The 41,738-nt window shown below is 46.0% G+C and carries 37 protein-coding genes and 4 pseudogenes; 32 read left to right on the top strand and 9 right to left on the bottom strand.

Annotated elements, in window-relative coordinates; genetic code table 11:
- Nucleotides 1–310: hypothetical protein (locus AC5590_RS23770; RefSeq protein WP_211178500.1), on the bottom strand; the 310-nt coding region annotated here is incomplete at its 3' end.
- A gap of 296 nt (nt 311–606) precedes the next feature.
- On the opposite strand from AC5590_RS23770, the gene AC5590_RS23775 reads away from it, so the two are divergent.
- From AC5590_RS23775 to AC5590_RS23785, 3 genes are all read left to right on the top strand, one after another.
- The gene (locus tag AC5590_RS23775) at nt 607–768 is read left to right on the top strand and encodes a DUF1634 domain-containing protein (protein WP_305764691.1); all 162 of its coding nucleotides are present in this window, start codon (nt 607–609) and stop codon (nt 766–768) included.
- A gap of 24 nt (nt 769–792) precedes the next feature.
- Nucleotides 793–1,173: a hypothetical protein gene (locus AC5590_RS23780; protein ID WP_169265857.1), complete on the top strand. Its 381-nt coding sequence runs from the start codon at nt 793–795 to the stop codon at nt 1,171–1,173.
- A gap of 146 nt (nt 1,174–1,319) precedes the next feature.
- A complete protein-coding gene (locus tag AC5590_RS23785) occupies nt 1,320–1,886 on the top strand; it encodes a cupin domain-containing protein (protein WP_169265858.1) in 567 nt (188 codons plus the stop codon).
- A 256-nt stretch (nt 1,887–2,142) separates the two neighbouring features.
- Here AC5590_RS23785 and AC5590_RS23790 read toward each other — a convergent pair whose 3' ends face one another.
- Nucleotides 2,143–2,289 carry a hypothetical protein gene (locus tag AC5590_RS23790; protein WP_211178501.1) on the bottom strand — a complete coding sequence of 49 codons (147 nt, stop codon included), beginning with the start codon at nt 2,287–2,289 and terminating at the stop codon, nt 2,143–2,145.
- 467 nt (nt 2,290–2,756) lie between these two features.
- On the opposite strand from AC5590_RS23790, the gene AC5590_RS23795 reads away from it, so the two are divergent.
- From AC5590_RS23795 to AC5590_RS23805, 3 genes are all read left to right on the top strand, one after another.
- Complete coding sequence (locus AC5590_RS23795; RefSeq protein WP_169265860.1) at nt 2,757–3,443, top strand: YoaK family protein; 687 nt, start codon at nt 2,757–2,759, stop codon at nt 3,441–3,443.
- Nucleotides 3,444–3,597: 154 nt separating this feature from the next.
- Nucleotides 3,598–4,938, top strand: a complete 1,341-nt coding sequence (locus AC5590_RS23800) for an Nramp family divalent metal transporter (protein WP_248277258.1) — start codon at nt 3,598–3,600, stop codon at nt 4,936–4,938.
- A 316-nt stretch (nt 4,939–5,254) separates the two neighbouring features.
- Nucleotides 5,255–6,886, top strand: a complete 1,632-nt coding sequence (locus AC5590_RS23805; protein ID WP_498823981.1) for an alpha-keto acid decarboxylase family protein — start codon at nt 5,255–5,257, stop codon at nt 6,884–6,886.
- A gap of 166 nt (nt 6,887–7,052) precedes the next feature.
- On the opposite strand, the pseudogene AC5590_RS23810 reads toward AC5590_RS23805, so the two are convergent.
- Nucleotides 7,053–7,214: pseudogene (locus AC5590_RS23810) on the bottom strand (IS4 family transposase); the annotation flags it as partial.
- A 156-nt stretch (nt 7,215–7,370) separates the two neighbouring features.
- Here AC5590_RS23810 and AC5590_RS23815 point away from each other — a divergent pair.
- On the top strand, nt 7,371–9,200 hold the full coding sequence (locus AC5590_RS23815) for a mechanosensitive ion channel family protein (RefSeq protein WP_169265862.1): 1,830 nt from the start codon (nt 7,371–7,373) through the stop codon (nt 9,198–9,200).
- 106 nt (nt 9,201–9,306) lie between these two features.
- On the opposite strand, the gene AC5590_RS23820 is transcribed toward AC5590_RS23815, so the two are convergent.
- A complete protein-coding gene (locus AC5590_RS23820; protein ID WP_498823984.1) occupies nt 9,307–9,702 on the bottom strand; it encodes an RNA-guided endonuclease InsQ/TnpB family protein in 396 nt (131 codons plus the stop codon).
- A gap of 403 nt (nt 9,703–10,105) precedes the next feature.
- Here AC5590_RS23820 and AC5590_RS23825 point away from each other — a divergent pair.
- From AC5590_RS23825 to AC5590_RS23945, 25 genes and pseudogenes are all read left to right on the top strand, one after another.
- Nucleotides 10,106–10,180 (top strand): annotated as a pseudogene (locus AC5590_RS23825) (DNA-binding response regulator); the annotation flags it as partial.
- A gap of 358 nt (nt 10,181–10,538) precedes the next feature.
- Entirely contained in the window at nt 10,539–10,907 is a 369-nt protein-coding gene (locus AC5590_RS23830) for a LuxR C-terminal-related transcriptional regulator (protein ID WP_248277260.1), read from the top strand.
- 110 nt (nt 10,908–11,017) lie between these two features.
- Nucleotides 11,018–11,557 carry a general stress protein gene (locus AC5590_RS23835; RefSeq protein ID WP_169265863.1) on the top strand — a complete coding sequence of 180 codons (540 nt, stop codon included), beginning with the start codon at nt 11,018–11,020 and terminating at the stop codon, nt 11,555–11,557.
- A 93-nt stretch (nt 11,558–11,650) separates the two neighbouring features.
- Entirely contained in the window at nt 11,651–12,634 is a 984-nt protein-coding gene (locus tag AC5590_RS23840) for a heme o synthase (RefSeq protein WP_169265864.1), read from the top strand.
- Nucleotides 12,635–12,954: 320 nt separating this feature from the next.
- The gene (locus tag AC5590_RS23845; RefSeq protein WP_169265865.1) at nt 12,955–14,412 is read left to right on the top strand and encodes an NAD(P)/FAD-dependent oxidoreductase; all 1,458 of its coding nucleotides are present in this window, start codon (nt 12,955–12,957) and stop codon (nt 14,410–14,412) included.
- A 123-nt stretch (nt 14,413–14,535) separates the two neighbouring features.
- Nucleotides 14,536–15,393, top strand: a complete 858-nt coding sequence (locus AC5590_RS23850) for a PrsW family intramembrane metalloprotease (RefSeq protein ID WP_169265866.1) — start codon at nt 14,536–14,538, stop codon at nt 15,391–15,393.
- Nucleotides 15,394–15,433: 40 nt separating this feature from the next.
- Nucleotides 15,434–15,970: an HdeD family acid-resistance protein gene (locus tag AC5590_RS23855; protein ID WP_169265867.1), complete on the top strand. Its 537-nt coding sequence runs from the start codon at nt 15,434–15,436 to the stop codon at nt 15,968–15,970.
- Nucleotides 15,971–16,350: 380 nt separating this feature from the next.
- Complete coding sequence (locus tag AC5590_RS23860) at nt 16,351–16,845, top strand: DUF2231 domain-containing protein (protein ID WP_169265868.1); 495 nt, start codon at nt 16,351–16,353, stop codon at nt 16,843–16,845.
- The gene (locus tag AC5590_RS23865; RefSeq protein ID WP_169265869.1) at nt 16,842–17,462 is read left to right on the top strand and encodes a DUF2231 domain-containing protein; all 621 of its coding nucleotides are present in this window, start codon (nt 16,842–16,844) and stop codon (nt 17,460–17,462) included. Before AC5590_RS23860 ends, AC5590_RS23865 begins: the two co-directional genes overlap by 4 nt.
- Before the next feature lie 7 nt (nt 17,463–17,469).
- The gene (locus AC5590_RS23870) at nt 17,470–18,357 is read left to right on the top strand and encodes a cytochrome c oxidase subunit II (RefSeq protein WP_169265870.1); all 888 of its coding nucleotides are present in this window, start codon (nt 17,470–17,472) and stop codon (nt 18,355–18,357) included.
- Nucleotides 18,358–18,446: 89 nt separating this feature from the next.
- Complete coding sequence (locus tag AC5590_RS23875) at nt 18,447–20,090, top strand: cytochrome c oxidase subunit I (protein ID WP_169265871.1); 1,644 nt, start codon at nt 18,447–18,449, stop codon at nt 20,088–20,090.
- Between the two features lie 32 nt (nt 20,091–20,122).
- Nucleotides 20,123–20,719, top strand: a complete 597-nt coding sequence (locus AC5590_RS23880; protein WP_169265872.1) for a cytochrome c oxidase subunit 3 — start codon at nt 20,123–20,125, stop codon at nt 20,717–20,719.
- Between the two features lie 187 nt (nt 20,720–20,906).
- Nucleotides 20,907–21,542 carry a MarC family protein gene (locus AC5590_RS23885; protein ID WP_211178502.1) on the top strand — a complete coding sequence of 212 codons (636 nt, stop codon included), beginning with the start codon at nt 20,907–20,909 and terminating at the stop codon, nt 21,540–21,542.
- Nucleotides 21,543–21,658: 116 nt separating this feature from the next.
- Complete coding sequence (gene tkt, locus AC5590_RS23890) at nt 21,659–23,734, top strand: transketolase (RefSeq protein WP_169265873.1); 2,076 nt, start codon at nt 21,659–21,661, stop codon at nt 23,732–23,734.
- Between the two features lie 49 nt (nt 23,735–23,783).
- Nucleotides 23,784–26,663: a bifunctional transaldolase/phosoglucose isomerase gene (locus AC5590_RS23895; protein ID WP_169265874.1), complete on the top strand. Its 2,880-nt coding sequence runs from the start codon at nt 23,784–23,786 to the stop codon at nt 26,661–26,663.
- A 235-nt stretch (nt 26,664–26,898) separates the two neighbouring features.
- Entirely contained in the window at nt 26,899–27,921 is a 1,023-nt protein-coding gene (gene gnd / locus AC5590_RS23900; protein WP_282453065.1) for a phosphogluconate dehydrogenase (NAD(+)-dependent, decarboxylating), read from the top strand.
- On the top strand, nt 27,918–29,453 hold the full coding sequence (zwf, locus tag AC5590_RS23905) for a glucose-6-phosphate dehydrogenase (RefSeq protein WP_169265876.1): 1,536 nt from the start codon (nt 27,918–27,920) through the stop codon (nt 29,451–29,453). The genes gnd and zwf overlap by 4 nt, the downstream gene beginning before the upstream one ends.
- A gap of 41 nt (nt 29,454–29,494) precedes the next feature.
- Nucleotides 29,495–30,226, top strand: a complete 732-nt coding sequence (locus tag AC5590_RS23910; RefSeq protein ID WP_169265877.1) for a hypothetical protein — start codon at nt 29,495–29,497, stop codon at nt 30,224–30,226.
- A 74-nt stretch (nt 30,227–30,300) separates the two neighbouring features.
- Nucleotides 30,301–31,215: a Cof-type HAD-IIB family hydrolase gene (locus AC5590_RS23915; RefSeq protein WP_169265878.1), complete on the top strand. Its 915-nt coding sequence runs from the start codon at nt 30,301–30,303 to the stop codon at nt 31,213–31,215.
- Between the two features lie 171 nt (nt 31,216–31,386).
- A complete protein-coding gene (locus AC5590_RS23920; RefSeq protein ID WP_169265879.1) occupies nt 31,387–32,334 on the top strand; it encodes a class I fructose-bisphosphate aldolase in 948 nt (315 codons plus the stop codon).
- A gap of 226 nt (nt 32,335–32,560) precedes the next feature.
- Nucleotides 32,561–33,328: a 6-phosphogluconolactonase gene (gene pgl / locus AC5590_RS23925; RefSeq protein WP_169265880.1), complete on the top strand. Its 768-nt coding sequence runs from the start codon at nt 32,561–32,563 to the stop codon at nt 33,326–33,328.
- A 3-nt stretch (nt 33,329–33,331) separates the two neighbouring features.
- Entirely contained in the window at nt 33,332–34,498 is a 1,167-nt protein-coding gene (locus AC5590_RS23930; RefSeq protein WP_169265881.1) for a glycogen debranching N-terminal domain-containing protein, read from the top strand.
- Nucleotides 34,477–35,172, top strand: a complete 696-nt coding sequence (rpe, locus tag AC5590_RS23935) for a ribulose-phosphate 3-epimerase (RefSeq protein ID WP_169265882.1) — start codon at nt 34,477–34,479, stop codon at nt 35,170–35,172. Before AC5590_RS23930 ends, rpe begins: the two co-directional genes overlap by 22 nt.
- 7 nt (nt 35,173–35,179) lie before the next feature.
- Nucleotides 35,180–35,950 (top strand): glucose 1-dehydrogenase, encoded by a 771-nt coding sequence (locus AC5590_RS23940; RefSeq protein ID WP_169265890.1) that lies wholly within the window; start codon nt 35,180–35,182, stop codon nt 35,948–35,950.
- An 8-nt stretch (nt 35,951–35,958) separates the two neighbouring features.
- A complete protein-coding gene (locus AC5590_RS23945; protein WP_169265883.1) occupies nt 35,959–38,643 on the top strand; it encodes an MGH1-like glycoside hydrolase domain-containing protein in 2,685 nt (894 codons plus the stop codon).
- Between the two features lie 96 nt (nt 38,644–38,739).
- Here AC5590_RS23945 and AC5590_RS23950 read toward each other — a convergent pair.
- The 5 genes and pseudogenes from AC5590_RS23950 to AC5590_RS23970 form a co-directional block, all read right to left on the bottom strand.
- Nucleotides 38,740–39,096 (bottom strand): annotated as a pseudogene (locus AC5590_RS23950) (MGH1-like glycoside hydrolase domain-containing protein); the annotation flags it as partial.
- A gap of 711 nt (nt 39,097–39,807) precedes the next feature.
- A pseudogene (locus AC5590_RS23955) lies at nt 39,808–40,083 on the bottom strand (glycoside hydrolase 100 family protein); the annotation flags it as partial.
- A 109-nt stretch (nt 40,084–40,192) separates the two neighbouring features.
- Nucleotides 40,193–40,963 (bottom strand): SDR family NAD(P)-dependent oxidoreductase, encoded by a 771-nt coding sequence (locus tag AC5590_RS23960; RefSeq protein ID WP_169265885.1) that lies wholly within the window; start codon nt 40,961–40,963, stop codon nt 40,193–40,195.
- 141 nt (nt 40,964–41,104) lie between these two features.
- The gene (locus AC5590_RS23965) at nt 41,105–41,485 is read right to left on the bottom strand and encodes a hypothetical protein (RefSeq protein ID WP_169265886.1); all 381 of its coding nucleotides are present in this window, start codon (nt 41,483–41,485) and stop codon (nt 41,105–41,107) included.
- A gap of 122 nt (nt 41,486–41,607) precedes the next feature.
- Complete coding sequence (locus AC5590_RS23970) at nt 41,608–41,736, bottom strand: DUF1634 domain-containing protein (protein ID WP_348982719.1); 129 nt, start codon at nt 41,734–41,736, stop codon at nt 41,608–41,610.
- Between the last annotated feature and the right edge of the window lie 2 nt (nt 41,737–41,738).

The raw sequence follows: 41,738 nt of genomic DNA on the forward strand, positions 1-41,738 counted from the left end.
CTACCAAGGCTTTCCGACAACGCAGAATTAATTTCTGGAGATGTCTATTAGGGAGCAGGTTACCGATTTCAAAGCCTTGTCCATCGTCCTTAACACGCAAGATGCACTGTCCATTTTCATACACCAACTCAAGTCGCATCAAAAAAAAGAAATCTATTAGTTTCAGAACAATGTCTGAAACGAGTTTGGGAATCGTTGCATTCGCCTCATGCGGACGAATAGGTGATTTGGCAATATGACAATGGACGAACTCTAGGATGTCGGTTGTGGGAAACGGCAACTGTCCAGTGAGCAGTTCGTAGAACGTCACCGGTGCGGTAATCGAGCAAACGGTTCATTGCTTTAGTTTGAGTCTGAATTCCAACTTAAGTTCGAGTCAATCTCCTATTTTAGGTGGGCTGGTTAATCAATCTTTCTATCATATAAAAGTTTCAACTCTCAGTGGACGACAAGTCAAAGCTAATTGCATATATTGAAGCTATGCAATACCGCTATTGCAACGAACGAAGCGAACATTTGATGACAAAGCTCTGGCATGAATTACGTAAGCTATTGCAAACTGATTAAACCACAAGTGTTTCGGCTTTTCTTAGTGCCATTGGCACTGTGGGGCGAGGTATCATCCAACTCGGCATTTTGCTATTGATTCTGACTCCAGTTGCACGAGTTGCGTTTTCAGTGTTTGCATTTTGGCAACAACGCGATCAACGTTACGTTGATTGTGCTGTTGATTCTTGTTCACGGTCTTCTGACGACAAGGTAATTTGAGAAGTTTCAAAACGGGAGGAGGCAATGAAACTACTATCGAAACAATCTACAGTACTGTTGGGTTTGACAACTTGTGTTTTAGCTCATCTCCCTTTACCTGCCTCGGCTGACTCGACTGCGAGCTTATTACTCAGTCTGAAGTGCCAAAGTGATTACACTGTAAATGTTTGGAGACGATATGCTTCGGGTGAGCTGCTTTACCGCGCTACAGGGCCTCTAGGAAATTTAAGGTTGGGCAATGGAACCAGGGAGAATACAGGAGCCGCTGAGGTGTATAAGTTTAAAAATGACAACTATGTGTACCAAGTTCTTGGCGGGCGGGGAGATCACCGACAGCAGGGAACCTTAGAGGTGTTCAAGAACGGGCGGTCGCTCCTAAGCCAAGCTTGTGCGCAAGAGGGATGAAACCTATTGATTTGTTAGTTTCCGTTTAGGTTGCAATTTAATACTCTGTTTTGGTCTTTTGTGACAGACAGAATGCCGATAGCTGGTAAATCTGAAAGCGGTCGTGCTTTTTTCAATAACGTTATACCTATTAAGGAGATGTAGACATGACAATTGCAAATACAAATTCCAAAGTTGTGAATGGTGTTGATCCCTCTTGCCCTTACCTCTTTCACCTTGCAGCTTTAACGCCAACCACATTTGACGGAGGAAACTTACGGGGTGGAAACGAAGACAACTGGCCGGCTCTGGCGGGTCAAAAAGGTGCTACCTATTTCTTCCACCTTGAGCCTGGTGGCGTTCGAGAGCCCCATTGGCATCCGAGCGCGTGGGAGTTTAACTACGTCGTATCTGGGAAGGCTAAGTGGGCGATGCAAGGTCTTCAACAGGAACATTACACCTTCGAAGCCGGTCAGGGTGATGTCGTGTTCGCTCCTCAAGGCTTTTTTCACTACTTTGAAAATGCCAGCGATGACGAAGAACTCATTGTCATGATTGTGTTTAACAGTAGTGTGCCAGAGCCACGCAACGACCTTGGTATTGTCAATTCACTAAGCGTGATACCAAACGATGTCATGGCTGCGGTATTTGGTGTTTCTGCTGATGTCTTCAGCAACCTACCCAAGATTGAGAAGCCTGTGACGATTGTCAAGAAGCGGTCATCCCCTGCTTAATGCGATTGGTAGGGCGCACAGGTATGATAACCTCCACGCGCTCTGGAGCCACTCGAATCACCACTGATAAGCTAATAACCCGAAATCTACCAGGATGATGAGTGGCAATACTATCTTAAAAGTGAGGCACGAATGACCATATTCGCTTTTGAAAGTACCTCACGGACGTTCGACTTCCAAGCGGGTGATGTTGGCTATGTGCCGATGTCAATGGCGCATTATGTTGAACACACCGGAACAACAACCATGCTGGTTTCTAGATATTTTCCCGAGCGATCGCTTCAACGATGTTTCGCTGACGCAATGGCTGGCACTCACGCCACACGAACTTGTTACCGCGCATCTCATGATCGTGCTTTGGTCGATGCCATCTGTGCTCAAAAGCGCGCGGTCGTGCCGTCATTAGAGCAGGTCGCATCATAAGCAGCCGACGATCAGTACTGGGTAAGGTCGCGATTGTTACGGGTGCCGCTCGCGGAATCGGACGAGCAATAGCGATACGCGTAGCGTCAAGCCTCCGGCTTATCGCACTAACTTGTGAAGGTGTGGATATGAACGGGGTGTGGGGTGTGGAGAAGAACGATTGGACGGGGTTTGGGATCTCGCCCAATCAAAAGCGTCCTAAAACGGTAGGGCTTTAAACCCTAATGCTCTTAAGGCTATGGGGCAATACGGTTCAGTTAGAGCCAAAAACCTTAAAATTAGTAGGTTGGGTTTCGCTCCGCTTTACCCAACCTACTATTATCCTTAACTGAACTGTATTGGGCTATGGGGTAGGAATACAAGATTCATCTTTCCCTACACCCTACCCCCTCCGAGCTTTGCTCGGTAATCGGCATTTGATGATGTCCGAAAATAGTCACTGTTGTTATGATCAATCACTCCAGTTCAGTTCTACTCTTATCACAGCGTCGTCTGGCAATGGCTTTGATCTTTATCGCGGGTTATGTTGATGTCGTGGGATACATCACCCTGTCAGGCGTTTTTGTCTCCTTCATGAGTGGGAATTCCACAACGGCTGGTCTGCATTTAGGTCGGGGTCAAAGCGAGGTATTCGCTAAGGCGGTGTTGCCCGTCATTGTGTTTGTTTTGGGCGTGGGCGTTGGTTCCCGGATAATGCATCGTCGTCATGGTTTACGACTTGTGTTACTGCTTCAGGTGGCGTTACTAACGACATTTGCGGTGATCAGCAACAGTGTCATGCCGATCTCTCACCCACGCGGAGACTCATGGCTAATCCTCACGTTAACTAGCGTCTTTGCGATGGGTCTCCAAAATGCAATTGTTCGTCACATTGGTCAAGATAGCGTCGGTTTGACCTATATCACTGGGATGCTTGCTGCTTTAGGTTCTCACTTAGCAGCTTGGCTAGACCGTTCAGAACCCCAAGCAAGGAAGCATATCAGCTTATTCATCAGCCTATGGCTCAGCTTTATAGCTGGAGCGACCGTTAGCAGTTGGATCGCGCTCAAAATTGGAGTCACCTTACTTCCACCGCTCATCATGCTGCTAGTCCTACTGATTCTGGATTTTCGCCGCTCGACGACTTTAGCGTAGTAAAAGCGATACGAGGTTTCTAATTTTCTACTTTGTTGCTTGTGATGGACAAAAATCTGGTCGTGGCTCTGAATTTAAGTTGATTGCGGCAATCAAATGAGAGGCTCACAAACCTCATATCCATGATGGAAAGAAATAAAAAGGTCGTTAGCTTATGTTACTTCAACGTAAAGCCGAATCTATGCCCCATTCTGTACCGAGTTTGTCTGAAGTTCATCGTAGTATCTCGATTCCGAATGTTCAAAGCTTTTGGCGCAAAATGTTTGCCTTTGCGGGACCGGGCTACCTAGTTTCGGTCGGATATATGGACCCTGGCAATTGGGCAACTGACATTGCAGGCGGCTCGAAATTTGGCTATACCTTGTTAAGCGTAATCTTGCTCTCGAACTTGATGGCAATTCTGCTGCAATCGCTCTGTGTACGACTGGGAGTCGCAACGGGAAAAGATCTCGCGCAAGCGTGTCGAGATTACTTTTCTCCAAGCGTGAGTTTTATCTTGTGGATTCTGTGCGAAATAGCGATCGCAGCCTGTGATCTGGCAGAACTACTCGGCAGTGCGATCGCCCTCCAACTCTTATTTGGCTTGCCGCTCATGGCAGGAGTTTGCATCACCACTTTGGATGTGCTGGGGTTAATCTTTTTGCAAAGTAAGGGCTTTCGCTATACTGAGGCACTCGTCATCGTACTTGTGGCAACCATTGGAGTTTGTTTCGCTACAGAACTTTTATTTTCTCGCCCAGCAATTGGCAGCGTTTTGCAGGGCTATCTCCCTAACTCGGAAATTGTGCACAATCCTGAGATGCTTTACCTGGCGATCGGGATTCTAGGGGCAACGGTCATGCCGCATAACTTATATTTGCACTCCTCGATCGTGCAAACTCGAAACTGGCAACCGACCACTAACAAACGACGCGAAGCAATCAAGTTCGGTACAATTGATTCTACAGTTGCATTATCGTTTGCACTGTTGATTAATTCAGCGATTCTCATTGTCGCTGCTGCAACCTTTCATTTTTCTGGAAATCAAGGCGTTGCAGAAATTCAAGATGCTTATCAGTTGCTCTCTCCATTGCTGGGTGTGAGCGGTGCAAGTGCAATTTTTGGAATTGCGCTCCTAGCTTCTGGGCAAAGTTCGACGCTGACTGCAACCTTGGCAGGGCAGATTGTGATGGAAGGTTTTTTGCGGATAAAGTTACCCGCGTGGTTGCGTCGCTTAGCCACTCGACTGATTGCAGTTATTCCTGCCTTGATTGCGGTCGCGATGTTCGGAGAGCACAGCACAAGTAACTTATTAGTATTCAGCCAAGTCATCTTGAGTTTACAGCTTCCATTTGCCGTGATTCCGTTAGTGATATTTACGAGCGATCGCCGCTTGATGGGTGAGTTTGTCAATCCTCGATGGCTCAAAATCATGGCGTGGGCAGTTGCCGTCTTACTGGTTGGACTTAATAGTTGGTTACTGATTCAAGTTGGGATGGACTGGATCAGGCTCTAATTGCAGTTTATAAGGAGTGGTGACTACAGCAGAACCAGAGATGGCGGGGAGCCAAGTCGCGGCAGCGCTGTTATTGCTGGGATTCAATCAATTAATTAGTGCAATGAACAAATTTAAACCCTGTTATGCTTCTGGATGATTTAACTTATTTACTAGTAGCTCACTCATGTAAGTGACAGAAGAGGGGTAAGGTAGGACTTACGCAAAAATCGCTCTTAAGCTTAATTTATCGAAATAGAAGCGATCGCTTTAACGCCAAACTACAGGGAGAGCAATATTCTAACACTCACAAATCAAGAGGAATAGCAATATGCTAATGGCAGATTCCATTGGAACTTATTTAATCAAAAGGCTTTACGAACACGGCGTTCACCATATCTTTGGTGTACCCGGTGATTATGTTCTAGGCTTTGACAAGTTGTTAGAAAATAGTCCCATTCAATTCATCAATACCTGCGATGAACAAGGTGCGGGGTTTGCAGCAGATGCTTATGCCCGTCTACGCGGATTAGGTGCAGTGTGTATTACCTATTGTGTTGGTGGTTTTAAGGTAATAAATACCACCGCTCAAGCCTATGCTGAAAAGTCTCCCGTGGTCATAATTAGCGGCGCACCAGGGATAAATGAACGTATTCAACATCCATTGCTACATCATAAAGTGAAAGATTTTAATACTCAGTACAAAATCTTTCAAGAACTTACCATTGCATCTACGGTACTCGATGATCCCAACAAGGCATTTGAGGAAATTGATCGCGTGCTTGCTACTGCATTACGTTACAAGCGCCCAGTTTACATCGAAATTCCTCGCGATATGCTCAATCAACCTGGTAATCGTGATTATCAGTGGATTCCTCAAACAGATGTCAGCGATCCAACTTCCTTAGCAGCAGCTCTTGAGGAAACTGTCAAGCTAATTAATGCAGCCCATCAACCTGTGATTCTAGCCGATGTGGAAATTCATCGATTTGGATTGCAGCAAGCACTGTTACAGTTGACTGAAACAACGAATATCCCAGTAGCAGATACCATTTTAGGCAAATCGGTGATTAATGAACTACACACCAACTACCTTGGACTCTACGCTGGTGCTTTGGGAAGTGAGTTTGCTCGTCAGTATGTCGAGTCTAGCGATTGCGTGATTATGCTGGGTGTTTTTCTCATGGATTTGAATCTTGGGATGTTTACGGCTCACTTAGATCCAAACTGTGCCATCTATGTCATGAGTGAAAAAACGTCTATTCAATGCCACGAATATCAAGGGATTCGTTTACAAGATTTTGTTCAAGGATTACTTCAAACTGACATTCGCTTCCGAGAACTCAGTTTCTCCAATAGTTCTAAACCGGCGACTTCTTTTTCTCCCATTCCCGATCAGCTAATCACGATCAAACGGTTGTTTGAGCAATTGAATATCTTTATTAACAAGGATATGATAGTCATCGCAGACATCGGAGATTCGCTGTTTGGAGGATTAGATTTATTTGTTCATGGTAAAACTCGATTTCTATCCCCTGCCTACTATGCCTCTTTAGGTTTTGCTGTTCCCGGAGCTATAGGTGTTCAATTTGCCAATCCTCACATCCGCCCACTCGTGTTAGTAGGTGATGGTGCATTCCAAATGACTGGGGTGGAGTTATCTACAATCGCTCGATATGGGCTTAATGCAATTGTGATTGTTCTCAACAACGGTGGATACGCAACAGAGCGTCCGTTGCTCGATGGCAAATTCAATAATATTCGGCTGTGGCAATATAGTCGAATTTCAGAGGTAGTAGGTGCAGGTCGTAGATTTGACGTTCACACAGAAGGTGAGTTAGAAGCTGCACTCTTAGAAAGCCGATCCCACCCTGAAAGCTTTTGTATCTTGGATGTGCATATTGGTTCAGATGATATGTCACCAGCATTGCAGCGAATGACTAACGAACTTGCTAAAAAGATTCATTAGGGGTGTGGTCGAAAGTAGTTGGTAAGTGAGCGCTCGCTTACAGCGCTTTTCAAGGAAATAAACCACGGGTAGAGGCACAGCATGCCGTACTTCTACAAAAATCTGTGGTTCAAATAGCTGAAAATAGCTGTAATATAAAAATCACAATGACAATACCTTTGCCAATTTACGAGGGTTCAAAACCTGTAGAACCGGGATGAATAGGTCCTGAATAACTAAGCTTGGCAAAAATTTGGGCTAATAAAATAGGCTCAGGCTTTTCTGTAAGCATTTTTAATATTTCACGGACATATCGAAAGCCACGATAATAGGTTTTAAGGTCAATAAGGAAAAAAGGGGCAGGACAAAAATGTTTACTTTTACACTTCTGCGATCGACGATGCCACTTTTAGCGATTCTCATTCACGTTTTTTAACAACAGGATAATTTGCGCTCGCTCAACCGCGAACAAACTATCTGGTTGTGTTGTCAAGAGCGGTCACTTATGATGTTCTCTGGCTGGCGGCATTTTGATCGCCCAAGTGTGAGGTTGGCGATCGCCTTTCTATTCAGCTTGACTCTGGCGCTGGGCTGGACATCCCAAGTTTGGGCGCAGGTTTCTCCGGCAAATCCTGTAGTGCAAAGTGCTAACCAACCGCCTTTAGGAGTCCAACGGCTAGGCGCAATTGAAATAGCGACAGTGAAGTTAGATGGGGAAAATTTATTTCAAGTCGTTGCCCCGACTGTCTGGAACCGAAGCAATCCTGGCAAGCAGATTCCGGTTGAAGCCAGAGTCGAAGAGATTGAGGCTAACCTCAACCGCGTTATTGCCTTCGCTCCAATTCAGAATTTTGCAATCCCGATTGGTTCAACACTGCAAGGCGATCGCCAAAAAGGTTTCTACACGAACTTCGATCCCAAAACATTGCAAGTGTTTGTATCTCAGCTTGATGGCGATACTATCCTTCTAGCTAAAGATGCTTATCATTCTGTACCCCTGCAACTATTAACTGTCACCCAGTTAGATGCCGATTACTATGGGCTGAGTGTAGAGCAACTAGCGCAACAGTTGCAGTCGGGAATTTACCAACAGTTATTAGAGCAACTGAACGAGCGTTTACCTAGAGCGATAAAGCAACAAGTTCAGAATGCATTTATCAGAGCTACAGCCACGATTGGAGCTAGTTTGCTACTTTGGATGTTGTATAAACTGCTGATGGTGCGCGAGCGCGTTCTGGCAACAAGACAAGCTGCGGTCGTGGCCCAGTCAAAAGCCGCAGCAGATACGGCTACAGGCAATGTCCCTCATGCTCCATATTTGTTGGAGTTCCGCCACTTGCTGCAAAGACAATTTACTTTGGAGCGACAGCGCAATTTGGTTGCTTTCTTGAGATGGCTGCTGATCTGGGGTCAATTTATCGTGTGGAGCGGTGGAATTACCGCAATTTTAAGTTTATTTCCCCTGACAAAACAGCTAGCCTTGCAACTATTATCTGCACCCTTGCAGTTATTGTTGCTCTGGTTGCTTGTAGGATTGGCAAATCGGATGAGTAATGAATTACTCGATCGCTTTGCCAAAAATTGGCAAGACTATCATTTGTTCAATTTTCAATTTTTTACGATTGCCGACGCGCAGCGCAAATCTTTACGCATCTCCACAACTATTAGCGCGATCAAAGGACTGAAAACTTTTGTTGTTTGGGCGATCGCCATTGGTTGGGTGTTGCAAAGTCTGGGAGTCTCAATTGGTTCGGTACTAGCTGGCGGTGCGATTGTCGCTTTTGCACTTTCTTTGGGCTTCCAGAACTTAGTCAAGGATTTGGTCAATGGCTGTCTGATTTTATGGGAAGACCAATATGGGATTGGGGATGTGGTGGCAATTGTCAATACATCTGGTGGCAAAACAGGGGGTTTTGTCGAAAATATGAATTTGCGGGTAACTCAACTGCGAAATGATGAAGGGCGTTTGATTACTATTCCCAATAGCGCGATCGCTCAGGTAGAAAATTTGACCCGAATTTGGTCGCGGGTAGATTTTACGATTGAGGTGGCTTACGAAACAGACATCAAGATGGCATTGGCACTACTTCAAGAGATTGCCCAACAGATGTACGGCGAACCCCAGTGGCGCGATCGCCTAGTGGGACTGCCAGAGGTTTTAGGAGTCGATAACCTCGCTCACACTGGGATGATGATTCGAGTGTGGATTAAAACCCAACCACTGCAACAGTGGGTTGTTGGTCGCGAATTTCGCCTGCGCGTCCGCGTTGCTTTTGAAGAGCATGGCATTCAGATTGGCACACCCCAACAAGCCGTATGGTACGAATGGCACTAGGAAAAACTCTAAGCTTTACAGAATAGTGGTTATAGCGTTTATATTGATTGACACTCCCCACGCCTAGAAGGCAGGGGATTCTTGCTTCACGGAGATTCCAATGAATTTACCCGAAGCCGCGCATCTTGACCGTGTGCCCCACGGCTGCAAGTCCACGTATCGCGACGACTTGAGCGGCTGCGACATCTCTATCAGTCGTATAGCCGCAATTCGAGCAAACATGAGTACGTTCTGACAGTTCTTTTTTTCCTGTCTCGGTTCCACAATTAGGGCAAACCTGACTTGTCTTACGGCTATCTACTTTTTGAAAATAGACATCACGCTTAAAACAAATCTGTTCGAGAATGTTGAAGAATTGACCAAACCCGGCATCCAGGCAATGTTTTCCCAGCATTCCTCTAGATAACCCGACTAGATTCAAATCCTCGACAAACACCATTCCTGCGCCATCACAGATTTGGTGAGACAACTTTGTGTGGACGGGTTCCCCGGGATAAAGCACCTGGCGTTCCCCGGCGCACTACACCCCCATAGCTAGAAGCTAGGGGCACTGTGCGCGTTTTTGGTAGAGCGAAAACTTTGGCAAGCGTCAATAAATAGTAACCTGTGATACAGTTTTCCGTTGAATTCACATGCGCCACCTAGTTGTAGAATAGCTCACCAGCGCGAGCATTTTTCTCGCGCTGGTGAGCGTTGTTTCAGTCCGCGAATTGGGTTAGATTTTATATACCCTTGTTCAACAGTAAAATTTAATAAGCTTTGCAGTATTGCTTGATGCTTATGATGCGTTGTGTATTTTAAATGGCTTAGAGAAGAAAGATACTCAATAGCAATCAGCTTTTGCACTTTTCTCCAAAAACGGTATAACAGGCTACTATTTTTTTGTGCTGGTAAAACTTTTCGGTCTACTGAAATTAGAAGTCAACGACCGCACTCAAGCGGTGATTGTTGCAGTGAAACGAGAAATTGTCAGTTTGTAAGCAATTGTACCAGGACTTACGCAAAATTATGAAAAAATAAACCGCAAAGGACGCAAAGATCACGTATGCCTGCGGCACGGCTTTGCCGAACGCGTAGCGTGCGCCTTAGCGCATAGTTAAGAGGGTTTAAAAGAGTTTTTGCATAAGTCCTATGTACTAAAGTTTGAATTTGGATTCCAACTTTAGTTGGAGCCAAACTTCGATTTTGAGATGGACTGATTGATCAATCACTTTATTGAACAAAAGTTTCAACTCAAAGTGGACGACAAATTAAAAACAATTGCATATATTGAGTTTATACAAACAGTGATAGCAATTGAGTTGCAAAATTTAAGTTTGCCTTACTGAGGATAGTTTTATGACATCCATTTCATTACTGGTCAAAGATGATTTTGAGTACCTAAGGGTTCCAACTCAAACTGATTTTTTTGACAATTCCTCTATTAATTATGCACTCACTGCTGTTGCACAAGAGGTTGCTGAGTTGCTTCAACAAGCTTATCTTTTTCAAGCTGACGGTGTCAATCATGCTAAGACGATCGCGATTCGGACAGTCAAAGGAAAATATATACAAATCATTATAATTGAGCCTTTGACTGATCGAGAGTTAGAGATATTGCAATTGATTGTTGATGGACATAATAATAGTGCGATCGCCCAGAAGCTCAAAATCGCTAAGGGTACGGTGAGAACTCATGTTCGTAATATTTTAAAGAAACTCATGTGAGCGATGCCTTCGGCAAGGCTTCGCCAACAAACTCAAGCAGCGATTTAGGCGCTTCGATCTAGTCTTGTCTGCTAAACAGGACGATTTGTAATTTTTAAGGAGATAGAGCCATGTCAGTCAAGCATGAAGCTGTGAATATTTTTCCATCCCACGTTGAGGCAGAAGCTGCCGTGTTAGAACTGCAAAGAGCAGGCTTCGACATGCAAAAGATTTCGATTATTGGTAAAGACTATCAAACCACTGAGCATATCCGTGGATTTTTGACCTGGAAAGATACGGCTAAAGCTGGAGCTGGAGAAGCAGGCTACTGGGGCACCTTTTTTGGTGGACTCTTCGGCATTCTCACAGGTGTCGGCTTGCTCTTTATTCCGGGAGTGGGTCCTGTGATTGTTGCTGGGCATGTTGCTGGAGTGTTGGCAGGTTGGCTCGAAGGTATGGTTTTGGGTGGTGTGGGAGCTGCCGTTGCAGGAGGACTGGTGGGTGCTCTTGTAGGATTGGGAATTCCAAAGGAGAAAGCCCTAAAGTACGAGACACAAATCAAAGCAGGCAAGTTTATGGTCATTGTGTCAGGTACAGATGAGGAAATTAATCAAGCGCAACAGATTCTGCAAAATGCAGGTCATGAAGTCAATCAAACAGTTGTTGTTTAGCCAGGGCAGCAGCCACACAATCATGTCTTGCACCAAGTAGTTGTTGCTGGAAACAAAGGAATCGACTGCAAACGTCTCTTTAGAGGAACTTTCATGAAGCTCGACAGGTTATTTACTTCAACCCTTACTTTTAATTCCACGACTCCTTACCATCAAACTACTTGGCAAGTTATTCAAAGTTATATTCAGCTCACAAAGCCTCGCATCATCTTACTGTTACTGATCACGATGGCTGCCAGTATGGAAATGGCAGCAAAAGGGCACGTTGATCCCTGGTTTCTGTTGATCGCGTTAGTGAGCGGTACTTGTGCCGCAGGAGCAGCAAATACAATAAACTGTCTTTATGATCGCGATATTGATTTTGCGATGGAACGAACCCGTCATCGTCCGCTTCCGTCGGGTCGGATACAACCTCATGATGCATTACTGTTTGCAATCGCGCTCACACTGATTTCGTTTACGCTGCTGGCTGTTTTTGCTAACTTGTTGAGTGCTAGTTTAGCAATGGTAGGGATTCTCGTTTATGTACTGGTCTACACCCATTGGTTGAAACGGCATCACTCCCAAAACATCGTCATTGGAGGAGTCGCAGGGGCAATTCCGCCTCTAGTCGGGTGGGCAGCAGTAACAGGCGATTTGAGTTGGGCAGCATGGTGCTTGTTTGTGATCGTGTTTCTATGGACACCTCCTCATTTCTGGGCATTAGCAATGATGATTCAAGATGACTATGCCAAAGTTAATGTTCCTATGTTGCCTGTGGTTGCCGGGAATGAGACCACGGCTCGACAAATTTTTGCCTACACTTTAATCCTCATTCCAGTAACCTTACTGCTTGGTTATCCGCTTGATGTAATGAATTTGCTGTATCCACTTATTGCGCTCGTTCTTGGTGGCATTTTTGTTCATAAAGCCTGGTTGTTAATGCAGTCTCCCTCAAATTTGGAGTTGGCGCGGTCGCTGTTTAAATACTCCATTGTTTATATGATGCTGCTATCTATTGGAATCGTAATTGATTGTCTTCCCATCACTTACAGCGCACTCAACAGGATTTCTGGAATCATTAATCTGTTGAATTAAGCTACGGATAGCCAACTGCCCCATTTACAAGGGGATGAGGTTTTGCCCGCGATCAATAAAAATCTGAATTTGGATTTGATCAGGTTTTTTCAACATCATCAAAACAGCATAAATTTCTGTTTAACTATACAAACTTACATGGTCAGAAATATGCCGTTGTTGTATGGTAAAGGAAGTTCTTATTAAAAGCCTGTTTTTATCTACACTCCGCGAAATTCGTCAGAACCAGAAATACACACATTTTTTGATTGAACGAAAACGGCTACATTGCTAACTCATTCGTTAGATTGCCCACTATTGTTTACTTTCCCTTTTCTAAAATGAATTCTTCGACTCGCCATACAATTATTGTTGGAGCTGGTTTTACGGGTCTTTTCACGGCTTTACATCTGCGTCATCAGCATGATCTTCGTTCAATCACCCTGATCGATCCGCAGGAACGGTTTGTCTTCAAGCCCATGTTGTATGAGCTACTGACGGGTGAATTGCCAGAAGACACAGTTTGTCCGACTTATGAAGAATTGCTGCAAGGTAGTGATATCACCTTTGTGCAGGACAAAGTAGCAGCGATCAACCTGCAAGAAAAACGCGTCCATTTAGCTTCTGGTCCAGACCACACCTACAGCTACCTTGTATTAACAGTCGGCAGTATTCAGGGTTATCTGGGAACGGAAGGAGCGCAAGAGAACGCATTCGCATTCCGGACGCGAGAGAATGCGATCGCTCTGGAACATCAATTACGGGATTGTTTGCAGCGCGCCAGTCAGACGAATGATGAAGCGCAACGACGAGCGCTCCTGACATTTGTTGTAGTTGGGGCAGGTCCAACCGGGGTAGAAATGGCAGCAACGTTAGCAGATTTGCTGCCCTACTGGTATGCCCAACTGGGCGGCAATATTCATGAGATTCGCATTATTTTGATCAATCACGGCAAAACGATTCTCGCAGGAGATGTCAATGTGGGTTTGAAGGAGAATGCTCTCCACGCTTTCAGAACTCGAACCGTACCGGTTGAATTGATATTAGGTGTAGGTGTGAAGTCCGTTGATGCAAACTACTTGGAGTATCAACCTGTTGACAGCGCAGAGAGAAAAAAACTGCTGACGCAAACCACGATTTGGACAGCAGGTACTGCTGTGAACCCACTCATCCAAAGTCTCAAGTCCCAGATTCGTGCCGACCATTTAGATAAGCATGGTCTACCGCTCGTCAGCCCCACTCTACAACTGCTGGATTTTCCAGAGGTGTTTGCAGCCGGCGATTGTGCAGATGTGCAGTCGCAGCCACTACCGGCTCTCGCCCAGGTGGCTTATCAACAAGGTGCAAACATTGCTCATAATTTGATTGCACTTGTTAGAGGGGCATCCCCTAGCCCAGCTCATGTGAATCTTCGCGGCACCCTGATGAAGTTGGGCTTGAACAATGGAGTAGCGAATTTATTCGACAAAGTGCAGGTGACTGGCAAACCCGGCGACCTGATTCGCAATGCAACCTATTTGGAAATGCTGCCCACGCCACTACATGATTTTAAGGTAACAACCGAATGGCTTAAGGAAGAAATCTTCCATCGTTACCACCGACCCAAGCTGGTTTCTGAAGCCGTCGCCAAACAGCCTCCTCTGTCTCCTGCTGAGCAACGAGAGCGATCGCTGGTCAAAGCCTTAGCCATCCTTGCGCCGATCGCTTTTCTGATTGTTGCTTACTTCGGCTTACGAACGCCACCTTCGGAACGACTCAGACAACCACAACCGAATTTACCTAGACAATCGACCCCATAGTTCTATATTCTATAGTCAGGAGACCGTGATACTACTACCGCCACTGAATAACCCAATCTCCCCTAGATATTATTTTCTGATGGTCTGCGGCAAACTTAATTCTCATCAATAGAATGTCAAACCATGCGACAAGAGACTTCTGTACCCGCACGTCCAAAGCGCATCTGGTTGCGTGTATTTTTGGGTGGTTTCTTACTTTACCTCATTAGTTTTATTCTCGTTGTTCTGACAGCCAACCCCAACCTGTTTCCAACCCTGATTCTGTTAGGCAATTTTTTGGTGCCTGTCACTTTTGTCACCTTCCTGTACGAGCGTCAGCAACTCAGCAACATCACCTTACCAAGTTTAGGCTTGAGCTTCTTTCTCGGTGGTGTCATCGCTGTCTTTGAAGCTGGATTTCTGGAGAAATTGTTGATCAGCGGTCCCAAGTTCGACTTTTTTACCGCACTTCAAGTCGGGCTGATTGAAGAACTGGTCAAGCTAATAGCAGTCATGTTTGTGGCGCGCCGAATGCGACACAATTCGGAACTCGACGGATTACTTCTGGGAGCAGCAGTTGGAATGGGATTTGCTGCTCTAGAGAGCACTGGATATGCATTTACTGTATTTCTAATGGCATTTGCGCAAGGGTTAAGACCCAATGCACCAGAAACGTTTCCACTATTAGTAACGGTTGGAGTCACAGGACTGCGTAGCTTGCTGTCTCCATTTGGACATGGGGTCTGGACAGCAACCCTCTCAGCAGTGCTATTTCGTGAAAGCAGACCGGAACGATTCAGAATTACCTTTCCAGTGTTCTTAACTTATCTCATAGTCTCTCTTTTACATGGGCTATGGGATGGAATGCCAATAGGGCTTGTGTTAGACATTCCAATTATCAATTTATTACCGATCGGCTACTGGATTGTCATATTAGTAGGGGTATTGATGCTGATGCGTTTATGGAAAGAAGCTATCCGTGCAGCAAGACCTGCACTTTGATCATATATTTTATTACATTAATTCAATCAGGGAGATCAACATGAGAGCTACTGAATCTGAGACGAGAGAACAAACGATTAATTCTAGATGGTTAACGACGATTGCAATCTTCATGATTATTTTGGGGATAATTGCGATCATATTTCCCTTTTTTGCCACGATTACTTCGACCTTAGTGTTTGGCTGGGTTTTTATTTTTGCTGGAATTGCTCAAATCGTTTATGCCTTTCAATCTAAAGGGGCAGGTCAAGTTGCATGGAAGCTCATTTTAGGACTTTTGTATCTTCTAGCCGGGATTTTTGTCTTAACCGATCCGCTCCAGGGGGCGCTTGCCTTCACGTTAGTCTTGGGTGTTACAATTTTTGTGCAAGGCATCATTCAAGTCTCACTTGCGTTTCAACTGCGCCGGATTTCACCAAATTGGGGATGGATGCTCGTCAGCGGCATCGCAGGAATTATTTTAGGGATTTTCATCTGGTCTAGCTTTCCGTTTAGTGCATTCTGGCTGATTGGGACTTGGGTGGGAATCAATCTGTTTTTCGATGGCGTTTGGATGCTAACGCTGCATTCTGAATAGCCCCGTACTCTGCCTTAGCAATCACCTTGGGCATGAAGTCTCGTTTGCGGTAACCAGTGAGTTTCATATCTGGCATCTTTGAAAGTAGATTTAACGGTTTCGATTAGTATCATTCTTGAGATTCCAATTATAGAGATTAGCTCCTAGTTTGAGTTTTTTCGTCTCCTAAGTACCTACGCATAAATATTTATAAATTTCTCAAAACTGCTGAAACTTTTGAATTGCATTGCTGTTAAGAGTTCCCCCTCCTAGGTAAATAATTTATTTTCCATAATTACTTATCCTCTAGAATGACTGGTACTTTATTTTCCGGCAAGTCCCTAAGGTATAACCCTACTTTGACTCAATTGCTCTCATAGTTCTATAGATAGGAGAACGTAATGCCTCTGCCACCGTTGAATGATCAAAATCTCCCCTACCCAGACACCATGCATCCGGTCGTCGTCCACTTTGTGATTGCGATGGTATTTTTTGCCTATTTTTGTGACATCGTCGGATATCTTAGCCGCAACCACCGGATGTTTGAAGTGAGCTGGTGGAACCTGGTTCTTGCATCGGTTGCCATCTTTGTTGCCGTGATTTTTGGTCAAATTGAAGCTGCATTGGCACAACCTTATCCGGCTGCCCAGCCCGCATTAAATTGGCACACCATAAACGGTTGGTCAATTTCAGGCATTTTGGTTGCTATCACGGCCTGGCGCGGCATTATCCGGGTTCGTAATCCGCTAAAAGTGCCTGTCACGTACCTGGGTGCAGCTACAGTTTTGATGTGTCTCGTCTGTTTGCAAATTTATTTGGGTAATTTAGTGGATTGGGTGTACGGACTCCATACGGTGCCTGTGGTGGAAGCAATGAAACAAGGACTCGTAAAATGAACCCACAATTAATTGATCAATTAAAGCAATTGGGAATTGAATTGGGGGCAAATGGATTACCCTATCGATTTCCGCTGCATCCGAATTTTGTACATCTGACTTTAGGTTTGTTCATTATCGCGATCGCGTTTGATATCGCAGGCACGTTATTTCCGCTAGAACGATCAATTCTGAAGTTCTTCTCAATGCCTGTCAGTCGGTCTAACTTTTTTGACGTGGCATGGTACAATGCTGTAGCGGCATCCGTTATCACCTTTTTCACCGTGACAGCAGGCTTTTTCGAGATCCTGCTAGCCGATCCTCCCGCAGAGATGAAAAGTGCCTGGGGATTGGGTGCGGGTACAACCATGCTGTTGCATGGCGTAGGCGGAGTGTTATTGCTAACCATGATTGTGGCAATGACCATTTGGCGAGGATATCAGCGCTTTCGCTGGCGCAAAAACAATGTTCAGCAGGTTCAGTGGAGCTATCTGTTAGCAGGCGTTTTGATGTTGGGATATATGTTCGTTCATGGCACATTGGGAGCGCAATTGGGAGCCGAGTTTGGCGTGCATAATACGGCTGCTTATCTGATTCGGCAAGGCGAAAACCCTAATCAAGTCCTCCAGCAACCCTAGTTTTATTATGCGAACCTTTAACATTACGCTATTAGCTATTTTTGTTGGCGTGATCATTCTTACCAGTCATGCAATGGGACAGCAAGCGTATCATTGGCTCCCGATCGCGGCAGCAGCAGAGGCTGAACCCGTAGGTCACTTGTTTAGCTTCTTAGTGACACTCGGAACGATCGTCTTTCTAAGTGTGATGGGAGTGCTAGTTTATTCAATTCTATTTTATCGAGCCAGCGACACGAGCGATGCACCTGCCATTCGCGGCAATTTGAAGCTAGAGATTACCTGGACGGTGATTCCAATTCTGTTGGTGATCTGGATTGCGGGCTATAGCTATAACATTTACCAGCGCATGAATATTCTCGGTTCCTTGCCACTGGTTCATCTACATCTCTTGGAATCCCCCGCCTATGCTGAAACAGGTAGTAGCAATATGCAGCCTACTGAACAAATTGAGGTGATCGCCAAACAGTGGTCCTGGTCATTCCACTATCCTAGCCAAAATGTCACCAGCACAGAATTACATATTCCTGTCAACCGCCCCGTTCACCTAATGTTGAAGTCTGAAGATGTGGTGCATGGCTTCTATGTGCCCAACTTTCGCATTAAGCAGGACATTGTACCGAATCAGACGATCGCGTTCAAATTTACTCCGAATCGAATTGGTCAATATCAACTGCACGACTCTCAGTTTAGCGGTACTTATTTCGCGCTGATGGAAGCCAATGTGTTTGTCGATTCTCCTGAACGTTACAACCAGTGGTTAGCTCAAGCCGCTACCCGTCCCTCTGTTCCAGCCATCAATCCCGCAAAATCTGAGCATAGTCAACCTCCCAAAACACCGTTAAGAAGCAATTGGCACACCGTTCCACCTGCTCAACCTCCCGTTGTGAATAAATAAGTACCATTACAAAATTAATTACACATCTTGTTTCTCTGTTAAGAGTTCCCTCTCTCCACCAATAAATTTAATTTTGCACGACTACTTAAATGACAAATATCTCCATTAAAAGTGCTAGTGAGCCTGAACAAACTGATTGGAAGCGCTACTTCAGCTTCAGCACCGACCATAAGGTAATTGGTGTTCAGTATTTAGTTACAGCATTTATCTTCTTCCTGTTTGGCGGCTTATTCGCCATGATTATTCGTGCCGAACTGCTCACCCCACAATTAGATGTCGTTAATCGCTCCCTTTACAATGGTCTGTTCACAATGCACGGCACGATCATGATCTTTCTGTGGATCTTTCCAGCAAATGTGGGATTAGCGAACTATCTGGTGCCACTGATGATTGGGGCGCGAGAGACGGCGTTTCCGGTGCTGAATGCGATCGCCTTTTGGCTGATTCCAGTTGTGGGGATCTTGCTGTTGTTCAGCTTTTTCTTACCCAGTGGCACGGCTCAGGCAGGCTGGTGGTCTTATCCTCCGGTGAGCATTCAGAACCCGTCAGGACACTTGATCAACGGAGAATTTATCTGGTTACTGGCAGTGACAATCTCTGGAGTCTCATCCATTATGGGCGGTGTGAACTTAGTCACGACCATTGTGCGAATGCGGGCACCAGGAATGACCTTTTTTCGGATGCCAGTTTATGCCTGGACGACTCTCAGTGCTCAACTGCTGCAATTGTTTTGCCTACCTGCCCTCACGGGTGCAGCTATTCTGTTGCTGTTCGATCTTTCCTTGGGTACTGACTTTTTCAGTCCCTTTAAGCAGGGTGATCCGATGATCTACCAGCACTTGTTCTGGTTTTACTCTCATCCGGCTGTGTATGTCATGGCGTTACCTGCCTTTGGAGTATTCTCAGAAGTTATTCCTGCCTTTGCTCGCAAACCCTTGTTTGGCTATAAAACCGTTGCCCTTTCCTCCCTGCTCATTGCTGTGATCAGCACCTTTGTTTGGGCGCATCACATGTTTGCTAGCGCCACCCCCAACTGGATGCGAATGTTGTTCATGGCAACATCAATGTTGGTGGCAGTGCCGACAGGAATCAAAGTGTTTGCCTGGACTGCGACCGTTTGGCGGGGCAAACTGCATTTCAAAACCCCGATGCTGTTTGCTTTGGGCGGTGTCGCCATGTTTCTGTTTGCGGGCATTACCGGAGTGATGCTGGCTGCTGTACCCTTTGATATTCATGTTAACAATACTCATTTTGTCGTTGGGCACTTTCATTATGTAGTATTTAATACCGTTAGTATGGCAATATATGCGGGAATCTACTACTGGTTTCCCAAAATAACTGGACGTATGTACTCCGAGGGGTGGGGCAAACTGCACTTCTGGCTCACTTTTATCGGCGCGAACCTCAACTTCTTTCCGATGCACCCGCTCGGCTTACAGGGAATGGTGCGCCGCATCGCCTCCTACGACCCGCAGTACACCGGATGGAATATAGTTGCTAGTTTAGGAGCCTTTCTATTGGGCATGTCCACCTTACCTTTTATTGCCAATATGGTGAGCTCCTGGTTACGGGGACGCAAAGCACCTAATAATCCTTGGAATGCCACTGGACTAGAGTGGACAACCTCCTCACCGCCGCCACTCGAAAACTTTGAAGAAATTCCAACCGTGACTTTAGAACCTTATAGTTACGGAGAATCTCACCGATTAACTACCGATCCGTCGTCTATCTAAGTGTCGTTATCGTTTCCTTTCAGGAGGCAGTGATGGAAAGCCCGCTCGATTCAGGAAATTCGCTTTCAAAAAACCTTAATTCAACGCCTAAGCGGGATAATCTTGCCTTTGGGTTTCCCATATTCCTCCTATCGGAGAGCATCATATTTGTCAGCTTTTTTGTCACCTATGCGCTGCTTCGTTGGAAAAATTCAACTTGGTTTCCACCTGGAGTTTCTGGGTTAGATATTCCCAGAGCGGCAATTAACACCGTTATTTTGGTGTCCAGTAGTATCGTGCTCTATTTTGCAGAGCGAGCGATCGCTCGCCACAAGCTGGTTAAATTTCGTCGTCTGTGGTTACTGACTGCTGCATTGGGTGTGATTTTTCTGATTGGGCAGGTGATTGAATGGCGTGATATGCCCTTTGGACTGGATGCAGGGCTGGCAGGTGCAACCTTCTATCTGCTGACTGGCTTTCATGGAATGCACGTTTTTACTGGCGTGGTGTTGCTGCTGTATATGTATGGACGCTCCCTGGTTCCCGGTAATTACAATGCGGGTCATCAGGGCGTGAGTGCAGTCTCCCTATTCTGGCACTTCGTTGATGTTATTTGGATTATTTTGTTTATGTTGCTTTACATCTGGTAGCTATCTTCAGCAGTGTCTTATATCACTCTAATTCTGGTTCCGTGCCCACCACCGATATTCGTACAACCTTCTAGCAACACATTGCGATCTGCTGAAACCAGCAGCGCTGAGTCCCAAGGGGACACGCTTACGCGAACGCTATCGCACAGACAATCACACAGAAGGCATGATGCAAAGAAAATACCTTATGGTTAATTTAATCACAGAACACACACTTCTAATGTTTACCGTAAAGGCTTTCGGGGCACTTTTTCCTATCGCGAATCCTATCGGTGCTGTAGCTTTTTTCTACAGCTTAACAGCAGAAGACTCTCCCAAGTTTCGACTCATCCAAGCTCGTAAAACAGCTTTGAATGTCACAGCAGTGCTAATTATATCGTTACTGGTAGGTAAATTCATTCTCAGCTTTTTGGGCATTTCATTGGGAGTTTTGCGAATTGCAGGTGGTCTGATTGTTGCTCATACCGCATGGGAAATGGTAACTGCTCACCCACGATTAACCAAGCAAGAACATCAAGAAGCCATAGACAAGGAAGACGTTTCCTTTACACCGATGGCAATTCCGATGATTAGCGGTCCGGGTGCTATTGGAGTTGTGATCGGACTCTCAACTCAAACGCATCACTGGATTGAACAACTGGGCTGCATTACAGGAATTTTACTATTAGGACTGTTAGTTTATTTGTTTCTGGTTTTAGGAGAGCCACTAATTGAGAAGTTTGGAGCAACAGGTATGGGCGCATTCAATCGCATTCTGGGATTTTTGATTTTAGCAATCGCGGTGCAGTTAATTTCAGAAGGTGTTCTGGAATTACTTAAGTAGATTTTTTCAGCTTCAAAAAACTCAATATGATTTATAAATCTACATTTACGAAGTAAATAGTTTACATCGGTAATCCTTTCTATGAATTTAGCTTACTACCCTAAGGAGAAAAAGCAGTGATTGCTCAAACTCAAATTGCGAACCAAACACAACTTGATCAGCTATGCATTAACACGATTCGTACCCTATCAATGGATGCGGTGCAGCAGGCAAACTCTGGGCATCCAGGTACACCAATGGCAATGGCTCCTGTCGCCTACTGTTTATGGCAGCGATTTTTACGGTTCGACCCCGAAGATCCCATTTGGGCAAATCGCGATCGCTTCGTGCTCTCGAACGGTCATGCCTCCATGCTGCTGTATTCTTTGTTACATTTAACTGGTGTCAAAGCAGTTAATGCTAAGTATGAGCAGTTAGGTGAGCCATCCGTTACACTGGATGATATTAAGCGCTTCCGTCAACTTGATAGTAAATGTCCTGGTCATCCTGAATATCGCTGGACTTCTGGAGTTGAAACCACGACAGGGCCATTGGGGCAAGGAGTAGCAACGAGTGTGGGGATGGCGATCGCCGGACAGTGGATGGCGCAATATTTTAATCGACCTGACTTCGAGCTATTCAACTACAACGTTTATGCTCTATGTGGAGACGGCTGCATGATGGAGGGCATCTCCAACGAAGCAGCTTCCTTAGCAGGACATCTCCGGCTAAGGAACCTGTGCTGGATTTACGACAACAATCACATCACTATTGAAGGACACACCAATTTAACCTTTAATGATGATGTGGGCACTCGGTTTCTAGCCTATGGCTGGAACATCCTTCGTGTCAGTGATGCCAATGATCTCAATGCACTGGAACAAGCATTCAACACCTTTGAGCAAACTCACGACCGCCCTACCTTGATCATTATCGATAGCCATATTGGATATGGAGCACCGCACAAACAAGATACCAGTGCAGCTCACGGAGAACCGTTGGGAGAAGACGAAATCCGGTTAACAAAACGCAGTTACGGCTGGCCAGAAGATGCGAAGTTTTTCGTTCCTGATGGCGTGCGCGAACACTTCCAGACGCAACTGGGACAGCGAGGACACAAACTGCGCGAGCAATGGATACACACCTTCAATGAATATGCTGCTGTGTATCCAGAAATGGCAAACCAACTTCACAAAATGCAACATCGCCAACTTCGTGATAGTTGGGAAGCCGCATTGCCAACGTTTCCAACTGATGCAAAAGGAGTTTCTGGACGGGATGCTTCTGCAAAGGTGCTGAATGCGATCGCCCAACAGATCCCTTGGCTGATTGGCGGCTCTGCTGACTTGGCTCCCTCCACCAAAACACGGCTCACCTTTGATGGAGCAGGAGATTTTAGCGCTAGCGATCGCTGTGGGCGTAACTTTCACTTTGGCATCCGCGAACACGCAATGGCGGCGATTCTCAACGGACTCTCGCTCAGCAAAGTGCGTCCCTATGGTTCCGGGTTCTTTATTTTCAGCGACTACTGCCGTCCATCCATTCGCCTCAGCGCGTTAATGGAGATTCCAGTCATTTACATCTTCACACATGACTCGATTGGGGTAGGTGAAGATGGCCCGACTCATCAACCCGTTGAGCAGTTGGCTTCGTTGCGAGCGATTCCGGGACTGATTACCCTACGACCTGCTGATGCTAACGAAGTTGTGGAAGCATGGCGAGTGATTATGCAGTTGCAGCATCAACCAGTCGTGCTGGTGCTGACTCGACAGGCATTACCCACGTTTGATCGCACTCAGTATGCGGCGGCATCCGGTTTGGCTAAAGGAGCTTATATTTTGGCAGATGCAGAAGATGGTCAACCCAATGTGCTGCTGCTAGCAACTGGAAGCGAAGTTTCGCTTTGCATTGAAGCGTATGAACAACTTAAGACCGAAGGGATAAAAGCGCGGGTTGTGAGTATGCCATCGTGGGAGCTGTTTGAGCAGCAAAGTCAGGACTACCGCGATAGTGTGATTCCACCTGCGGTGACTGCTCGTGTCTGTGTGGAACAAGCATCGACGTTTGGCTGGGGCGAGTATGTCGGTTCGAGAGGGGGACGGATAGTCATGCATACGTTTGGTGCTTCAGCACCGTTGAAAGAATTGCAGCGCAAGTTTGGCTTCACTCCAAATCAGGTTGTTGCAGCTGCAAAAGCCCAGTTAGCAAGCTGACGTTTTGTGTTCTTGCAAATTCGTGTTAATTCAATAAGGATGTGAACTGATGATTAATGTACAAGCATCAAAAATAAAGAACCCTTTGCAGTCGTTACAATCCTACGGACAATCTGTCTGGTTAGACTATATTCGTCGCAGTTTAATTACTAGCGGAGAACTGCAAAAGTTGATTGATGAGGATGGTTTGCGGGGTGTCACCTCGAATCCTTCTATCTTTGAAAAAGCGATCGCAGGTAGTACCGATTACGATTCGGCTTTAACCACAAGCGAGCAAAGTCAAGATAAGAATGTCATGTCGCTATATGAGTCCTTTGCAATCGCGGATATTCAAGCAACCGCAGATATTTTGAGACCTATATACGAACAAACCAATCGGCGTGATGGCTATGTCAGTCTGGAGGTTTCACCTTATCTAGCAAACGATACTCAACAAACTATTTCAGAAGCTCGCAGACTATGGCAGGAGGTTGATCGTCCGAATTTGATGATTAAAGTGCCTGCAACACCTGCTGGAATTCCTGCAATTGAACAGCTCATCAGTGAAGGCATTAATGTAAACGTCACGTTGTTGTTTGCTGAAAATGTTTATGAGCAGGTTGCCAATGCCTACATGACTGGTTTAGAGTTGCTGACGGCCAAAGGTGGAGATATCAGCCGCACTGCTAGCGTCGCTAGTTTCTTTGTCAGTCGGATTGATACCGCAGTTGATAACCAGATTACGGCTCAACTTAAAACTACAACCGATGCAGTTCAACGTGATTTGCTCAAAAGCTTACTGGGCAAAGTGGCGATCGCCAATGCCAAACTTGCATATAAGCACTATCAGAACACATACAGCTCTAGTCGATGGCAAAAATTAGCCAGCCAAGGCGCACAAACCCAACGGCTATTGTGGGCAAGCACAGGTACAAAGAACCCCCATTATAGTGATGTGTTGTATGTTGAAGAACTGATTGGTTCCGACACTGTAAATACAATTCCACCAGCCACCCTATCTGCCTTCCGCGATCATGGACATCCGAAGTCTAGTTTGACTGAAAGTGTTGATGATGCTCAATCGACGTTATCAAAGCTAGAGAAAGCAGGAATTTCTTTACAGCAGATTACAGACAAATTATTGGCAGAAGGGGTGCAACTTTTCATGGATGCCTTTGACCAATTGTTAGGTACAGTCGAGAAAAAGCGGACAGCAATTCTTGGTGGAAAGCTTGATCGCCTAACCTACAAATTGCCTGATGCGCTGAATACTACTGTTCAAGCATCTCTAGACGATTGGCAGAAGAATGGCAAGATTCGTCGCCTATGGGCACAGGATGCAAGCTTGTGGACAGGAGTAGATGAAAACAAATGGTTGGGTTGGCTCGGTATTACTGAAGACCAACTTGCACACCTGGATCGTCTTAAGCAACTCGCGCAAGAAGTCCAAAACCTAAAATTCTCCCATGTGTTATTATTAGGCATGGGTGGCTCTTCGCTCTGCCCAGAGGTGATGAAGCTCACTTTTGGTAAGGCACAAGGATTTCCCGAACTGCTCGTACTCGATTCTACCGATCCAGCTCAGATCGAAGCGATCGAAAGTCAGATTGACCTCACCAAAACACTGTTCATCGTGTCGAGTAAGTCTGGCAGTACACTGGAGCCAAATATTTTCAAACAATACTTCTTTGATCGCGTGCAGCAAATTCTGGGTGCAGAATCAGCAGGCAATCGCTTTATTGCCGTAACTGATCCCGGTTCTAAACTGCAACACATTGCTGAAGGCGATGACTTCCGCCACATCTTCTTTGGTGTACCCAGCATCGGTGGTCGCTATTCTGCCCTATCCAACTTTGGCATGGTACCTGCGGCGGCGATTGGAGTGGATGTAGCAAAGTTCTTGGATACGGCTGAAGTCATGGTGCATTCTTGTGCATCATCCGTTCCGGCGAAAGAGAATCCCGGCGTTGTGTTGGGAACCATTCTGGGTGTTCTGGCAAAGCAAGGACGAGACAAAGTCACGCTGATCACGTCACCGGGAATTGCAGACTTGGGCGCATGGTTGGAGCAACTATTGGCAGAGTCTACAGGGAAAGACGGTAAGGGATTGATTCCAGTGGATCGAGAACCGTTAGGAACTCCAGATGTGTATGGGAGTGACCGCATTTTTGCTTACATTCGCTTAGACTCTGCTCCTGATTCTACTCAAGACGCTGCTGTCACGGCATTGGAGCAGGCAGGACAACCTGTAGTTCGGATTACCGTTGCCGATCCCTACCAACTTGGTCAGGAGTTTTTCCGCTGGGAAATTGCGACTGCTGTAGCCGGTTCCATCATTGGTATCAATGCCTTTAACCAACCGGATGTTGAAGCCAGCAAAATTGTTACCCGCCAGTTAACAGCTGAATACGAGAAAAACGGAAAACTGCCGCCCGAAAGCCCAATCTTCACGGTAGATGGCATTCAATTATTCACTGATCCAAAAAATGCCGCTGCACTGACAGAGGCAGTAGGAACGGATCAATCGTTGGTTAATTATCTGCGTGCCCATTTGAATCGACTACAGGCGGGAGATTATTTTGCACTGCTTGCATATATCGAGCGCAATGATATACACCAAGCGCAGCTACAAGCCATTCGAGAAAAAATTCGGGATGCAAAGCAAGTCGCCACTTGCCTTGGCTTTGGTCCCCGCTTCTTGCACTCCACAGGGCAGGCTTACAAGGGTGGACCAAACAGTGGCGTTTTTCTCCAAATCACCTGTGATGATGCCACGGACATTCCCGTTCCTCAGCAGAAATATACATTCGGAGTTGTGAAAGCGGCTCAAGCACGAGGGGATTTTCAGGTTTTGGCGGAACGTGAGCGACGGGCGTTGCGCATCCATCTTGGCAAAGATGTTCAATCTGGTTTAGCTACCCTAAAAACCGTGATTGACCAAATTCTGTAATTGACATCTTGCACCAGTTGCGTTAAAGCAATTTTTGTAGGGTGGGCAGTGCCCTAAACTTATGTTGAGATCATCAGATTTTACGATTCACTGCCCACCCTACTACACTCGAAAAATGGAAATTCATATTTGAGGAGTTTTGTCAATGCGTAAGTCCTAATAATGACTTCATTCAGATGAAAAGCGCTACATACTTCACGCAATTGAGAATCACATAGGAGAAAAACAATGCAACTTGGTGTTTATTGGTCTAGGGCGCATGGGCGCAAATATCGTTCGACGACTGCTGCGAAATAAGCATGAGTGTGTTGTGTTCAATCGCACACCCGATAAGGTGAAGCAACTTGCATCGGAAGGGGCAATTGGAGCTTATACCTTAGATGATTTTGTGCAGAAGCTCCACAAGCCGCGTGCCATTTGGCTGATGGTGCCTGCGGGAGATCCCACCGAGCAGATGGTCAAAGAACTGGCTGAAAAACTCGACTCAGGCGACATCTTGATTGATGGCGGCAACTCTTACTACATCGACGACATTCGACGAGCGAATGATCTGGCATCAAAGGGCATTCACTATCTAGATGTGGGAACCAGCGGCGGAGTCTGGGGATTAGAACGCGGTTACTGCATGATGATCGGTGGTCCCCAAGTGGCAGTTCAGTACCTCGACCCCATCTTTAAGTCATTGGCTCCCGGACGGGGAGAGATTCCGCGTACTCCTGGGCGGGAAAAGGTGGGCGGCACGGCGGAGGAAGGCTATTTGCACTGCGGATCGAATGGAGGTGGGCATTTTGTCAAAATGGTGCATAATGGCATTGAATACGGGTTGATGGCAGCCTATGCAGAAGGGTTGAATATCCTGCATCACGCCAATGTTGGCAAACAGAGCCGTGCTACTAACGCTGAAACGACTCCACTGCGCAATCCTGAACACTACCAGTATGACTTGAACCTGCCAGATATTGCCGAAGTGTGGCGACGGGGTAGTGTGGTCGCTTCGTGGTTGCTTGATTTGACTGCGATCGCTCTACTCCAGCAGCCTGACTTAGCAGACTTTGCCGGTCGTGTGTCGGATTCAGGCGAAGGACGGTGGACGGTTACAGCAGCCATAGACGAAGGCACACCTGCTCCTGTTCTCAGCGCTGCCTTGTATCAGCGATTTAGCTCACGTGGCGAAGACGATTTTGCCGATAAGTTGCTGTCTGCGATGCGCTTCCAGTTTGGCGGACACGTTGAGCAACATACGGAGACAAAATCATGACAATTGCAACTGCACCTCATTCTCAGGTTGAAACCTCAGTTCGTCCTGCCAGTCCCTGCGCGATCGTCATCTTTGGTGCTGCTGGAGATTTGACCAAGCGTTTATTGTTACCTGCACTTTACAATTTAGCACGTAGCAATTTGTTGCCGCAGGAGTTTGCGATCGTCGGGGTTGCTCACACTCCAATGAGCCAAGACGACTTTCGCAGCAAACTCAGTCGGGATATTCACGAATTCGCAACGGTTGCAGTTGATGATTACCTCTGGCAGCAGTTTGAGCAGCGATTGTACTATCTTCCCGGTGAGTTTCAGGATGCTAACACGTACCAGCAGTTGCAGGATTTGTTGATTCGGGTAGACCAGGAATGCGGCACCCAAGGAAACCACTTATTCTACCTGGCAACCGCCTCTAACTTCTTTTGCGACATCATCACGCAGCTTGGTTCAGCAGGATTGGTGCGGGAAGACAACGGACACTGGCGACGCGTCATTATCGAAAAACCATTTGGGCATGATTTGGATTCTGCTCGCACCTTAAATAAGAACATCAGTAGCGTGCTGAAGGAAAGCCAGATTTACCGCATCGATCACTACCTGGGTAAAGAAACCGTCCAGAATATTCTAGTATTTCGTTTTGGGAATGGGCTGTTTGAACCAATTTGGAATCGGGAACATATTGACCATGTGCAAATTACTGTGGCTGAAACTGTCGGTGTAGAGGGCAGAGGTAACTTCTATGAAGGAACGGGTGCAGTACGCGATATGGTGCAAAATCACCTGTTTCAATTGCTAGCGATGACTGCAATGGAGCCACCCGTTTCATTTGATGCAGATGCCGTTCGCGATGAAAAATCTAAATTGCTCAAGGCAATTCAACCCTTAACTCCTGAAGATGTGCTAAAGCATACTGTGCGAGGGCAGTATGGTGAGGGGACGATAAACGAGAAACCTGTTCCGGCTTATCGATCAGAACCACGTGTTGCTTCAGACTCTACCACTGAGACGTATGCTGCTTTAAAGCTCACGATTGATAACTGGCGTTGGGCAGATGTGCCATTTTACCTCCGAACCGGGAAACGGTTGCCGAAGCGTACTACTGAGGTTGCGGTTCAGTTTAAGCGGGTTCCCTCACTGCTGTTTCGTCAAACTTCAGTTGATCAATTAACGCCCAATTTCCTTGTCCTGCGCATTCAACCCGACGAAGGAATTAACTTCCAATTTGGCGCAAAAATTCCCGGTCCAACGGTGCGAATGGGCAGCGTGAATATGGATTTCTGCTACGCCGATTACTTTGGCTCAACCCCCAGCACAGGCTATGAAACTTTGCTTTATGACTGCATGATTGGCGATGCTACGCTGTTTCAGCGAGCAGACAACGTGGAATTGGGTTGGAGTGTAGTTACGCCAATTCTAGATGTTTGGAGTGCATTACCAACACGAGAGTTTCCCAACTATGCCGCAGGAAGTTGGGGACCGAAAGATGCTGACGAACTGCTCTGGCGCGATGGTCGGCAATGGCGATCAAGTGATTAATAAAAATCAGAAATCAATCAGCGATTCAACGGAGAAGCACAATGTTGAGTAAACATAAATGGAGCATTGTCAACATTAGTTTTCTAACCATTTGCAGTACGATAGCAACTTCCCAACTAATACGAGCCGAAGACACGATTACCACAGCAACTTCAATCAAAAATGCTCCTTATAGCAAGGTATTCCACACTGGTTCAATCTATGCGGTGAGAGATCATGACTATAGAGGGAGTGAACCTGCTCTTGGTGTATCAACTCTTTGGAGCAAAAATCCGACCAAGGATAGCCTTTTGCTACGGGTACGCTACTGTGTACCTGACAACTCTCTAGTTGGCTCTGATGCCTCCTTAACTACGATGGTCTTGCTCAGCAAGAATCAACCCTTGGTCACGATCAATCAACCAATAAAAGAAACCTCTAGCTATCAAAAAGTTGTTCAAAGTTCCACCACGGTTCCGGGATTAGGCTTTTGGGACTCCGACACGTATTGGGGCAACGACGGTTTTTGGGATGGCGTTGATGAGCCTTTCTGGGCTGGTGCCGCTACGTTTCCGTCTGTAACATGTAGTGCGGGAAGCAGTCGATTTAACATTGCTCCACTTGCCAGCGCGATCGCTCAACTTCCGCCCCAAACGCTTCAGATGAAATTGATCTTTAGCAATGGTGCAACCAGCCAATGGGAATTGGGAAAAAAAACGGTACAGGCACTCAAAGAATTGTTAGCTATTGGGCAAACCTCGTCAAATACCTCTCAAGCACCTTTGGCAAAGTGAAACGGTATCGGTATCCCGTGTTAGATGCAGACCAATAAATTGAGCACCAACAATCAATAACCAAGCTTTTTATCATGAATCCAGTAAGTTCTCCCAAATCGCCTAAAATTTCACTGCTGCTAGCAGATGTAGATGGCACGCTTGTAACAAAAGAGAAAATCCTAACTGATCGCGCCCGTGCTGCTGTTCATAAACTTTGGGATGCAGGCATTCGCTTCACAATTACCAGTGGTCGTCCACCATTAGGGATGAAAATGATTGTAGATGCTCTGAAACTGACAGAGCCTCTCGCGCCATTTAATGGTGGTCTGTTTGTCTATCCTGACTTTTCAACCTTGGAGGAAAACGTCTTACCCGCAACAACTGTTCAAGAAGTCATCAAGATAATTACTGCCCACCATCTGGATGTTTGGATTTATCGAGGGAAGGATTGGTTTGTGCATGAGCGGCATGGTCCTCATGTGGATCGCGAAGAATGGACGGTTAAGTTTCCACCTACCGTTGTTTCTAGCTTTGATGGTTTGTTTGATAACGTTGTCAAAGTCGTTGGCGTTAGTGATGATCTAGATGCCGTTGCCAAGTGCGAAACTGATGTGCAGCAAGCTTTTAGTCAAAAAGTTTACTGCAAGTCAAGAGCCAGTTCGGGTGGTGGTGAACAGGTATCTGCGGCTCGATCGCAGCCTTACTACCTGGATGTCACCCATCCCCACGCGAACAAAGGTGCTGTAGTTGATCGCCTCTCACAACTGCTCGGAATCCCCAGACAAGAAATTGCCACTATTGGAGATATGCCCAATGATGTCCCAATGTTTAAACAAAGTGGATTAAGCATTGCTATGGGCAACGCAAATCCAGACGTACAGCAACAAGCTCAGTACGTGACGACATCCTATGAAGAAGAAGGATTTGCCAATGCAGTCGAATGGTTCATTTTGGGCGATCGACATGGGGCTTCCAATGCAAAATTTCAGCCGTCCAGCGTCGGTTAAGCATTGGAATGAAACTATGCCTTCACAGCATTGTCCATGCTGTTGTGATCAACTGTTGCGACATATCCGCAATCATCAAGTTCATTGGTTTTGCCGACGCTGTTGGCAGGATATGCCGTGAGGGAAAAGCGAAAAAGTTTGTACCAGACAGTATTTTTAGGAGAAACCACAATGACTCAACGAGTAAAAGAAATTCTCAGTTGGTATGGCAGCGACAATCCTGGAACGCTGACTAATCTGGCGCGGTTGCTTAATCATGGCAAACTAGCTGGAACTGGCAAGTTGGTAATTTTGCCCGTTGATCAGGGCTTTGAGCACGGTCCGGCTCGCAGTTTTGCACCCAATCCACCTGCTTACGATCCTCGCTATCATTTTGAGTTGGCGATAGAAGCCGGATGCAACGCTTATGCAGCTCCACTGGGTTTTCTAGAAGCGGGGGCACGAGAATTTGCAGGCGACATTCCCCTGATTCTTAAAGCCAATGATCACGATGTGCTATTGGATGAATCTGACCCTACTCAAGCTTTAACTGGCAGTGTACAGGATGCTTTGCGATTAGGTTGTGCTGGCATTGGTTTCACCATTTATCCCGGTTCAGCCCACCGATTTGAGATGTACCAGCAGATTCGAGCCTGTGCCGAAGAAGCGAAGCAGCATGGATTGGTTGTGATCATTTGGTCTTATGCGCGGGGATCGGGTTTAAGCAAAACAGGTGAGACGGCGATCGACGTGATTGGTTACGCTGCTCAAATTGCGGCTCAATTGGGTGCTCACATCATCAAAGTCAAACTGCCTAGCGAGCACATTGAACAAGAAGCAGCCCGCAAGGTGTACGAGAAAGAGCAAATCCCGATTGCGACATTAACTGAGCGAGTGCGTCATGTAGTGCAATGTGCCTTTAATGGACGACGGATTGTCATCTTTTCGGGTGGACCAATCGACAGTGATGATGCCTTTTTCAATGAAGTTCACGCTATTCAAGCAGGTGGAGGGTTTGGTTCGATTATCGGACGCAATTCTTTTCAACGTTCCAAAACGGATGCCGTGCGATTCCTCAACACGATCATGGATATTTACAACACGCAACCGTCTCAAGTTCAAGTTCCGGTTCTGAATTAAGGGAACACCAAAAAATAAAGGCATTGCTGAATAATGGCATGATTCAGGCTGACAAGGTGACGCGGGGACACGGTGATTCTGATTGATGCAAATTCCAAAATCATCCCGCAATTATGCAATGCCAAAATCAATTATCTCAAATTCAAAATTAACTTGTAGGGGCGCAAGGCTTTGCGCTCTTATGATAGGACGATTTTTTAATTAGAAGTCCCTAAAGGAAATAACCATGCAAGAATTAATTCGATCGCAAGTAAAGCCTGAAATTCAAGTTTTTGCAAATGCCGAAGCCCTGACTCAGGCTGCTGCCGCCGAGTTTGTGCAACAAGCCCATCAAGCCATTCAAGCACGAGGAAGATTTACGATTGCACTGTCTGGTGGCTCAACTCCCAAAAGTCTTTATGCATTGTTGGCAACTCAACCTTGGCGTAATCAAATCCCTTGGAACCAAATTCATTTTTTTTGGGGTGATGAACGCCACGTTCCGCCCAGCGATCCCAGTAGTAACTTTCGGATGACGCAACAGCAATTGCTGTTTCAAGTGCCAATTCCACAAGAAAATGTATATCGCATTAAAGCTGAAAATCCAGATGCTAAGGCAGCCGCAGGTGAATATGAGCAAGACTTGAGACAGTTCTTTCAGTTGCAAGAACATCAGTTTCCTCGCTTCGATTTAGTGTTGTTGGGCATGGGAGCTAACGGACACACCGCATCTCTTTTTCCTGGCACTGATGCAGTTCATGAGCAAACTCGTTTAGTCGTTGCACCTTGGGTGGAAGAGTTGAACAGTTACCGTATCACCTTAACGCCACCTGTGATTAACAATGCGGTAGAAATCCTCTTTTTTGTCACAGGAGCAGAAAAAGCAACAACACTAAAAGCGGTTTTGGAAGGTGGGTATCAGCCCGATCGCTTGCCTGCACAAATCATTCGTCCGACTCAGGGCAGAGTGATGTGGATGATCGATCAAGCAGCGGCTCATTTATTGGAGACATGAGGGATGCCCACTAAAGTCATCGTAAATCCAGGACAAATCGCGATCAATGACGGATCGACATTCCTCGTTACTGCTTCTGATGGCTCGATCGACGACAACCTTGCCCAAGGATTTTTTGTTCGCGATACGCGCCTCATCTCGTATTACGAAGTCTCACTCAATCGCCAGCCGCTCCAACTGCTTGCATCTAGTCCGCTACAACATCACTGTGCGCTGTATCAATTTACCAATCGAGAGACTCCGACTATTGATGGAACGCTGCCATCGGGCTGCTTGTTAGTGACCATCCGGCGCGATATTGCAGTCGGAATGCATGAGGATATTGATATTACTAGCCATTACACTCAGACCGTCGAACTGAAACTTATGTTGGCGATCCGCTCAGATTTTGCGGATATTTTTCAGGTCAAATCCCAACATCTACTGCCACGCGGTGCGATCGCAACCACCTGGAAAGATGGCATTCTGACAACAGAGTACCGAAATGCCGAGTTTTATCGCGGGTTGCAAATCACTCCAACTTGTGCTAACTCAACGCCCTACTATGCTAATGGTCGCCTCATGTTCGACATTAAGCTTGAACCAGGTCAAACTTGGCATAGCTGCGTTGATTTTACGGCGCTAGCGGATGGAGATGTGCTTCAGCCGCAACAAACTTGCACCATCTCCCACGATACTGAAGCGGCACGAGTCAGAGACGACTTTGTTCAATCCGCCACTCAGTTACAGTCCTCGAATGCCGAAATTGCCGCCTACTATCGACAATCCTTGATCGATTTCGGGGCACTCCGCATCAAGGTTGAAGATCGTGGACAGCATTTTTGGATGCCTGCGGCGGGTATTCCTTGGTTTGTCGCAGTATTTGGGCGGGACGCGATCGTTCCGAGTTTACAAACGATAATGGTTTATCCGGAATTTGTACGCGGAACGCTCATAAAGCTGGCGCAACTGCAAGCCACAACCGTAGATGATTGGCGCGATGCTCAACCCGGTCGTATGTTGCATGAAATTCGCCGGGGTGAATTAGCGCAATTGCACGAAATTCCGCATACACCTTACTACGGAACGATCGATACCACTATTCTCTTCCTGAGCGATCGCATCGATCCTGCAACGGCTAGAAATTCCAATGGATTGGAGAATATATCATGTCTCAATCTTCTAAATTAATCACGATCGCAGCTTCAATTTTATCGGCTGACTTTAGCCGCTTGGGAGAAGAGGTGCAAAGTGTGGATGTGGCGGGATCTGACTGGATTCATGTCGATGTGATGGACGGTCGCTATGTGCCCAACATTACAATCGGACCTTTGATCGTAGAAGCAATTCGACCGATGACTGTAAAACCGCTAAACGTCCATCTGATGATTGTCGAACCAGAGCGGTACATCACCAACTTTGCTAAAGCAGGTGCCGATCATATTTTGGTTCAAGCAGGAGCAACGATTCATCTACACCGAACACTCTCCCAAATTAAGGAACTGGGTAAGCAAGCGGGGGTTGTGCTCAATCCTGGTAATCCTTTGGAAGCGATTGAGTGGGTACTAGATCTGTGTGATGTCGTTTTAATTATGACGGTGAATCCCGGCTTTGGTGGTCAACACTTTATTTCAACCATGTTGCCAAAGATTCGTCGCTTACGTCAGATGTGCGATGAACGTGGGCTGGATCCGTGGATTGAAGTCGATGGTGGAGTCAAGCCAGACAATGCATGGCAGGTGTTGGAAGCAGGAGCAAATGCAATTGTAGCGGGATCGGCAATCTTCAATGCTAAGGATTATGCAGCGACAATCGCCGCGCTGCGTCACAGCAAACGACCTGAACAAGTCATAATTGATGTATAAGGACATGATAAACTTACAACGAAAAGTTGCGTTAGTCACTGGCAGCAGTCAGGGAATTGGGCAGGCGATCGCCGCTTACCTAGCGCAAGCAGGTGCAGATATTGTCATCGATTACCGCTCCCACCCCGATGGTGCTAAAGAAACGTTGGCAAAGGTCGAAGCAGCGGGACGCAAAGGGCATATTGTCCAGGCAGATTTAAGCGTGATTAGTGACGTTCGCAAACTTGTATCTGAAGGAATTCATCACTTTGGTAAGCTAGATATTCTAGTGAATAATGCTGGGGTTGATGGAAAAAATGCTGATTTTTGGAACATAACCGAAGCTGATTATGATACCGTTGTTAATCTCAACCTCAAAGGCACATTCTTCACGACGCAAGCATTTGTGCAGCACTTGATTGAGACAGAACGAACGGGTAAGATTATTAACATCAGTTCAGTTCATGAGGAAATGGCGTTCCCTCACTTCACCTCCTACTGCGCTAGCAAAGGTGGTGTGAAGATGATGATGCGAAATTTGGCGGTGGAATTAGGACCGATGGGAATCACGATCAACAATATTGCTCCTGGAGCGATCGAAACCCCGATTAATACCAAACTTCTAAATGACCCTGTGAAGTTACATTCACTCAAACAAAACATTCCCCTTGGACGACTAGGCAAACCAGAAGATATTGCGCCAATGGTCACATTCCTCGCGTCCTCCGCTGCCGACTACGTGACTGGAGCCACTTTTTATGTCGATGGCGGACTGATTCGGAATTATCATGAGCAATAGAACTTGTCATGACTCAAGAAGAAATAAGATTGGCAGCTGATCGCAATCGCACTGCTTACTGGAAACGCTGGGGACCCTATTTAAGTGAACGACAGTGGGGTACAGTGCGCGAAGATTACAGCCCGAATGGAACTGCTTGGGAGTACTTCCCTCATGACCATGCCCGGTCGCGTGCCTATCGTTGGGGAGAAGACGGCATTGCAGGTATCTCTGATACTCATCAGCAGTTATGTTTTGCGATTGCGCTGTGGAATGGAGAAGATTCCATCCTTAAGGAGCGGATGTTTGGGTTAACGGGGAATGAGGGTAATCACGGAGAGGATGTCAAAGAATACTACTTCTACTTAGACAATACCCCCACCCACTCCTACATGAAGTACCTTTATAAATATCCGCAGCACGCCTTTCCTTACACTCAGTTAGTGGAGGAAAATCGTCGTAGAACTCGCCAAGACTTTGAATTTGAACTACTGGACACAGGAATATTTAATGAAGATCGTTATTTTGATGTATTTATTGAGTATGCCAAAGCATCACCTGAAGATATTTTGATTCAAATCAAAGCAATCAATCGGGGACCTGATCCTAAAACACTGCACTTGCTACCAACGTTGTGGTTCCGTAACACTTGGTCTTGGAGTCGCGCACAGGAGAACGAAAAACCCTGGCTAAATGTTAGTCAAAAGGCGGTCAATTTCAGCGTCATTGAGGCATCGCATCCAACGCTAGGAACACGATGGCTTTACTGTGATGGCGTCCCTAATTTATTGTTTACTAATAATGAAACGAATTACGAACGATTGTTCGGAGTTAGCAACTCTTCACCCTACGTTAAAGACGGCATCAATGATTATGTGATTCACAGCCGCAAGGATGCAATTAATCCCAGCGAAACAGGAACAAAATTCTCAGCTCATTATCAGCTAGTAATCGCTCCTGGTGCAATGCAAACGGTGCGACTACGATTGAGAGACTCCCAATCTTCTCTCAATAACGGCAACACAGAAATCTTGTTTGGACAGGAATTTGAGTCAATCTTTCGCGATCGCCAAGCCCAAGCAGATGAGTTTTACCAGCGAATCTGTCCTTTTTCATTATCTGAGGACATGCGAAATGTTCAACGGCAAGCATTTGCAGGAATGCTGTGGAGCAAGCAATTCTATCATTACGTGGTTCATGATTGGCTAAACGGCGATCCAGTAGGTCCCACATCGCCAATAGAGCGTAAACGAGGCAGAAATCATGAGTGGAGCCATCTATTTAACGATGATATTCTCTCAATGCCCGACAAATGGGAATATCCCTGGTTTGCGGCATGGGATTTAGCATTTCATCTTATTCCTCTAACCATGCTGGATCCAGAGTTTGCCAAACGTCAGTTAAGTGTCTTGATGCGAGAGTGGTACATGCATCCCAACGGGCAACTTCCTGCGTATGAATGGGCATTCAGCGATGTCAATCCACCCGTTCATGCCTGGGCAGCACTGCGAATTTATCAAATTGAGCAAAAAATGTATGGTCGAGCTGATCGAGCCTTTCTAGAGCGAGTTTTCCAGAAACTACTGCTCAACTTCACCTGGTGGGTGAATCGCAAGGATATTGAGGGCAAAAATGTTTTTCAGGGGGGATTTTTAGGATTAGACAACGTTGGGGTATTTGATCGCAGTGCATCGCTACCCAATGGTGGATATATCAATCAGGCAGATGGTACCAGTTGGATGGGAATGTACTGCCTGAATATGTTAACTATTGCACTAGAGCTAGCAAAAGATGATTCAACCTATGAAGATATTGCCAGCAAGTTTTTTGAACACTTTCTCTATATTGCTGATGCCATTGATGGAGTCGGTGAAGCCGAATTAGCCCTGTGGGATGAAACAGACGGATTTTATTACGATGCCTTGCATCTGCCCGATGGTCGTCACTTCTTAATGAAGGTTCGCTCAGTGGTGGGACTGGCACCGTTATTTGCCGTTGCGGCTCTAGAACCAAACACGCTTGAACGATTTCCCAGTTTCAAACGACGTACTGAATGGTTCATTCAAAATCGCCCAGACTTGACCCAAAATGTTGCTTGTTTAGAAATAGCGGGCGTAAAAACCAGAAGACTGCTGGCGATCGCAGGGCAGAATCAGTTGCGGCGCATTCTTCACAGGATGTTAGATGAAAATGAATTTCTTGGACCTTATGGCATTCGGGCACTCTCCAAATTCCACGCGACCAACCCCTACGTTCTACAAGTTCACGGCAATGAGTATCGAGTCGATTATGAACCTGCGGAATCCACAACAAGTCTTTTTGGTGGCAATTCTAACTGGCGCGGACCTGTGTGGTTTCCAATGAATTACCTGATCATCGAGTCCTTGCAGAAGTACCATCACTATTTAGGTGATGATTTCAAGGTGGAATGTCCAAGTGGTTCAGGTCAAATGATGACGCTTTGGCAAGTGGCGAATGAGCTATCACAGCGGTTGATTCGGACATTTTTAAACGATGCAACCGGACGACGACCTATGTATGGCGGTACGGAAACGTTTCAAACCAACCCGTACTGGCATGACCTTATTCTATTCTATGAGTACTTTCATGGTGACGAAGGAGCGGGTATCGGAGCAAGCCACCAAACAGGTTGGACAGGGTTAGTGGCAAAACTGATCCAGCAACATGCAGAATATGGCGTAGATCAACCGTGAGAGGTTAAGATTATGGTAATTTTGTCAATAAGTAAAAAAACTTAAAAATACTACCAAAAACGTGGTAAGAAACATAATTTTTGTGGGAGCAATGGCGTAACCAAATGACTCTTTGACATCTTCCCCGTGATTGCCCTCATTCCCCGTTAGCCCAAACAGCCGCTCTTTGAGAATGCGATCTTCGCCATTCCACAGCGCGATCGCGAAACATAAGCGTTGATGCGTATCCGAAATCCCGGCAATCCCATCTTCTCCCCAACGATAAGCACGCGATCGAGCGTGGTCATGGGGAAAGTATTCTCAGGCAGTACGATTCGGGCTGTAATCTTCACGCACAGTTCCCCATTGCCGTTCACTCAGGTAAGGACCCCAATGTTTCCAGTAAACTCGTCGTTCGCGAAGCTTGTGCAAAGCACTCTCGCGATCCGCAATTAACCTTGCTTCTTCAGTCATGAGAGCGGTTCCAAGTCGTAATGGGTTTGAGCACTATCTTTTAGATGAATCACATGATACAGGACGTAACAATGTTTTCATTGCTAATGACTGGAGTTTAGACTAAAAGTCAGAGAGCAGCAGCAAATCAATTCAAATGTACTAAAAGACGGCATTTAGGTACAAGTATAAAAAATAGAGTTTAGTCGGCATCTGGTACAGGTAGTCACCAACGTTCGCTTTGGCAGCAAAAACTAACCTGATATAGGCGATCGCCACCGAAATAGTTCAAATGTACTGAAAAGATCGGATAACGCTCATTCCTAACAAGTTAAAAACAAGTGTATTTTGTCAATACGTCCAAATATAGAAAAGATTTGATAGAAGAATGATAATCACGAAGGCGGGGGGGGAGGGAGAGAAGCAGCCGACGGCTGCCTCTCTCCCTCCTCTTGCGATTATTATTATTAATATATTTTCAAGTAATATTCGTATGACAGCGATCGCCCGCTCTTGTTTAGACTGGCGGACAGAAGTAGTGGTAGAAAATTTCAAGAAAAGGAGCCTGCGGTTAACACAGGCTCCCGTTAACGGAAGATCACAGAAGCATCACCAACTCTCAACAACCGTTGTAATGCCGTTGCTATCTGAAATTTGTCAGATCTACTTGCGGCGATTTGCTATTGATCATTGGTATAGATTTGCCAAACAACGTTTACATTGGACGCTCCCGAAACTAGCAGGTATTAGTCCCTGTGGTGGCTTGAAGCAATCCATGTGCCTTTCTTGACTTTGAAGCGCAAGCGTTTCAATCAGAAAGTTACGAACAATTTCTACGTCTCCTCGAATCAAAAACACGAGAGCAGACGGGACAAAATCACGTACAAAACATTGATCGTAGTTCAAGGTGTCTACACTTGTATCATGGGCAGCGATCGTTCCTACAGGATGCCCCTGATAGTAAAGAATGGATGCTTCGAGAGCCTGCCAAGCTTTCTGTTCTAGCATAGTTGTAGCTGTCGTGCTTATCGATCTTAAAGTCACATTCATCAAACACTCCTCACTAATTAAAATAGCTGCTGTAAATTACACTAGTATCAACATCACGAAGCCCTCACTATTGCTCGTGATAATTCCGAATTAATCCACCATCTACGAAGAACGTTGATCCAGTGATATAGTCAGCAGCAGCAGAAGCAAGGAATACAACCATTGGTGCAATGTCGTCTGGTGTCCCTAATCGTCCGAGAGGAATGTTTTGCTTGAGTGAATTTAACTTCACCGGATCGTTTAAGAGCTTTGTGTTGATGGGCGTTTCAATGGCTCCAGGTGCAATGTTATTAACGGTAATTCCGAGAGAACCTAGTTGTACCGCGAGGTTTCGCATCATCATCTTTACTCCACCTTTGCTGGCGCAGTAGGACGTGAAGTGAGGAAACGCCATTTCTTCATGAGTTGAACTGATGTTAATAATCTTTCCTGTTCGCTTTGTTTCAATTAGATGCTGCACAAAAGCTTGCGTCGTGAAAAATGTTCCTTTGAGATTGATATTGAGTACGGCATCGTAATCTGCTTCAGTAATGTTCCAGAAGTCTGCATTCTTACCGTCAATTCCAGCATTATTTACCAGAATATCTAGTTTGCCAAAGTGTTGAACTCCTTCAGATACAAGCTTGCGAACGTTGCTAACGGAGCTTAAATCTGCCTGAACAATATGACCATTACGCCCTGTGGCTTCTACCTTTGCTAATGTATCTTTCGCCCCATCCGGATGAGAGCGATAATCTATGACAACATCGGCTCCTTCCTGTGCCAAACGAGTCGCAATAGCTTGTCCAATCCCTTGACTGCTTCCAGTGACAAGAGCCACTTTACCTTCAAGTTTCATGTTGTTCTTAGACCTTGATAGAAACGGGTTCAGGTTGTTGACTGTGACGTAGTTACTAGCTATCGGCATTCTGTCTGTCAGAAAAGACCAGAACAAAGTAGTAAATCGCAACCTGAACGCAAACTAACAAATCAATACGTTTCATCCTTCTGGTCTACAAGCTTGATTTAGGAACGATCGCCCGTTCTTGAACACCGCTAACGTTCCCTGCTGTCGGTGATCTCCCCGCCCGCCAAGAACTTGGTATACATAGTTGCCATTCCTAAACTTATACACCTCAGCGGCTCCTGTATTCTCCTTGGTTCCTTTGCCCAAACTTAGATTTCCCAGAGGTCCCGTAGCGCGGTAAAGCAATTCGCCCGAAGCATATCGTCTCCAAACATTTACAGTGTAATCACTTTGGCAGTTCAAGCTGAGCAGTAAATCCGCAGTAGAGTCAGCCGAGGCAAGTGAAGGGAGATGAGCTAAAACACAAGTCATCAAACCCAATAGTACTGTAGATTGTTTCGGTAGTAGTTTCATTGTCTCCTCCTGACTTGAAAGTGGGTGTAGGGGTGTAAGGGTGTACGGGTGTAGGGAAAAGCCGGACTTTCATGCTTGGCGGTGAAAAATTTTTCATTGGGACTGTCTTGAAACTTTTCAAATTACCCTGTCGTCAGAAGACCGTGAACAAGAATCAACAGCACAATCAACGTAACGATGATATAGAATTGATCGCGCTGTTGCCAAAATGCAAACACTGAAAACGCAACTCGTGCAACTGGAGTCAGAATCA

The sequence above is a fragment of the Brasilonema octagenarum UFV-OR1 genome (assembly GCF_963888615.1).
GTDB classification, from domain to species: Bacteria; Cyanobacteriota; Cyanobacteriia; order Cyanobacteriales; family Nostocaceae; genus Brasilonema; species Brasilonema sennae.

Bases quoted from the DNA above. Each gene is read 5' to 3' on its own strand.
- AC5590_RS23780 (WP_169265857.1), top strand. From the start codon at position 793: ATGAAACTACTATCGAAACAATCTACAGTACTGTTGGGTTTGACAACT.
- AC5590_RS23785 (WP_169265858.1), top strand. From the start codon at position 1,320: ATGACAATTGCAAATACAAATTCCAAAGTTGTGAATGGTGTTGATCCC.
- AC5590_RS23790 (WP_211178501.1), bottom strand. From the start codon at position 2,289: ATGACGGCACGACCGCGCGCTTTTGAGCACAGATGGCATCGACCAAAG.
- AC5590_RS23795 (WP_169265860.1), top strand. From the start codon at position 2,757: ATGATCAATCACTCCAGTTCAGTTCTACTCTTATCACAGCGTCGTCTG.
- AC5590_RS23800 (WP_248277258.1), top strand. From the start codon at position 3,598: ATGTTACTTCAACGTAAAGCCGAATCTATGCCCCATTCTGTACCGAGT.
- AC5590_RS23805 (WP_498823981.1), top strand. From the start codon at position 5,255: ATGGCAGATTCCATTGGAACTTATTTAATCAAAAGGCTTTACGAACAC.
- AC5590_RS23815 (WP_169265862.1), top strand. From the start codon at position 7,371: ATGATGTTCTCTGGCTGGCGGCATTTTGATCGCCCAAGTGTGAGGTTG.
- AC5590_RS23830 (WP_248277260.1), top strand. From the start codon at position 10,539: ATGACATCCATTTCATTACTGGTCAAAGATGATTTTGAGTACCTAAGG.
- AC5590_RS23835 (WP_169265863.1), top strand. From the start codon at position 11,018: ATGTCAGTCAAGCATGAAGCTGTGAATATTTTTCCATCCCACGTTGAG.
- AC5590_RS23840 (WP_169265864.1), top strand. From the start codon at position 11,651: ATGAAGCTCGACAGGTTATTTACTTCAACCCTTACTTTTAATTCCACG.
- AC5590_RS23845 (WP_169265865.1), top strand. From the start codon at position 12,955: ATGAATTCTTCGACTCGCCATACAATTATTGTTGGAGCTGGTTTTACG.
- AC5590_RS23850 (WP_169265866.1), top strand. From the start codon at position 14,536: ATGCGACAAGAGACTTCTGTACCCGCACGTCCAAAGCGCATCTGGTTG.
- AC5590_RS23855 (WP_169265867.1), top strand. From the start codon at position 15,434: ATGAGAGCTACTGAATCTGAGACGAGAGAACAAACGATTAATTCTAGA.
- AC5590_RS23860 (WP_169265868.1), top strand. From the start codon at position 16,351: ATGCCTCTGCCACCGTTGAATGATCAAAATCTCCCCTACCCAGACACC.
- AC5590_RS23865 (WP_169265869.1), top strand. From the start codon at position 16,842: ATGAACCCACAATTAATTGATCAATTAAAGCAATTGGGAATTGAATTG.
- AC5590_RS23870 (WP_169265870.1), top strand. From the start codon at position 17,470: ATGCGAACCTTTAACATTACGCTATTAGCTATTTTTGTTGGCGTGATC.
- AC5590_RS23875 (WP_169265871.1), top strand. From the start codon at position 18,447: ATGACAAATATCTCCATTAAAAGTGCTAGTGAGCCTGAACAAACTGAT.
- AC5590_RS23880 (WP_169265872.1), top strand. From the start codon at position 20,123: ATGGAAAGCCCGCTCGATTCAGGAAATTCGCTTTCAAAAAACCTTAAT.
- AC5590_RS23885 (WP_211178502.1), top strand. From the start codon at position 20,907: ATGGTTAATTTAATCACAGAACACACACTTCTAATGTTTACCGTAAAG.
- AC5590_RS23895 (WP_169265874.1), top strand. From the start codon at position 23,784: ATGATTAATGTACAAGCATCAAAAATAAAGAACCCTTTGCAGTCGTTA.
- zwf (WP_169265876.1), top strand. From the start codon at position 27,918: ATGACAATTGCAACTGCACCTCATTCTCAGGTTGAAACCTCAGTTCGT.
- AC5590_RS23910 (WP_169265877.1), top strand. From the start codon at position 29,495: ATGTTGAGTAAACATAAATGGAGCATTGTCAACATTAGTTTTCTAACC.
- AC5590_RS23915 (WP_169265878.1), top strand. From the start codon at position 30,301: ATGAATCCAGTAAGTTCTCCCAAATCGCCTAAAATTTCACTGCTGCTA.
- AC5590_RS23920 (WP_169265879.1), top strand. From the start codon at position 31,387: ATGACTCAACGAGTAAAAGAAATTCTCAGTTGGTATGGCAGCGACAAT.
- pgl (WP_169265880.1), top strand. From the start codon at position 32,561: ATGCAAGAATTAATTCGATCGCAAGTAAAGCCTGAAATTCAAGTTTTT.
- AC5590_RS23930 (WP_169265881.1), top strand. From the start codon at position 33,332: ATGCCCACTAAAGTCATCGTAAATCCAGGACAAATCGCGATCAATGAC.
- rpe (WP_169265882.1), top strand. From the start codon at position 34,477: ATGTCTCAATCTTCTAAATTAATCACGATCGCAGCTTCAATTTTATCG.
- AC5590_RS23945 (WP_169265883.1), top strand. From the start codon at position 35,959: ATGACTCAAGAAGAAATAAGATTGGCAGCTGATCGCAATCGCACTGCT.
- AC5590_RS23960 (WP_169265885.1), bottom strand. From the start codon at position 40,963: ATGAAACTTGAAGGTAAAGTGGCTCTTGTCACTGGAAGCAGTCAAGGG.
- AC5590_RS23965 (WP_169265886.1), bottom strand. From the start codon at position 41,485: ATGAAACTACTACCGAAACAATCTACAGTACTATTGGGTTTGATGACT.